The sequence below is a fragment of the Devosia sp. 2618 genome, from assembly GCF_040546815.1.
In the GTDB taxonomy this organism is placed as follows: domain Bacteria; phylum Pseudomonadota; class Alphaproteobacteria; order Rhizobiales; family Devosiaceae; genus Devosia.
In genome coordinates, this window is sequence record NZ_JBEPOO010000001.1 from 1,850,389 (window position 1) to 1,907,709 (window position 57,321).

General features: G+C 60.6%; 55 protein-coding genes and 1 riboswitch (2 of these 56 cut by a window edge). Of the genes, 19 read left to right on the forward strand and 36 right to left on the reverse strand.

Annotated features, from left to right (window positions below; genetic code table 11):
* Positions 1-1,955 carry the 5' portion of a CHASE2 domain-containing protein gene (locus ABIE28_RS09320; protein ID WP_354062227.1) on the reverse strand. Its footprint begins 145 nt before the window's first position, so only the first 1,955 of its 2,100 coding nucleotides appear in the window; it begins with the start codon at positions 1,953-1,955; its stop codon lies off the left edge, out of view.
* 638 nt (positions 1,956-2,593) lie between these two features.
* Positions 2,594-2,737, forward strand: a riboswitch (FMN riboswitch).
* Between the two features lie 104 nt (positions 2,738-2,841).
* On the opposite strand from ABIE28_RS09320, the gene ABIE28_RS09325 reads away from it, so the two are divergent.
* Positions 2,842-3,804, forward strand: coding sequence for a DMT family transporter (locus ABIE28_RS09325; RefSeq protein ID WP_354062229.1), 963 nt, complete (start codon positions 2,842-2,844; stop codon positions 3,802-3,804).
* Between the two features lie 48 nt (positions 3,805-3,852).
* Here the strand turns inward: ABIE28_RS09325 and ABIE28_RS09330 are convergent, their stop codons facing one another.
* Positions 3,853-4,968 (reverse strand): Gfo/Idh/MocA family protein, encoded by a 1,116-nt coding sequence (locus ABIE28_RS09330; RefSeq protein ID WP_354062231.1) that lies wholly within the window; start codon positions 4,966-4,968, stop codon positions 3,853-3,855.
* A gap of 122 nt (positions 4,969-5,090) precedes the next feature.
* Here ABIE28_RS09330 and ABIE28_RS09335 point away from each other — a divergent pair, with 122 nt between their 5' ends.
* The 6 genes from ABIE28_RS09335 (at position 5,091) to iolB (ending at position 12,077) form a co-directional block, all read left to right on the forward strand.
* A complete protein-coding gene (locus tag ABIE28_RS09335; RefSeq protein WP_354062233.1) occupies positions 5,091-5,933 on the forward strand; it encodes a MurR/RpiR family transcriptional regulator in 843 nt (280 codons plus the stop codon).
* A 111-nt stretch (positions 5,934-6,044) separates the two neighbouring features.
* Positions 6,045-7,964: a bifunctional 5-dehydro-2-deoxygluconokinase/5-dehydro-2-deoxyphosphogluconate aldolase gene (locus ABIE28_RS09340; RefSeq protein ID WP_354062235.1), complete on the forward strand. Its 1,920-nt coding sequence runs from the start codon at positions 6,045-6,047 to the stop codon at positions 7,962-7,964.
* Positions 7,965-8,103: 139 nt separating this feature from the next.
* Positions 8,104-9,951, forward strand: coding sequence for a 3D-(3,5/4)-trihydroxycyclohexane-1,2-dione acylhydrolase (decyclizing) (gene iolD, locus ABIE28_RS09345; protein WP_354062237.1), 1,848 nt, complete (start codon positions 8,104-8,106; stop codon positions 9,949-9,951).
* 150 nt (positions 9,952-10,101) lie between these two features.
* A complete protein-coding gene (iolE, locus tag ABIE28_RS09350) occupies positions 10,102-11,019 on the forward strand; it encodes a myo-inosose-2 dehydratase (protein ID WP_354062239.1) in 918 nt (305 codons plus the stop codon).
* Between the two features lie 61 nt (positions 11,020-11,080).
* Complete coding sequence (locus ABIE28_RS09355; RefSeq protein ID WP_354062241.1) at positions 11,081-11,332, forward strand: hypothetical protein; 252 nt, start codon at positions 11,081-11,083, stop codon at positions 11,330-11,332.
* Positions 11,277-12,077 carry a 5-deoxy-glucuronate isomerase gene (gene iolB, locus ABIE28_RS09360; RefSeq protein ID WP_354062243.1) on the forward strand — a complete coding sequence of 267 codons (801 nt, stop codon included), beginning with the start codon at positions 11,277-11,279 and terminating at the stop codon, positions 12,075-12,077. Before ABIE28_RS09355 ends, iolB begins: the two co-directional genes overlap by 56 nt.
* Before the next feature lie 36 nt (positions 12,078-12,113).
* Here the strand turns inward: iolB and iolG are convergent, their stop codons facing one another.
* From iolG to ABIE28_RS09410, 10 genes are all read right to left on the reverse strand, one after another.
* Positions 12,114-13,151: an inositol 2-dehydrogenase gene (iolG, locus tag ABIE28_RS09365; RefSeq protein ID WP_354062245.1), complete on the reverse strand. Its 1,038-nt coding sequence runs from the start codon at positions 13,149-13,151 to the stop codon at positions 12,114-12,116.
* Positions 13,152-13,188: 37 nt separating this feature from the next.
* A complete protein-coding gene (locus ABIE28_RS09370; protein ID WP_354062247.1) occupies positions 13,189-13,968 on the reverse strand; it encodes an ATP-binding cassette domain-containing protein in 780 nt (259 codons plus the stop codon).
* 1 nt (position 13,969) lies between these two features.
* Positions 13,970-15,085: an ABC transporter permease gene (locus ABIE28_RS09375; RefSeq protein WP_354062249.1), complete on the reverse strand. Its 1,116-nt coding sequence runs from the start codon at positions 15,083-15,085 to the stop codon at positions 13,970-13,972.
* Positions 15,086-15,154: 69 nt separating this feature from the next.
* Entirely contained in the window at positions 15,155-16,105 is a 951-nt protein-coding gene (locus ABIE28_RS09380; protein WP_354062251.1) for a sugar ABC transporter substrate-binding protein, read from the reverse strand.
* Between the two features lie 187 nt (positions 16,106-16,292).
* A complete protein-coding gene (locus ABIE28_RS09385) occupies positions 16,293-16,748 on the reverse strand; it encodes a MerR family transcriptional regulator (protein WP_354062253.1) in 456 nt (151 codons plus the stop codon).
* A gap of 25 nt (positions 16,749-16,773) precedes the next feature.
* Positions 16,774-17,085 carry an integration host factor subunit alpha gene (locus tag ABIE28_RS09390; protein WP_354062255.1) on the reverse strand — a complete coding sequence of 104 codons (312 nt, stop codon included), beginning with the start codon at positions 17,083-17,085 and terminating at the stop codon, positions 16,774-16,776.
* Positions 17,086-17,320: 235 nt separating this feature from the next.
* Complete coding sequence (locus ABIE28_RS09395; protein WP_354062257.1) at positions 17,321-18,298, reverse strand: beta-ketoacyl-ACP synthase III; 978 nt, start codon at positions 18,296-18,298, stop codon at positions 17,321-17,323.
* Positions 18,295-19,365, reverse strand: a complete 1,071-nt coding sequence (plsX, locus tag ABIE28_RS09400; protein ID WP_354062259.1) for a phosphate acyltransferase PlsX — start codon at positions 19,363-19,365, stop codon at positions 18,295-18,297. Before plsX ends, ABIE28_RS09395 begins: the two co-directional genes overlap by 4 nt.
* 82 nt (positions 19,366-19,447) lie before the next feature.
* Positions 19,448-19,984, reverse strand: a complete 537-nt coding sequence (locus ABIE28_RS09405; RefSeq protein WP_354062261.1) for a YceD family protein — start codon at positions 19,982-19,984, stop codon at positions 19,448-19,450.
* On the reverse strand, positions 19,981-20,619 hold the full coding sequence (locus tag ABIE28_RS09410; protein WP_354062263.1) for a ubiquinol-cytochrome C chaperone family protein: 639 nt from the start codon (positions 20,617-20,619) through the stop codon (positions 19,981-19,983). The genes ABIE28_RS09405 and ABIE28_RS09410 overlap by 4 nt, the downstream gene beginning before the upstream one ends.
* A gap of 56 nt (positions 20,620-20,675) precedes the next feature.
* Between ABIE28_RS09410 and ABIE28_RS09415 the strand changes: the two genes are divergently transcribed.
* Together ABIE28_RS09415 and ABIE28_RS09420 are read left to right on the forward strand one after the other, a co-directional pair.
* Positions 20,676-21,125, forward strand: coding sequence for an outer membrane protein assembly factor BamE (locus tag ABIE28_RS09415; RefSeq protein ID WP_354062265.1), 450 nt, complete (start codon positions 20,676-20,678; stop codon positions 21,123-21,125).
* Positions 21,126-21,188: 63 nt separating this feature from the next.
* Positions 21,189-21,575: a putative immunity protein gene (locus ABIE28_RS09420; RefSeq protein WP_354062267.1), complete on the forward strand. Its 387-nt coding sequence runs from the start codon at positions 21,189-21,191 to the stop codon at positions 21,573-21,575.
* A gap of 12 nt (positions 21,576-21,587) precedes the next feature.
* Here the strand turns inward: ABIE28_RS09420 and nusB are convergent, their stop codons facing one another.
* From nusB to glyA, 4 genes are all read right to left on the reverse strand, one after another.
* A complete protein-coding gene (nusB, locus tag ABIE28_RS09425) occupies positions 21,588-22,082 on the reverse strand; it encodes a transcription antitermination factor NusB (RefSeq protein WP_354062269.1) in 495 nt (164 codons plus the stop codon).
* Between the two features lie 101 nt (positions 22,083-22,183).
* On the reverse strand, positions 22,184-23,269 hold the full coding sequence (ribD, locus tag ABIE28_RS09430; protein WP_354062271.1) for a bifunctional diaminohydroxyphosphoribosylaminopyrimidine deaminase/5-amino-6-(5-phosphoribosylamino)uracil reductase RibD: 1,086 nt from the start codon (positions 23,267-23,269) through the stop codon (positions 22,184-22,186).
* The gene (nrdR, locus tag ABIE28_RS09435; protein ID WP_354062273.1) at positions 23,266-23,745 is read right to left on the reverse strand and encodes a transcriptional regulator NrdR; all 480 of its coding nucleotides are present in this window, start codon (positions 23,743-23,745) and stop codon (positions 23,266-23,268) included. Before nrdR ends, ribD begins: the two co-directional genes overlap by 4 nt.
* A 9-nt stretch (positions 23,746-23,754) precedes the next feature.
* Entirely contained in the window at positions 23,755-25,056 is a 1,302-nt protein-coding gene (gene glyA, locus ABIE28_RS09440; RefSeq protein WP_354062275.1) for a serine hydroxymethyltransferase, read from the reverse strand.
* A 190-nt stretch (positions 25,057-25,246) separates the two neighbouring features.
* On the opposite strand from glyA, the gene ABIE28_RS09445 reads away from it, so the two are divergent.
* Positions 25,247-25,711 carry a BA14K family protein gene (locus ABIE28_RS09445; protein WP_354062276.1) on the forward strand — a complete coding sequence of 155 codons (465 nt, stop codon included), beginning with the start codon at positions 25,247-25,249 and terminating at the stop codon, positions 25,709-25,711.
* Here ABIE28_RS09445 and ABIE28_RS09450 read toward each other — a convergent pair whose 3' ends face one another.
* The 4 genes from ABIE28_RS09450 to ABIE28_RS09465 form a co-directional block, all read right to left on the reverse strand.
* Positions 25,712-25,915, reverse strand: coding sequence for a DUF6898 family protein (locus ABIE28_RS09450; protein WP_354062278.1), 204 nt, complete (start codon positions 25,913-25,915; stop codon positions 25,712-25,714).
* A 100-nt stretch (positions 25,916-26,015) separates the two neighbouring features.
* A complete protein-coding gene (locus tag ABIE28_RS09455; protein ID WP_354062280.1) occupies positions 26,016-27,170 on the reverse strand; it encodes a L,D-transpeptidase family protein in 1,155 nt (384 codons plus the stop codon).
* 361 nt (positions 27,171-27,531) lie between these two features.
* On the reverse strand, positions 27,532-28,041 hold the full coding sequence (ldtR, locus tag ABIE28_RS09460) for a transcriptional regulator LdtR (protein WP_354062282.1): 510 nt from the start codon (positions 28,039-28,041) through the stop codon (positions 27,532-27,534).
* A gap of 194 nt (positions 28,042-28,235) precedes the next feature.
* The gene (locus ABIE28_RS09465; protein WP_354062284.1) at positions 28,236-28,625 is read right to left on the reverse strand and encodes a DUF6163 family protein; all 390 of its coding nucleotides are present in this window, start codon (positions 28,623-28,625) and stop codon (positions 28,236-28,238) included.
* Positions 28,626-28,722: 97 nt separating this feature from the next.
* Between ABIE28_RS09465 and hemB the strand changes: the two genes are divergently transcribed.
* From hemB to ABIE28_RS09485, 4 genes are all read left to right on the forward strand, one after another.
* Positions 28,723-29,736, forward strand: coding sequence for a porphobilinogen synthase (hemB, locus tag ABIE28_RS09470; protein WP_354062285.1), 1,014 nt, complete (start codon positions 28,723-28,725; stop codon positions 29,734-29,736).
* 61 nt (positions 29,737-29,797) lie between these two features.
* Positions 29,798-30,307, forward strand: a complete 510-nt coding sequence (locus ABIE28_RS09475) for an RDD family protein (RefSeq protein ID WP_354062287.1) — start codon at positions 29,798-29,800, stop codon at positions 30,305-30,307.
* 60 nt (positions 30,308-30,367) lie between these two features.
* The gene (locus ABIE28_RS09480; protein ID WP_354062289.1) at positions 30,368-31,096 is read left to right on the forward strand and encodes an arginyltransferase; all 729 of its coding nucleotides are present in this window, start codon (positions 30,368-30,370) and stop codon (positions 31,094-31,096) included.
* 95 nt (positions 31,097-31,191) lie between these two features.
* Complete coding sequence (locus ABIE28_RS09485) at positions 31,192-32,181, forward strand: endonuclease/exonuclease/phosphatase family protein (protein WP_354062291.1); 990 nt, start codon at positions 31,192-31,194, stop codon at positions 32,179-32,181.
* Between the two features lie 148 nt (positions 32,182-32,329).
* Here the strand turns inward: ABIE28_RS09485 and ABIE28_RS09490 are convergent, their stop codons facing one another.
* The 9 genes from ABIE28_RS09490 to rpoZ form a co-directional block, all read right to left on the reverse strand.
* A complete protein-coding gene (locus ABIE28_RS09490) occupies positions 32,330-32,644 on the reverse strand; it encodes a Dabb family protein (protein ID WP_354062293.1) in 315 nt (104 codons plus the stop codon).
* Between the two features lie 145 nt (positions 32,645-32,789).
* Complete coding sequence (gene parC / locus ABIE28_RS09495; RefSeq protein ID WP_354062295.1) at positions 32,790-35,060, reverse strand: DNA topoisomerase IV subunit A; 2,271 nt, start codon at positions 35,058-35,060, stop codon at positions 32,790-32,792.
* Between the two features lie 529 nt (positions 35,061-35,589).
* Positions 35,590-36,297, reverse strand: coding sequence for a DNA repair protein RecO (recO, locus tag ABIE28_RS09500; protein WP_354062297.1), 708 nt, complete (start codon positions 36,295-36,297; stop codon positions 35,590-35,592).
* 149 nt (positions 36,298-36,446) lie between these two features.
* A complete protein-coding gene (gene era / locus ABIE28_RS09505) occupies positions 36,447-37,370 on the reverse strand; it encodes a GTPase Era (RefSeq protein WP_354062299.1) in 924 nt (307 codons plus the stop codon).
* A complete protein-coding gene (gene rnc, locus ABIE28_RS09510; protein ID WP_354062301.1) occupies positions 37,367-38,086 on the reverse strand; it encodes a ribonuclease III in 720 nt (239 codons plus the stop codon). Before rnc ends, era begins: the two co-directional genes overlap by 4 nt.
* Positions 38,083-38,904 carry a signal peptidase I gene (lepB, locus tag ABIE28_RS09515; RefSeq protein ID WP_354062303.1) on the reverse strand — a complete coding sequence of 274 codons (822 nt, stop codon included), beginning with the start codon at positions 38,902-38,904 and terminating at the stop codon, positions 38,083-38,085. The genes rnc and lepB overlap by 4 nt, the downstream gene beginning before the upstream one ends.
* Before the next feature lie 30 nt (positions 38,905-38,934).
* Entirely contained in the window at positions 38,935-39,366 is a 432-nt protein-coding gene (acpS, locus tag ABIE28_RS09520) for a holo-ACP synthase (protein WP_354062305.1), read from the reverse strand.
* Between the two features lie 99 nt (positions 39,367-39,465).
* Positions 39,466-41,751, reverse strand: coding sequence for a RelA/SpoT family protein (locus tag ABIE28_RS09525; RefSeq protein ID WP_354062307.1), 2,286 nt, complete (start codon positions 41,749-41,751; stop codon positions 39,466-39,468).
* Positions 41,752-42,171: 420 nt separating this feature from the next.
* Complete coding sequence (gene rpoZ, locus ABIE28_RS09530) at positions 42,172-42,540, reverse strand: DNA-directed RNA polymerase subunit omega (RefSeq protein WP_354062309.1); 369 nt, start codon at positions 42,538-42,540, stop codon at positions 42,172-42,174.
* A 240-nt stretch (positions 42,541-42,780) separates the two neighbouring features.
* Here rpoZ and ABIE28_RS09535 point away from each other — a divergent pair, with 240 nt between their 5' ends.
* Positions 42,781-43,353, forward strand: a complete 573-nt coding sequence (locus tag ABIE28_RS09535) for a LabA-like NYN domain-containing protein (protein ID WP_354062311.1) — start codon at positions 42,781-42,783, stop codon at positions 43,351-43,353.
* A 305-nt stretch (positions 43,354-43,658) separates the two neighbouring features.
* On the opposite strand, the gene smpB is transcribed toward ABIE28_RS09535, so the two are convergent.
* Positions 43,659-44,156: an SsrA-binding protein SmpB gene (gene smpB / locus ABIE28_RS09540; protein ID WP_354062313.1), complete on the reverse strand. Its 498-nt coding sequence runs from the start codon at positions 44,154-44,156 to the stop codon at positions 43,659-43,661.
* Between the two features lie 5 nt (positions 44,157-44,161).
* Complete coding sequence (dapA, locus tag ABIE28_RS09545) at positions 44,162-45,037, reverse strand: 4-hydroxy-tetrahydrodipicolinate synthase (protein ID WP_354062315.1); 876 nt, start codon at positions 45,035-45,037, stop codon at positions 44,162-44,164.
* A 254-nt stretch (positions 45,038-45,291) separates the two neighbouring features.
* Between dapA and ABIE28_RS09550 the strand changes: the two genes are divergently transcribed.
* Complete coding sequence (locus tag ABIE28_RS09550) at positions 45,292-47,310, forward strand: lytic transglycosylase domain-containing protein (RefSeq protein ID WP_354062317.1); 2,019 nt, start codon at positions 45,292-45,294, stop codon at positions 47,308-47,310.
* 67 nt (positions 47,311-47,377) lie between these two features.
* A complete protein-coding gene (locus tag ABIE28_RS09555) occupies positions 47,378-48,316 on the forward strand; it encodes an alpha/beta fold hydrolase (RefSeq protein WP_354062319.1) in 939 nt (312 codons plus the stop codon).
* 3 nt (positions 48,317-48,319) lie between these two features.
* Here ABIE28_RS09555 and ABIE28_RS09560 read toward each other — a convergent pair whose 3' ends face one another.
* The 3 genes from ABIE28_RS09560 to ABIE28_RS09570 form a co-directional block, all read right to left on the reverse strand.
* Positions 48,320-48,886, reverse strand: a complete 567-nt coding sequence (locus ABIE28_RS09560; RefSeq protein ID WP_354062321.1) for a helix-hairpin-helix domain-containing protein — start codon at positions 48,884-48,886, stop codon at positions 48,320-48,322.
* A 137-nt stretch (positions 48,887-49,023) separates the two neighbouring features.
* Positions 49,024-51,621 (reverse strand): OmpA family protein, encoded by a 2,598-nt coding sequence (locus ABIE28_RS09565; RefSeq protein ID WP_354062323.1) that lies wholly within the window; start codon positions 51,619-51,621, stop codon positions 49,024-49,026.
* 249 nt (positions 51,622-51,870) lie between these two features.
* Positions 51,871-53,325 carry a hypothetical protein gene (locus ABIE28_RS09570; protein ID WP_354062325.1) on the reverse strand — a complete coding sequence of 485 codons (1,455 nt, stop codon included), beginning with the start codon at positions 53,323-53,325 and terminating at the stop codon, positions 51,871-51,873.
* Between the two features lie 455 nt (positions 53,326-53,780).
* On the opposite strand from ABIE28_RS09570, the gene ABIE28_RS09575 reads away from it, so the two are divergent.
* Positions 53,781-54,518 (forward strand): SDR family oxidoreductase, encoded by a 738-nt coding sequence (locus tag ABIE28_RS09575; RefSeq protein WP_354062327.1) that lies wholly within the window; start codon positions 53,781-53,783, stop codon positions 54,516-54,518.
* Here ABIE28_RS09575 and nagA read toward each other — a convergent pair.
* The gene (gene nagA, locus ABIE28_RS09580) at positions 54,515-55,675 is read right to left on the reverse strand and encodes an N-acetylglucosamine-6-phosphate deacetylase (protein ID WP_354062329.1); all 1,161 of its coding nucleotides are present in this window, start codon (positions 55,673-55,675) and stop codon (positions 54,515-54,517) included. The genes ABIE28_RS09575 and nagA overlap by 4 nt on opposite strands.
* Entirely contained in the window at positions 55,672-56,457 is a 786-nt protein-coding gene (locus ABIE28_RS09585) for a GntR family transcriptional regulator (protein ID WP_354062331.1), read from the reverse strand. Before ABIE28_RS09585 ends, nagA begins: the two co-directional genes overlap by 4 nt.
* Positions 56,458-56,855: 398 nt before the next feature.
* Between ABIE28_RS09585 and ABIE28_RS09590 the strand changes: the two genes are divergently transcribed.
* On the forward strand, positions 56,856-57,321 hold the 5' portion of the coding sequence (locus ABIE28_RS09590; protein WP_354062333.1) for an SRPBCC family protein. It continues 17 nt past the right edge of the window; 466 of the gene's 483 nt are visible here — the first part of the coding sequence; it begins with the start codon at positions 56,856-56,858; the stop codon falls past the right edge of the window.

The following is a 57,321-nucleotide window of genomic DNA, read 5'->3' on the forward strand; positions in this document are numbered from 1 at the left end:
CACGCCGCCAGCAGCGCCGCGTGTTCCGATTGCAGCGCCTTGAACGCCGCCGACGCGGCCAACTCTGCCGAACCCACCAACAGATGAACCGCCTCCGGCTGGCTGACGCCCTTGAGGGCGATGGCGCCTGCATCAAGATATGCGAGGTCAGGCGCGGCGGCGCGGGTGTCGGCCGTCACCAGAATGTCGTAGCCGACGATCCGGCAAGCGCCCTCTAATCGACTTGCCACGTTCACAGTGTCGCCGATGCAGGAATAGTTGAAGCGTTCTTCAAAGCCCATATTCCCGACCAGCGCCTGCCCGGTCGCAAGGCCAATGCCGATGGCGATGGGTTCGATGCCGACCTGCGTGGCGTTCAGCCTCCGCAGCGCCGCGCGCATATCGAGTGCTGCCTCGCAGGCGTGGCGGGCGTGTTGAGGCACCGCTACTGGGGCATTCCAGAACGCCATCACCGCGTCGCCCATGAACTTGTCGATGGTGCCCTTGTGCCCGATGATCGCGGCGCCCAAAGCCGCAAACAGTCGGTTGAGGATGGCGACCAGTTCTGCCGGCGCGGTGCGTTCGCTGAGCGCTGTGAAATTGCGCACGTCGGAGAACATCACCGTCATGTCGCGCAGATCGCCACCCAGCTTGAGCAGATCGTCATTGGCGTCGATCTGGGTCAGTAGCGATGGCTCGACATAATGCGCAAAGGCCCGGCGAATGCGGCGCTTGTCATTGTCGGTTATGGCGAACTGGAAGAAGGCCATGGCGGCATAAGTCACAAGCGTCGCAAACAATGCAAAGCTCGGATCGAGCAGCACGCCGTATTGCGCAAAGGCGAGCCATGCGACAGCGGCAATGGCGATGGCGATGGCACCTGTCGCGACAAGCCCGACCAACGGCCCGCTCAACAGCAGCAGGATCACCACCGCCACGCAACACAGGGCGATCAGCAGCAGTTCCAGCCCGCCAACCCAATCCGCCCGCTGCAGAAAAGTGCCGCTCAGCATCTGCTCGAGCGCCTGCAGGTGTATCGACACCCCCGGCACTGCCTCACCGAGTGGACTGGCACGGATATCCAGCAGCCCAGCCGCCGAGGTCCCCACAAGCACGACGTGACCGGCCAACATTGGCGCGAGGCTCGCGTAACTATCGGCGAGCAATTGGCGCGCTGACACATAGGTTTCAGGCCCGAGCGGCCGGTAGTAGAGCCACATGTCGCCGGTCGGTCCCGTGGGAATATCGAATGCTCCGACCCGCAGCCCGCTGACACTGCCACCGGCCTCACCCAGTACCACAATGGTCGTCTCACCCTGCGCCACTCGCAGCGCTTCGACCGACAGCGTTGGCACCGGCGCCACGCCGTTCGACCACAGCAATGGTAACCGACGCGCTACCCCTGCCCCGGTCCTTTCGAGGCTGGCCACGCCCAGGCCTGATGCCGCCTCAAGCAGGATCGGCAGTGGCGCGGCAACACCGTCGAGTTGCGGCAGCGCGGCCAAAGTGTCCGCCCCGGTCATGGCATAGCCCGCCTTGGGCGCAGGCGCCGTCTCGCCGCGCCCCGACCGGCTCATCACCAGGATAGATGGGCTATCGGCAAGTGCCGCCGCGAATAGCGCATCGTAATTATCGCCGCTGCCCAGAATGCTGGAAGGCGACAGGCGATCGGGCTCGGGAAACAGCACGTCAAACGCGACGGTGGCTGCGCCCAGTTCGGTCAGCCGCTTGGTGATGGTCGCAATGACTTCACGCGACCACGGCCATTGCCCGATTTCGGCGAGAGAGTCCTCGTCGATATCGATAATGAGCACCGGCAAATCCTGCGGTGCGGCGCGTGGCTTGATCTGCTGGAAAACATCGAATGTCGTTTCGCGGGCCACTTGCACCGCGTAGGGATCAGCCGCCCGCAAAGCCACCAGCGCAGCAACGACCACCGCTCCAAATACCAGTGCGCCAACCCGCCGCCGCCACATCGGTCAGGTCAACGATCCAAAAAAGCGCAACGTCGCTGCAACATCTCGGCATTGCCACGCGCCACCGCTCGCTTTGTCGCCGTAAGGTTCCACCAACGCTTTCGCCCCCGCATGCGGGCCTCACCCGCCAAGCCAGCTTAGGAACGCCCATCCCCAAGCGCAAACGAAAAGGCTCGCCTCATCAATCCAGCTTATCCCCGCGCCCAAAACCTCCGGTATCTTTTGTGCATCTCCCGCCAGAGCGCGATCATGACGAGTGATGAGCGGAGAGACAGCCGGGGGGCCTGGGTCGCCACGCTCCCGCACGGATGTTGACGACCGGCCTGCACGGAATGAAGCGACAGGGGCGAACGATCATGCCTCATCGCCGAAGCCGCGCATAAAATCCCGAGAGGGTGGTAGGGGGATGCATGTGTGACAAATCCCGGCATGGTGGCGAGGCGTCTGTCTCTTTCCTTCCTACTCCCTACGAGGCAGATGTCTCGCCATCATCGCTTGCTTGATCACCGCGCCGGCGGGCGCGTTGGCACGCATAATTATTCCCCACTGTTCGCGGACGACGCACAGTTACACCCTTGTGTCCACTTGCAGGGGCCCACCGCCTCCCCTATGTTCATCGTCGCGGGACGATAGTTCCGCATAGTTCTCAGGGCGGGGTGCAATTCCCCACCGGCGGTAAGGGCAGCGATGCCTAAGCCCGCGAGCGCTCGGCGAAAGCTGGGGTCAGCAGATCCGGTTCAATTCCGGAGCCGACGGTATAGTCCGGATGAAAGAGAACGGGACCAACGCTGGCTTTGCCTGCGTCCGCACCCATGTCTATGGGCGGGCAAGGCGCCTGCGAGACTTCCCGTAACCCTGAGGAAACTGGTTACGGAAAGGACTACACATGAACCAGGTTTCCTCTGCTCCCCAAAACGGCGCCACCACGGGCGCAATCCTGATGGTCGTCGCGGCCTTCGCCTTTGCCGGGTCGAACGTGCTTCAGTCCGTGCTGCCCTGGCAGTATGGCATCAGCTCCACCGGCATGGCGTTTTGGCAATATGTCATCGCCTCGGTACTGGCTTTGCCGCTGATCCTGCGCATTGGCGTGCGCAATCTGCGCACCACCCAGCCGCTGGCTCATGAAATCCGCGCCTTCGCTTCAGCGCTGGGCGTCCACGTCTTCGTCTATGGCTTCGCCTCGGGCGTGCCGATCTGGCAGATGGTGACGCTGCTGTCGACCGGCCCACTATTCATCATTCTCGGTTCGACCCTGTTCCTGGGCGAGCGTGCCACCACGGCTCGTCTTGCCGCGGCGCTGGCCGGCTTTATCGGCGCCATCATCATTTCGGGCGTTGGTGCCGAAGGCCTGACCTGGGCCACGCTGGTGCCAATCGCAGCCGCTGCGCTTTGGGCCGCAACCGACGTGCTGACCAAATATCTCGCCCGCACCGAAAAGCCGGAAACGCTGACAATTTCCCTGCTGGTGCTGATGACGCCGAACCACCTGCTGATCCTGCTGGCCGTTAATGCGGTCGGCTGGTTGGCCCCTACCCTGTTGCCAGCTGGCGTAACCACCGGGTTCCCGTTCGCGCTTCCAGCCGGCAACGGATTGTGGCTGTTGCTGCTGCTCGGTGCGCTCACCGCCGCCGCGCAATACCTGCTGAGCGTGGCCTACAAAATGGCAGACGCCACCTATCTGCAGCCCTTCGGCGATCTCAAGGTTGCCCTGGGCGGCCTGATGGGCTGGATCTTCCTCGGCCAGCTGCCAGGCGTCTTGTTCTGGCCGGGGACGCTGCTGATCATCGGCGCATCGGTCTTCCTGTTCTGGGTCGAAGCCGACAAGCGTCAGAAACTCAGCCTCGCCTAAAGACTTCCGGTCATCCCCGCCTCAAGCGGGGGTGACCGTATTCAACAGCTACACGGTCACCCAGCGCTGCTCCTGATGGCTCTGCGCCATGGCATGCACCGCCCGCTCGATTTTGAGCCCCGTATCAAAGTCGATCACCCGCGCCGGCTCCCCGCCAATGGCGCGCAGCAATTCGTGACACTCAATGATTTTGAGATCATTGAAGCCCAGCCCGTGCCCGGCGGTCGGGATGAACCGATCATAAGGCCCATGCTGCGGAGCCGTCAGAATGGTTCGGAAGCCCTGTTCGGTGGGCTTGTCTGACGTCACATAGAGCTGCAGTTCGTTCATCCGCTCCTGATCGTAGGTGATCGTGCCTTTGCTGCCGAAAATCTGCACGGCAATGCGCCCCTTGCGCCCCCAGGCCGAGCGATTTAGCGCCATGACGCCGCTTATCCCCTTGCCCAGTTCAAACAGTACACTGGCAATGTCGAAGGTTTCGACCGTCCGGCGCACACCCTCCTTTGTCGGGCGATCCGCAAAAGGCTTGGAGAGATGCGTCATCACTTTCGTCACCGGACAAAACAGCACCTGCAACAGGCTCAACGGATGCACGCCGAAATCGTCGAGCGCGCCATAGCCGGAGCTGGCTTCACTCTTCCAGTAAAACAACGCCTCGGGATCGGCCATGAAGTCTTCGTCCATTTCGAGTCGGACATGGTTCACCGTGCCGATCGTGCCGTCGGCGAGGATAGCGCCGATCTGGCGGATAAGCGGGTTCTGAATGTAATTGTAGCCCAAGACGGCCACTTTACCGGAGGTCTTGGCCGCTGCCGCCATGCGCTCCGCATCGGCAAACGCCACCGCCATCGGCTTTTCGCACCAGACATGTTTGCCCGCTTCCAACGCGGCAATCGCCATTTCGGCGTGGAAGGCATTGGGCGTCGTCACCGACACCACATCGACCTCGGGGTCCACGATCAGTTCGCGCCAGTCGCCGGTGGCCTTGTCAAAGCCAAATTCTTCGGCCTTTTTGGCGGCGATCTCAGCATTTACTTCTGCAAGGTGGACGAGCCGGGGTTTTGGGCCATCTCCGAACACCGCTTTGACGCCGTTCCACGCCAGTGCATGGCATTTTCCCATATAGCCGGTGCCGATAAGTCCCACGCCAATCGAAGATTTCATTCCGCCCTCCAGTAATTTTGAAATGAATAGTCCATTTCAACCACTTTCGGAATAGACTTTCTAACAAGACTTGATTGGTGAGCAGGATTGAGGATTATGGTGCCAAACCGTGAGTAGAAGACATGCCCGACCCGAATGCAAAAGTTCAGCCGCCACAAGATTTTGACACGCTGCGCGCCGCCATTCTGGAGCGTCGGGCCGAGCTGCCCAAGCGCCTGACCCAAGTAGCAGCCTATGCGCTCGACAACCCTGACGAGATCGCTTTCGGCACCGCCGCGAGCATCGCCATTTCAGCCGATGTGCAGCCTTCGACGCTGGTACGGTTCGCCCAGCATTTTGGGTTTGATGGCTTTTCAGGCCTACAACTGCTGTTCCGCGCGCGGTTACGTGAACGTACGTCGTCCTATGAGGAACGACTGCGCTCGCTCGAGAACGGTGGCGAAGCGCTGGCCGAGAGCACCAATATATTCAACGGCTTCGTCTCGGCCGCGCATCGCTCGCTCGATGCTCTGTCCGCCGCAGTCGATCCCGAGGCGTTTGACCGCGCGGTCAATCTTCTCGCCAAGGCCGACACCATCTATCTCGTCGCCAAGCGCCGCTCGTATCCCATCAGCAGCTACATGGCCTATGCCTTTGGCAAATTGCGAGTGAAGTGCCAACTGGTCGGCACCGCCGCCGGTATCGACGATGACCTTCTGGCCATGGCAACGCCGAAAGACGCGGTGTTCGCCGTCAGCTTCTCCCCCTATGCGTCGGAAAGCGCCACCCAGGCACGCACCCTCTCCGCACGCGGCATTCCCGTCGTGTCGCTGACCGATTCGTCGTTCTCGCCGCTGGCCGAGTGTTCGCGCGTCTGGTTCGAGGTGGTTGAAGCCGACCACGCCGGTTTCCGCTCACTTTCCGCCAGCATGGCGTTTGCCATGGCACTAACCGTCAGCATCGCAGAGGCCCGTCGGCGCGGTTAACACAGGTCACTCAAGCAGAATTCCAGAGATAGAATATACATTCTAGATTGACGACGCGGCGGAACCCATGTTTCATATTGTTCTGTAGCCGAAGCCAACTAGGAGACTGGCGTGACCAATGCGCATCCGCAGGAAGAGACGTTGCCGCTTGACGTCATCACGATCGGACGCGCGTCCGTTGACCTCTATGGTCAGCAGATCGGCACCCGCCTCGAAGACGTTGGCAGTTTTGCAAAATCCGTCGGCGGCTGCCCAACCAATATCGCCGTCGGCACCGCCAGGCTTGGCCTCAAGTCGGCGCTGATTACTCGTGTCGGCAATGAACAAATGGGGCGCTTCATCCGCGAACAGTTGGTTCGCGAAGGTGTTGAGACGCGCGGCATCGTAATCGATCCGGACCGCCTTACCTCGCTGGTCCTCCTCTCGGTCGAAAACGAACATTCGTTCCCGCTGATCTTTTACCGCGACAATTGCGCCGACAGCGCGCTGAACGAAGGCGATATCGACGAGGACTTCGTGCGCTCTTCCCGTTCGGTGCTGGTGACCGGCACCCACTTCGCCAAGCCGCACACCGACGCCGCCCAACGCAGGGCCATCCGAATCGCCAAGGCCAATGGCGCCAAGGTCATCCTCGATATCGACTATCGGCCTAATCTGTGGGGCCTCGCCGGTCACGATGCTGGCGACAGCCGCTACATCGCCTCGGACAAAGTGTCGTCCCATATGCAGACCGTATTGCCCGATTGCGACCTCATTGTCGGTACTGAAGAAGAGGTTCTCATCGCCTCCGGCGCGTCCGACCTCCTCACCGCGCTCAGGGCGATCCGCTCCCTGTCCTCCGGCACTATTGTCCTGAAGCGCGGCCCCATGGGATGCATCGTCTATGACGGCGCCATTCCCGACGATCTGGAACAAGGCATTGTCGGCGAGGGATTCCCTATCGAGGTCTACAATGTGCTCGGCGCCGGCGACGCTTTTATGAGTGGTTTCCTGCGCGGCTGGCTGCGCGGCGAACCCCATTCCACCAGCGCGACCTGGGCCAATGCCTGCGGCGCCTTCGCAGTCAGCCGACTGCTGTGCGCGCCGGAAATACCGACCTGGCAGGAACTGAGCTACTTCCTCGACCACGGCAGCCCCGAACGGGCACTGCGCAAAGACGCAGCGATCAATCACATTCACTGGGCGACCACCCGCCGCCGCCCGATCCCAAGCCTGCGGGCGTTAGCCATCGACCATCGCAGCCAGCTCGAAGACCTCTGCAAGGACGATCCGAGCCTGCTACAGCGCCTGCCGGCCTTCAAGGTGCTTGCCGTGCAGGCGGCGACCCGAGTGGCCAACGGCCGTCCAGGCTTTGGCATGTTGCTCGACGACAAATATGGCCGCGATGCACTTTATGCCGCCAGCGCCTACAAGGATTTCTGGATCGGCAAGCCGATCGAACTCCCCGGCTCCCGGCCGTTGCAGTTTGAGTTCAGTCAGGACCTTGGTTCGCGACTGATCGACTGGCCGGTCGACCACTGCATCAAGGTGCTGTGCTTCTACCACCCCGAAGACGCGCCCGAACTCAAGCAAACCCAGATCGAGAAGCTCCGCACCGCCTTCGAAGCAGCGCGCAAGGTGGGCCGCGAATTGCTGATCGAGATCATCGCCAGCAAGCATGGCGCTATGGCCGATGACACGATCAGCCGCGCCATGACCGAGATCTATGATCTCGGTATCAAGCCCGATTGGTGGAAATTAGAACCGCAAGCCAATACAGCCGCCTGGGCCGCAATAGACGCTGTCATCGAAGCCCGCGATCCACTCTGCCGTGGCGTGGTCCTGCTGGGACTGGAAGCACCGCAGGATATACTGGAAGCCGGCTTTGCCGCCGCGCGAACCTCACAACGGGTAAAAGGCTTCGCCGTCGGTCGCACGATTTTCGGGGAGTCAGCAAAAAACTGGCTGGCCAGTACTATCAGCGACGAGCAGGCGGTGGCGGAAATGGCGACCAAGTTCGGCGCGCTGGTCGATATCTGGGACGGGCTATAGGAAGCCCGGACAACCAACCTCATGGTAAGCCCATGAGGTTGATCTGGCACAATGTTGCCGAGGGCCATCCCCGATACGCTAGGGATGCGGTCTACTGATATAATGGCGCCCGGCGCCGCTAGTATTGAGGGATGAGAGCATGAGCCAGGACACTATTCGACTGACCATGGCGCAGGCCGTGGCGCGGTTTCTGACCATGCAGAAGACCGTCATCGACGGCGAGGTCGTGCCAATCTTTGGCGGCGTGTTCGCCATTTTCGGCCATGGCAATGTGGCCGGCATCGGCGAGGCGCTCTACGGCATCAAGGACACGCTGCCGACTTATCGCGCCCAGAACGAGCAGGGCATGGCTCACGCTGCTATCGCCTTCGCTAAAGCCAGTTTCCGCCGCCGCTTCATGGCCTGCACCACGTCCATTGGTCCCGGCGCGCTCAACATGGTCACGGCCGCCGCCCTCGCCCATGTGAACCGCCTACCGGTGCTATTCCTGCCCGGCGACGTCTTTGCCAACCGACTGCCTGACCCGGTCCTGCAGCAGATCGAAGACTTCGGCGACGGCACGGTTTCGGCCAATGACTGTTTCCGACCGGTCAGCCGCTACTACGACCGCATTACCCGGCCCGAACAGATCATCCCTGCCCTGCGCCGTGCCATGGCCGTGCTGACCGATCCGGCTGAATGTGGCCCGGTGACGCTGTCGCTGTGCCAGGATGTGCAGGCAGAGGCCTATGACTATCCGGTGAGTTTCTTTGCCGAAACCATTTGGGGCGCTCGCCGCATCATGCCCGATGCCGACGAGTTCACCACGGCCGCCGCCGCTCTGCTGCATGCCGACAAACCAGTGATCATCGCCGGCGGCGGCGTGCTCTATTCGGAAGCCAGCAAGGCGCTCCGCACCTTTGCCGAACGCTATGGCGTTCCGGTGCTGGAAACGCAGGCCGGAAAATCCAGCCTGCCGCACGATCATCCGCTCAATATGGGTTCGGTTGGCGTTACGGGTACCTCCGCATCCAACACGCTGGCCGAAGAGGCCGATGTGGTCCTCGCCATCGGCACGCGGCTGCAGGATTTCACTACCGGCTCCTGGGCGCTGTTCAAGAACGACAACCTCAAGATCATTGGGCTCAATGTTCAGGTCTTCGACGCACACAAGCACCGGGCGCTGCCGCTGGTTGCCGACGCACGGGCTGGCCTTGAAGCGCTTAATGCTGCGCTGGCGGGTTGGCAGGCTGACCCGGATTGGACCAACCGCGCCAAGGCAGGCAAGGACGACTGGCTGGTCGCGGCCGATCAGGCAACCGCCGCCACCAATGTCGAACTACCCTCAGACGCCCAGGTGATCGGCGCCGTGCAGCGCGCTCGAGAAAACTCGATCGTCGTCTGCGCGGCTGGCGGCCTGCCGGGCGAATTGCACAAGCTTTGGAAGGCCGCGCGTCCCGGCAGCTATCATATGGAATATGGCTTCTCGACCATGGGCTACGAGATCGCCGGCGGCCTCGGCGTCAAGCTTGCGCGGCCGGATGACGACGTCGTCGTGATGGTCGGCGACGGCAGCTATCTGATGCTCAATTCCGAGATCGTCAGCTCGATCATGCTCGGCGCCAAGTTGACCATCGTGCTGCTCGACAATGCGGGCTACGGCTGCATCAACCGGCTGCAGATGGCCACCGGCGGCGCCAACTTCAACAATCTGTTGAAGGATACCCAGCATGTCACGCTGCCAAGAATCGATTTTGCCGCCCACGCCGCCTCAATGGGCGCCCTGACCCGCAAAGTCGGCTCGATTGCCGAACTGGAAACCGCGCTGCAGGAAACCGAGAGCGCCGATCGTACGACGGTGATCGTCATCGATACCGATCCGCTGATCACCACCGACGAAGGCGGACACTGGTGGGATGTCGCCGTGCCCGAGGTGAGTGATCGTCCACAGGTCAACGCGGCGCGCGAAGCCTATGTGGCGGCGCTCAGGGGCCAGCGGGCGGGATAACTGGGACACGCCCTCGTGGTTCGAGGCTCGCGAAGTGCTCGCACCTCACCTTGAGGGCTACTCACGAACTTGCGCCCAACAGCCCTCATGGTGAGGCGGGAGCGCAGCGACCCTCGAACCACGAGGGCGTGGAAGTGGATGGAGAATGAATTGAAAGCCAAACTCGGCATGTCGCCCATCGCGTGGTGGAACGATGATCTGGTGGAATTCAGCGACGATGTTTCGCTGGAGGAATGTCTGCGCCAGTCGCGGTCGGCCGGTTTCACAGGCATGGAAAAAGGCCGCCGCTTCCCCGACGATCCAGCGGTCATGCTGCCCATCCTGCGTGCTGCCGACGTTACGCTCTGCGGCGGCTGGTTCTCGGGCACACTGGTCGACGAAGACCTCTCGGCCAACAAGGACCACATTGCGCCAATGATCGAGCTGTTCAAGGCCGTCGACGCACCATGCATCGTCTATGGCGAAGTCGGCCGCTCGATCCAGGGCCGTCGCGAAATCCCGCTGGCGCAAAAGCCAAAGCTCTCCGATGACGAGATGAAGGCCTATGCCCGCAAGCTCACCACGTTTGGCGAATGGTGCGCCGAACAGGGCATGCCTCTTTCCTATCACCACCATATGGCCGCCGTGGTCGAGACCGAGGCCGAGCTCGACGCCTTCATGGCGCATTCGGGCGAAGGCATTCCACTGCTGCTCGATGCTGGGCATCTGGCGTTTGCCGGCGGCGACGTTCTACGCGCCATCGACAACCACCATGCCCGCATCAACCACGTGCATGTGAAAGACATTCGCCGCGCGGTGATCGATGGTCTTGATCGCAGCAAGCAGAGCTTTCTCGATGCGGTAGCGCTGGGCGCGTTCACCGTGCCCGGCGACGGATCGCTCGATTTCGCGGCCATCGTGCAAAGATTTGCCGACTATGGCTATGAGGGCTGGTTTGTCGTTGAGGCTGAGCAGGATCCGAAGGCCAATCCGCCGCTTCGCATGGCGCAGGTCGGACATGCCGAACTTTTGCGCGTGATGACTGCAGCCGGATACACTGTACAGACGCAGGGGTTTCCGCAGGGGTGAGTTTTCTCACCGTCTTATGCTAGACCATGCGCCAGGCGATTTAACTTACGAAAGCGGGCGCATGGCTCTAAAAGAAAACGACGTCAAATGGTTTCGTCCCCTGTGGATCCGGATCTGCCTCGCGGTGTTTCTGACCGCTTGGCTGGCCTGGGAGCTGTTCTTTACCAAGGACCAGTTCTGGGCGCTGCTCGTAGGCGCTGCCCTGGCCTATTCGCTCTACAATTTCTTCTACGCTTTCCCCAAGGAAGATCCCGCCGATGAGCAAATCTCACCTCCGCGTCCGCCCGAAGGGAACGACGGGTCTGGTTCATGACGTCACGCCGGCTTCAGCTGGTTGGACTTATGTGGGCTTTGCGCTTCACAAGCTCTCCGAAGGCAAGGTAACCGCCGGCGAGACCGGGGCGCAGGAGCTCTGTCTGGTGCTGGTCAGCGGCAAGGCACGCATTTCGGTTGATGGCGAGGATTTCGGCGTCATCGGCGATCGTATGTCGCCGTTCGATGGCGCGCCATGGGCGGTCTATGTGCCCATGGGCAGCGATTGGGCGGCCGATGCTGTAACCGATGTCGAACTGGCGGTTTGCGCAGCGCCGGGCGGCGGCAACTATCCCGCAAAGATTATCGCCCCCGGTACCCATCCGCGCATCAGCCGCGGCAAGGGCGCCAATGTGCGCCACGTCTACAATATCATGCCCGAGGACGACCTTTCGGCCCATTCCCTGCTCGTCGTGGAAGTGATCACGCCGCAGGGCAACACCTCGTCCTACCCGCCGCACAAGCACGATCAGGACAATCTGCCCCACGAAAGCCTCTTGGAAGAGACCTATTTCCACCGGCTCAATCCGTCGCAGGGCTTTGCCATGCAGCGCGTCTATACCGACGACCGCAGTCTCGATGAGGCCGTGGTGATCGAGGATGGCGACGTGACGCTGGTGCCCAAGGGTTATCACCCGGTGGCGACGACGGCGGGCTATGACCTCTATTATCTCAACGTGATGGCAGGGCCGAAGCGGGTGTGGAAATTCCACAATGCCGCTGAACATGAGTGGCTGTTGAAGTAGTGGCACGCCCTCGTGGTTCGAGGGCGTGGCGGGCCGCTACCGCCCCTGGAAAATCGACGTATCCGCCAGCACACCCAAAATCTCGCTGACCTTGACCGCCCTGCCCTCCTGCACCGATTTCAACGCGGCCTCGGCCAGTGCCAGAGCTATCAGGCCATCAAGCCCGCTTGGTGTTGCCGGAGATTTTGATTCAACCGAGTCGATGAAGGCACTGATTTCGCGAGCATATGCCTCGATGTAGCGCGTCATGAAGAAGTCGTGCAGCGGCGGCCGCGTGTACCCCGTGGCGTTCGCAACCTCGATCGACACAGGACGCTGGTTCTCGGCCGACACCGAACCCTTGGACCCATGCACCTCGATGCGCTGATCGTAGCCATAGGTGGCGCGGCGCGAGTTCGAGATGGTGGCATGCTTGCCCGAGGCCGTTGACAGCATAACCGACGCGCTGTCGAAATCGCCAGCCTCACCGATGGCCGGATCGACCAGCACGGAGGCCTGGGCCGAGACCGTGTCGATTTCCTCGCCGAGCAGATACCGCGCCATGTCGAAATCATGGATGGTCATGTCGCGGAAAATGCCGCCGGAGCGCTTGATGTAGTCGACAGGCGGTGCGCCGGGATCACGCGAGACAATGGTGACCATTTCCACCGCCCCGATCTCGCCCTTGGCGATCACATCATGCACGGCCTGAAAATGCGGGTCAAAACGACGGTTGAAGCCAACCATCAGCGTGCCGGCTTCCGCATCAACCACCTTGAGGCAGGCCTTTACGCGCTCGATGTTGAGGTCGATCGGCTTCTCGCAAAAGATCGCCTTGCCGGCCCGGGTGAACTGCTCGATCAGGTCGGCATGGGTATCGGTTGGGGTGCAGATGACGACCGCATCGATGTCGCTTGCAGCCACGATTTGCTCGATTGTGCGAACCTCACAGCCATACTGGCTGGCAATGTCCCTGGCCGCCTGATCGACGGCATCAGCCACGGCAACCAGCTGCGCCTGAGGATTGGACGACACGGCCTTGGCGTGCACTTTACCAATGCGACCAGCACCAAGCAGGCCGAAGCGAACGGTCATTTGTAGTCTCCGATTATCGAAAATACGCGACGGTGGACTATACGGTACCACCAAGCGATGCGCTGAGCTCTGCCATTTCAGCGCCGCCAGCCATCATGTCCTGCAACTGTTCCGCAGAGATCTCCCCACGATTGGCCGTGCCCAGCGTCTTGCCGCGATTGAGCACCGTGAAGCGGTCCCCTACAGCCAAAGCATGGCGCACATTATGGGTGATGAAGACGATACCAATGCCGGTCTTGCGCACCCGATCAATGGTGGCCAAGACGTTCGCCGTCTGGCGCACGCCAAGCGCCGACGTTGGTTCATCGAGGATCAGAACCTTGGCACCAAAATAGACGGCGCGAGCAATAGCGACGGTCTGGCGCTCACCGCCGGATAGCGTCCCCACGGCCTGATCGGGTTCGCGCAGGCTGATGCCCATGCGACGCATTTCTTCCATGGTCACCCGTGACGCCGTTTCCGCGTCAAAGAACTGGAACGGTCCCCAGCCCTTGCGCGGTTCGCGGCCCATCCAGAAGTTGCGGGTCACAGACATCAGCGGGATCATCGCCAGGTCCTGATAGACGGTGGCGATTCCGGCCGTCATGGCGTCACGCGGATTGCTGAAAGCGACGTCCTGTCCGTTGACCCGAATTTGGCCGGAGGACGGTTTGTGAACGCCGGCCATGGTCTTGATGAAGGTCGACTTGCCGGCGCCATTGTCGCCGAGAAGGCAGTGGCATTCGCCGGGTAGCACAGACACCGAAACGCCATTGAGCGCGATAACCGGGCCGAAGCTCTTGGTGATGTTGACCAGTTCGATCAGTGGTTCGGTCATCTTAGCGCTCCCCGGTAATCAGGCGGCGGATATAGGTATTGAGCACCACGGCGAGCAGCAGGATGACGCCGAGGAACACGCGGAATAGGGAGCTTTCGACCCCAGCAAAGAACAGCCCCTGCTGCACCACGCCAAAGATCAACGCACCAAGCGCCGCCCCGATCACCGAACCATACCCGCCGGTGAGCAGAGCGCCACCGATCACAACCGCGATGATCGCTTCAAATTCTTTGAGCAGACCACGGTCGGCTGCGGCCGAACCGAATTCCATGACCTGCGCGGTGGCAAAAACGGTCGCGCAGAAGGCCGAGAAAATGAACATCAGGATCTTCACGCGATTGACCGGCACGCCGACATAGCGCGCAGCCTGGGCGTCGCCGCCGGCAGCAAAGATCCAATTGCCGAAGCGCGTCTTGGTGAGCAGCACATGGGCGAAGATGATAAGCGCGAGGGCCCAGACCATCAGCATGGGAATGCCATCGACCACGGGCTGCCCAGCACGATTGCCGGCCTTGAACGTGTCGATCAGTCCCATATCTGCCAGCCAATAAAACACAAAGCCCAGCACCTTGCCGCCAAAGAGCGGCGCGAGCCAATCACCAGCGGCAGCTTCCCGGACGCCACCGATAATGGTCTGGCGGGTCGTCGTGATGGAAATGTAAATAGTCAGTCCGCGCAGGATATAGAGCGAGGCCAGCGTGACGATGAAGGATGGTAGCCCCGTCTTGATGACGAGATAACCGTTTGCGGCGCCGATCAGCATGGCCACGATGAAGGCGGCGATGATGGATGCCCACATTGGCCAGCCGAGATGGACGCTCAGCACCGCTATCACAATACCGGCAAAGCCGATCATTGACCCTACGGACAGATCGAACTCCCCGGCGATCATGAGCAGGCAAGCGCCAACAGCGATGATGGCAAACTGGGCGGAGACCACCCCCCAGTTCATAATGCCGTCCGGGGCGAACATACCTGTCGACCCAGCCACAACGGCAAAATAGATAAAGACCAGGATTGCCCCAGCCATCGCGCCCAATTCGGGGCGCATGAGCATTGTTCTGAGGCGGGATCGCTGCGCAATGCGTTCGTCGGTCGCTGCGTGCGGTTGTGTCATGGTTGATCTCGTGGGGACAGCGTGGGGACAGAATTGGGGCCCGAAACGTGTCGGGCCCCTGCAAATCGGTTAGCGGTATTCGCCGGCAAACTTCTCCACCAGATCGATGTTGTCCTTGGTGATGAAACCAGGGCCCGAGTTGATCGAGTTGCCGGGCACCACGCCATAGCGGGCCAGATTGGTCAGGATTACGACCGGCAGATAGCCCTGGAGGAAGGGCTGCTGGTCGATGGCGAAATTGATCGTACCAGCCTTTATAGCGGTCGAGATTTCGCTCGACAGATCGAAGGTCGCAAAGAAGATTGTGCCGGCTTTGCCGGTCTGGTCGAGCGCGGCGATGGTGGGGTGCGCCGAGTTTGGCCCAAGCGTTAAGATGCCATTGGTATCAGGGTTAGCCGACAGATAGGCCGAAACTTTGGACTGGACTTCGCTGGGGTCCATGCCCGAGTCGATCATCTGGCTGCCCAGTTCAATGCCAAGCGCGTCCGCAAAGCCCTGGCAGCGCTCAACCGAGGCTGGATTGGTGATGTAGTGGTTGACGCAAACAAAGCTCGTCACGCCAGCGGCCTTGGCTTTCTCCCCCGCCCCAAATCCTGCGTCATACTCAGGCTGACCGACGTGGAGAAGAGCGCCGATCTCCTTGGACTGCGCAATGGTGCCGGAATTGATGGTGATGACTGGAATGCCACGCGCGACGGCGTCGCTCAGCGGTCCTTTGAGGGCGTCGAAGTCAGCGATGGTGGAAATGATGCCGTCTGGCGACGAGGCGGCGGCCTGCTCGATGATTCGCGCCATGTCGGCGAGGTCACCGGTTGGCGGGTTGCGGTATTCAACGGTCACGCCCATCTGCTCGCCGGCGAGGTTGATGGCGTTCTTGATGGTGTTCCACCAGCTATCGGAGTCCGGCGCGTGCGAAACCAGCACAAAGCGTTCGCCTTCGGCCAGCGCCGGCGCAGTGGCGGCAGCGGCGAGACCCAAGGTCAGGGCGACAGCAGAAAGCCCCTTGATAAAAGTGTTCATTGCATTCCTCCCATTTGCCGCAGGACATAACGGAACAAAACATTCACTTCTCATACCCTGCGAAACAAACATTCCATTTTTGAAAGCAGTCGTCAAGCGGAGGCTGGGGGTTCTGGTGTGAAAGCGGGCGCAAAACAAAGGGCGACCGCATGGCGGCCGCCCTGAAACGATTGCAGGTCAGATGAGGTCAGTTTTCGCGGGCACGTTCCAGAATGCGTTTGCATTCCAGCAGCTCGCGCATCACGTCGGACAGCTTGTTGCGGTCGTCTTTATCGAGGCCAGGGCTGGCCAGCATCACTGCTTCTTCGATCTCGGCCTCGTCGCTCGCGGCTTCGGCTTCCTCGATCATCGGCAGAATATCTTCGAGCGGCTTGCCCTCGCCCACGGCGATCACATAGCGACCGCCCTGATCCTTGAGAATCCGCTGCACGCCTTTGATGGTAAAACCCTGATCATAGAGCAGGTGGCGGATGCCGCGCAGCAGCATCACGTCTTCGGGCCGGTAATAGCGTCGGCCGCCGCCGCGCTTGAGCGGCTTGATCGTGTTGAATCGGGTCTCCCAGAAGCGCAGGACGTGCTGTGGCAGGTCCAGTTCATCGGCAGCTTCGGATATCGTCCGGAAGGCGTCTGGCGACTTATCCACGGAGGCTTAGACTCGCTTGGATTGCTTATTTCCCAGCTGGAACCATAGATTTGTTAATCTTGGACTTCAACACGTTGGAAGGTTTGAACACAAGAACCTGTCGCGGCAGGATCGGAACCTCTTCGCCGGTCTTGGGATTTCGGCCAATTCGCTCGTTCTTCGAGCGGACCTGAAACGAGCCGAAGGAGGACAGCTTGACGTTCGCGCCGGTGATCAGGGCGTCACCGATCAGCTCGAGCACCCGCTCAACCAGTTCGGCCGACTCGGTTCGAGACAGGCCGACGGTGCCATAGACCGCTTCAGCCAGATCGGCCCGCGTAATCGTCTTCTGCGTCATTCGTACCCCCGTGTTGCCGAAAGGTCCAAACCCCCACGTGGGACAAAAGTTGCCCCCGATAAGATTGCTGCAGGCACGACCCCGATTGGGTCGAGCCATGACGCGGGAATTCCTCAAATTTCCTGGCGCCGCCAACCGTCACGATCGCTCGTGCGGCCGAGTTAGGCACCAAGTCCTCAACCGGCAAGAACACTAACGCCTTGAAACGGTTAAGGTCAATCTGATGACGCGGCGTCTACCAGCGAATAAGTGAGGCGCCCCAAGTGAAGCCCCCGCCCATGGCCTCTAGCATCACCAGATCGCCCTCTTTGATGCGACCATCGGCCACCGCTGCGCTCAGCGCCAGTGGCACCGAGGCGGCGGAGGTGTTGGCGTGCAGATCGACCGTCATGACAACTTTTTCGGGCGGAATGCCAAGCTTGGCCCCTGCCCCTTCGATAATGCGCTTGTTGGCCTGGTGCGGCACGAACCAGTCGAGGTCGTCGACGGTGTAGCCAGCCTTGTCGAGCGCCGCATAGACCACGTCGGTGATCTTGCCAACGGCGTGGCGGAACACTTCGGGGCCCTGCATGTGAACATGGCCGGTCGTGCCGGTAGTGGACGGGCCGCCATCGACATAGAGCTTCTGCCAATGATGGCCGTCCGAGCGCAGCGCCGACGACAGCACGCCGCGTTCGGGCGCATCGTCTTCGAGTTCGATCTTTTCGACCACGACAGCGCCTGCGCCGTCGCCGAACAGCACACAAGTGGTCCGGTCGGTCCAATCGAGCAGGCGCGAGAATGTCTCGGCGCCGATGACCAGTGCCCGCGTGCCAAGGCCGTTCTTGATGTAGCTGTCAGCTGTTGCGATGGCGTAGACAAAGCCGGAGCAGACAGCCTGAATGTCGAAGGCCATGCCATGATGCATGCCGAGCTTCATCTGGACCAGGGTAGCAGCCGCCGGGAATGTGTAATCGGGCGTGGTGGTTGCGACGATGATCAGATCGATATCGTCAGGCGTCACGCCAGCAGCAGCCATGGCTTTCTTGGCAGCTTCAACGGCCAGATCAGAGGTGAACTGACCTTCTGCCGCGATGTGCCGTTCCTTGATGCCGACGCGCTGCTGGATCCACTCATCCGACGTATCGACCATGGTGGCCAATTCGGCGTTGGTCAGGACCCGTTCGGGAAGATAACCGCCGACACCGCGGATAATGGTACGCGTTTTGGTCACGCCGGTTTCGCCTCAGGTTCTGCTTCCGGCGCCACGGGGGCAGCCTTGATCGGAAAGCGCTTCATGGTATCGCCGATCTTGTCGATCAGGCGGCTGCGGGCCATTTCGTAGGACAGGCCCAGAGCACTCTTGTAGCCAATTTCGTCGGTGCCGCCATGGGATTTGATGACGATGCCATTGAGCCCCATGAAGACGCCGCCATTGACGGTGCGTGGGTCCATCTTGCGGCGCAAAGCGTTGATGGCCGACGAGGCAAACAGCGCCCCGATGCGGCTCATCAGGTTGGAATTGAAGGCGCTACGGAGATAGGCGGCAACCTGCCGGGCGGTGCCTTCGGCGGTCTTGAGGGCGATATTGCCGACAAAGCCTTCGGTGACGACAACGTCCACAGTGCCCTTCCCGATATCGTCGCCTTCGACGAACCCATGATAGGTAAAGCCGGCGCCGCTGGCCTCGCTGAGGATGCGGCCGGCCTCCTTGATGGATTCGAGACCCTTTACTTCCTCGGTACCCACATTGAGCAGGCCAACGGTGGGTGAATCGTCATCGAACAGGCAGCGCGCGAGCGCTGAGCCGAGAATGGCGTAGTCGACGAGCTGACGTGCATCGGCGCCAATCGTTGCGCCCATATCGAGCACCACGATGTCGCTGCGCATGGTCGGCCAGATCGCAGCGATGCCGGGGCGGGAAATGCCCTCCATCGGCCGCAGGCAGAAGGTTGCCATTGCCATCAGCGCGCCAGTATTGCCGCCAGAAACGGCAACGTCGGCTTCGCCGTCCTTGACCGCCTGAATGGCCATCCACATCGAAGACGTGCCCTTGCCCTTGCGCAGGGCCTGGCTCGGCTTTTCATCCATGGCGATGACGATCTCGCTATGGCGGACCGTGGACACAGGTTTGAGATCCGGAAACTCTTCGAGCAGCGGAGCAATCAGCTCCTGGCGGCCATGGAAGATGAAACGGGTATTCTTGCGCTCGCGCAGGGCAAGCCACGCGCCGTGGATCACCGCGCGGGGTGCGTTGTCGCCGCCCATCGCATCCACTGATATTGTTATAGTATCGGTCATTTCAGCCCGTTCTGCACCTCAACGAGGAGGCAACCAAACATATCCCATCATGGGGTCGGTGCAACCCCGCCATAGGGCCCTATCAGTCGTTATCGGTAGACTTCTTCAGCTTTCCGAGGGCCGAAAATGGTCCAGTGTCCGAGTTGCCCAAGTCCACTCCCAGGGATTCGAGGCTTTCGCCTTCCCTTCTGGGATATGGATCAATGGCGAGCGCCAAAGTCTCAATGAGCAAAGTGCTCAAATCCACTTCGGGACCGTCGATGTGATCTGGAAAATCATCGTCCTCAAGATCAACAAACACCTCAGCACCGGGTGCAGACTTATTGGCCTGAGATTCAGGCAAAAATACGCGATCTACCGCTTCATCGATATGCTGACCGACAGGTTCGAACGAAACCACAGATGGCTGCACGATATGGGACTTGAGCCGCCCAAGCGCACGGATGCCGCCGCGGAACGGCGCAACAGTCAGATTGGCCTCAAACGAATCGATAGCGATGAGCTTGAGTGATTCTGCCAATGCAGCGCGCGTCGGCTCATCGAGTGAGACCTTCAGATCGCGGCCGGTGGTGGGTAGACGGTCGATACGGACAATGGCGTCAAAGATCGGTTCGCTCACGCTACGGCCTCGAAGGTGATGTCGCCGGCGGTGATCGCGCCGGCAGACTGGGCCTCAAGAGCACGGCTTTGGGCAAAGAGATACTGGACGAGCTGTTCGATATGGGGCCCACTTTCGTCCTCGAACAGATTGCGCGCGATCACTGCCTGCGCTGCAGCAGAATCATTGCGGTCCATGGCTTCGTTGAGCGCAGCGAGCAGACCAAAGAAGATGTTGCCCATCTTCTGAATCTTCTTAGGTACACCGAGGTCGCCCACCCCCATCTCGCGCAGGGAGCGGTCCATGTCCTTGAAAAACAGGTCAAATACGGCCTGGCTAAAGTCTTTCTGGGTGCCGGATTCAGCGCGTAGGCGGCGGAACAGCAGCGCCAGGTGCAGGCAGATCATATCGAAACGCCCTGTCACCGTGTCTGGCACTTGCCATTGCGCGTAGAAGTGCGGCTGCCGGGATTGCGCCACAATGGAATTATAAACGGCATACACCGGTTCAGTGGCTGTGTTCTTGCGAAACAGGGACAGGATCATGGGTTCATGCTCAGTATCTTGATCGGTCAAACCGGGGGCAAACACGCCCGCCGCACCAATGTCAGCTTGCCAGATAGACCGGTTGGCAGCTACACATTCCGGCAACTGCAAGGGTTGCCGCCTTGTTGCCGTGCCTATAGTCGAGAGCCATCGGGAAAGTCAAATTCATGCCTCTGCGTACCGCTACCGGTTCCATCGCGCCGCTCGCAACTGCCGCCCTGCTTGCGATCACCCTGGCAGCCTGCACCAGCGCTACCTCGCTCGTGACCAAGCGTACTCAGGGTTATGAAATCTCCGAAAGCGCCATGGCTCAGATCCGGCCCGGTCAGAGCCAGGAACTGGTGACGATCGTTCTCGGGTCGCCACAGTCGACCAACACGTTCGGTGACCAATCAGCATTTTATTATGTCGAGACCAAGGTTCGGCAGACCTCGTTCGGCGTGACGTTGACTGACTCGCGCACCGTTCTCGTCATCTATTTTGACAAGAACAAGAAGGTGGTCGACAAGGCCGTCTATGGTCTTAAGGATGGCAAGACGATAGCAATCGAGAGCCGCCGTACGTCGTCGTTCGGCGAAGACCGCTCGTTCATCGACCAGATCCTGAACAGCTTCTAAGCTGCCCATTCTATTGCTCAAAGCCCCGGGAGACCGGGGCTTTTTTGTTTGAAAGTAATGACAATGCACCACAACAGCGACGATCACCGCGCCTTGGCTCTATGGGCGGCGACCTGCGCCGAACGCGTCTTGCCGTTGTTTGAGAGCGACGTTCCGGGCGATCAGCGTCCACGCCAAGCGATCGGCGCGGTGCGCCGTTGGGCAAAGGGGAACCTGTCGGTGGCCCATGCGCGCCAGTACGCACTGGATGCCCACGCTGCAGCCCGCGAGGCGCCCAATGGGGCAGCGCGTGAAGCTGCCAGAGCGGCAGGCCACGCCGCTGCGACCGCGCATGTTCCAAGCCATGCGCCACACGCAGCGAACTATGCGCTTAAGGCTGTTGAAGCGGCCGGCGGCAATGTGGATGCGGAAGAAGCTTGGCAGGACGACAACCTGCCCAAGCTCGGCTAGGCGCCCACTGCCCTATTTGGTCTCGGTCAGGTCCGAGCCAGCTTCGCGTGCAATCGAATCGAGCGTTGCGTTGACGAGGCCGCTGGCGTCGTCCTCGTAGAACGCCTTGGCGATATCGACATATTCGGTGATGACGACGCGCGGCGGAATGTCCTTGCGGCGCAGCAATTCGAACGCTGCAGCACGCAGGATGGCGCGCAGCGTTGCATCGACGCGCTCGACTGGCCAGCCTTCGGCCAGCGCGCGATCAACTGCAGGGTCAATGGCCAGCTGGTGCTTGGCGACGCCCGACACGATCTGGCGAAAGAAATCCGCGTCGGCTGGCAGATACTGCTCGCCTTCAATCTCGCGACCGAGGTGGAAGGTGCCGAACTGCGCCAGCGTATCCTCGAGTGTCGCCCGACCGACATCCATCTGGTAGAGCGCCTGCACAGCGGCAAGGCGTGCGGCGCCGCGCTGGTTGGCTGGGCGGTCTGCTTGCGGGTCGCGTTTGGGGGCGTCGGCCATGGCTGCTTTCAAACTTCAAAGTGGTGGCCGCAGGGCCGCGCTGACGTTGGGCTGGTAAACCCCATAGTCGTCCGCGCGCCGAACTTCAACAAGCGTTGCGGCTAATCTGATTGTAGGGGGCGTTCGTAGATGACCAGTGTGTCTTTGCCAAGCGCCTGTGTTTCGATCTCGCGCAAACCTGCGGTGGAAATCGCGCCCATCAACAGCTGTTGCGTGGCGCTGGCGTGGTCTGCCGCTTCGGCATGGTGCGAGACGTCGACAAGGACGAGCCGGTCGACCAGCTTTGCCTTGAGCAAGGCATCGACCAGCGTCTGACCGGCTTCAACAAGCAGGTTTTGCACGCCCTTATCGGACAACGCGCGCAACGCTTTGGCGAGGTCAGGACTGCCATCCGTTCCGGCAACACGAATGACGTCGATGGATACCGGAGCGTCGATAGAAACGCTGGTTTCGGCAATGATTGCAGTGCGATAGCCGGAGAACCCGCCAATCAGATTCACTTTGCGATCAAGACCTTTTGTATCGGCAACAACGACGCGCAGTGGAGTGCGGTCGGCCAGGCCGGGCAGTTGAATGGTCAGTTTCGGATCGCTGTCACGCGCAGTCTGTGCATCGACGAGAATGGCGTCAGAGCGGCTGCGTTCAACGTCGCGCCAACCTGTGGTTTTGGGGTCGAGCGCAGCGGCAGCGCCCTGCCCGGAGGCGGTCGGGAGCACCACTGTGACATAGGGCCTATGCGCTGTGTGGCGCATGAAGTGACCGGCATGCAGCGCTTCTGAACCCTCATGGTGGGCGAGGACGGCCTCGACGCCGGCTGACTCAAGCTGGCTGACGCCAACGCCGACCGAACGGGCATGGGGATCTGCCGCGCCGATCACGACGCGCATCACGCCGGCGCGGATGATCGCGTCAATGCAAGGCGGTGTGCGTCCCCAATGGTGGCAAGGTTCGAGCGTTACGTAGAGCGTGCTGCCGGCGGCATCGAAACCGGCCAGTTCGACGGCCTGAGCGGCGGCGTGGGGACGACCGCCCTTCCCCGTCACCGCGCGCGAAACCAGCGTCTGGTTGAACGGGTTGACGACCAGAGCGGCCACAGTCGGATTCTCTGCCGTTGTACCGCGATAGGGTTCAGCAAAGCGAACGGCAGCGTCGAGCCAGCGCCGATCTTCCGACGACAGATCGCTCACTCGTCGTCGTCTCGAACAGAGCCCTGCCCGGTGGCGAGTTCAGCGAGGAAATCGCGGAAGTCATCGGCGGCGGAAAAGTTCTTGTACACCGAGGCAAAGCGTACGAAGGCAACGTCATCAAGGCCCTTGAGGCCGTCCATGACATATTCGCCGATCTGGTCCGACGTCACTTCGACATCGCCCAGACTTTCGAGCTGGCGGACGATGCCGGAGATCATGCGCTCGATACGGTCGGTTTCGACCGAGCGCTTGCGCAGGGCCGTATAGACTGATCGAGCTAGCTTTTCGCGGTCGAATGGGACCTTACGGCCGCTCTTTTTGACCACGGTCAGTTCGCGCAGCTGCACACGTTCGAAGGTGGTGAAGCGGCCACCGCATCCGTTACAGACGCGGCGGCGGCGGATGGCGCCAGAGTCTTCGGTCGGGCGGCTGTCCTTGACCTGCGTGTCGTCATTTCCGCAATAGGGACAGCGCATAGTGAGCCCTTACTGACCGTAGATCGGGAAGCGATCGGTGAGCGTCTTCACCTTCTCGCGAACCTGCGCTTCGACAGCACCGTTATTGTCATCGCCATTGGTCGCAAGACCATCGAGCACTTCGATGATCAGCTCGCCGATAAGCTGGAACTCGGCCTCGCCGAAACCGCGCGAGGTACCAGCTGGCGTACCCAGACGAATACCCGAGGTGATCGCCGGCTTTTCAGGATCGAATGGCACGGCGTTTTTGTTGCAGGTGATGTGAGCGCGCTCAAGAGCCGCTTCCGTCGCCTTGCCGGTCAGGCCCTTGGGGCGAAGATCGACCAGCATCAGGTGGTTGTCAGTGCCCTTGCTGACGATGTCGACACCGCCACGCACCAGCGTTTCGGCCAGCACCTTGGCATTGGCAACGACCTGCTTGGCATATTCCTTGAACTCAGGCTGCAGCGCTTCCTTGAAGGCCACGGCCTTTGCCGCGATCACATGCATCAGTGGACCGCCCTGGATGCCAGGGAAGATCGCCGAGTTGATCTTCTTGGCGATGGCCTCGTCATTGGTGAGGATCAGACCGCCACGTGGACCGCGCAGTGTCTTGTGGGTCGTGGTGGTCGCGACATGGGCATGCGGGAATGGGCTTGGGTACTGGCCGCCAGCAACGAGACCTGCGACGTGAGCCATATCGACGAAGAGAATTGCCCCGACTTCATCGGCGATGGCGCGGAATTCGGCCCAATCGAGAACGCGCGAATAGGCCGAGAAACCAGCCACGATCATCTTTGGCTTATGCTCCTGAGCGAGCTGACGAACCTGGTCCATATCGATCAGACCGTCCTGCTTGCGCAGGCCATACTGAATGGCGTTGAACCACTTGCCAGACTGGTTTGGCTTGGCGCCGTGTGTCAGGTGACCACCGGCATCGAGCGACATGCCCAGAATGGTATCGCCGGGCTGGATCAGTGCCTGATAGACGCCCTGGTTGGCCTGCGAGCCCGAATTTGGCTGCACATTGGCATATTCTACGCCGAACAGTGCCTTTGCGCGGTCGATTGCCAGCGTTTCAGCAATGTCGACATACTGGCAGCCGCCATAGTAGCGGCGGCCCGGATAGCCTTCGGCATACTTGTTGGTGAGGACAGAACCCTGCGCTTCAAGCACCGCCTGGGAAACAATGTTTTCCGATGCGATCAGCTCGATTTCGCCCTGCTGCCGACCCAGCTCACTGGTAATGGCGGCGGCCAGCTCCGGATCGGTATCAGCGACCGAGTTGGAGAAGAAATGGGGAAACAGCGGAAGAGAGGATGCTGCGCTCATTGGCGTACTCCGGGCAGTCCCAACATCTGGTGTCGGAAGGGTGGTATGAACGCAGCCTCTAGCACAATCCGCGCCGGCGATCCAAGCTTGGACGCAGGTAAAATCGTCACAATGGCGCAACCCATTGCCTCATCAGGCATTGCTCAATCAGATGCGCGCTGTGAGCACGCAGAAAAATTGGAGGAATCCGATGAAAACCGCACTCTCCGGCATTACCGCAGCCGTTCTGACAGGCCTGTTGTCGCTGACCAGCGTCATGCCGGCCCAGGCGCAAAACCGCGTTCCCACTTATAGCGACCGTGATCGCGTGGTGCAGAACTACTGCGGCCAGTATTCCAACGACCGTGATTGTCAGGGCTACTACCGCGGTGGCTGGGGCGATAATGATTATAATCGCTTCTACCACAACCGCCGTTCTGGTCTCGATTCGATTGCCTCGGGCATTTTCGGCTTCACGTTCGGCGCGATTCTCGGCAGCGCACTGGCCAATAGTTCGGGCGACCGCGTCGTCGGACGAGCCGGTGATCGTGTGATCGGTCGTGCAAATAACTACAGCGGCCACGTTGCAGCCTGCTACGCGCGCTTCCGCTCTTACGACGAGCGCACTGATACGTACCTCGGCTACGACGGCCGCCGTCATTACTGCAATCTGTAATTAGAACAGTCGGCGCGGTGCCTGTTTTGGTTCCGCGCCCAGCTTTTTGCGCAATTTCGCCAGCCCCATTTGCTGCATTTGCGCTTTGGTGGCGGAGACTGGCGCTATGACGATGACCTCGGTGCCTGTGTGGGCATCAATGGCAGCCACCCGCATTTGCTGACCGACCTGCACAAACTCAAAATAGACTTCGCCGTCGGCCATGTTCGGAACCCTCCGCGCAAAGCTAGCAAGATTCGGCGACAGCCCAAACGAAAACGCCCTCCGGTGTGGAGGGCGTCGGATTATCGGATCGGCGTTTTGACTAGCTGAACGACACTTTGCCCTGCGCGTCAAAGTCATAGACGTCGTCGCGGAAGCTCACGGTGCCCTGACGGTTTGCCCAGGCGGTGATGTAGGTGGTGTGGATCGGCACGCGGGCCTTGCACTCAACGTCGAGACGCTGGAGCGAATCGAAGGTCGAGTTGACCTTGCCCTGATCCCAATCGCCATTGTCGCGCAGCAGCCAGTTGACCAATTCAGCGACGCCTTCGACGCGGACACAGCCCGACGAGTGGAAACGGGCGTTTTCGCCGAACAGCGCCTTGGACGGCGTATCGTGCAGATAGCAATCGTAGGGATTGTAGAAGTTGATCTTGCAGTGGCCCATCGAGTTGGCCGCACCTGGCTCCTGGCGATACATGTAGTTGATCGCGTTGCCCAGATTGTCCCAATTGATGGTCGAGGGCGAGATTTCCTGGCCCTTGCCGTCATAAATGTGGATGTTCTGCTCGGCCAGGTAGTTTGGATTTTCCTTCATATACTTGGTCAGATCGCGTTCAACCAAGGACTTTGGCACGTGCCAATAGGGGTTGAAGTTGATCTGGCTGACCTTGCTGGCCATGATCGGGGTGGCACGATCAACGCGACCGACAACCGCCGTGTGGCGCTGCTCAACCATGCCGTCATTGACCGCCTCGATGGTGGCGGCCGGAATGTTGACCACGACGTAGCGTGGATTGAGGTTCGCGGCCATGTTCTGAACGCGGGTAAAGTTCAGGTACAGCTGCTGCAAACGCTGCTGCGCCGGGACGTTCATTGCGTACCAGGTTGGCTCGTCGACCTTGCCGTTCAGCACCAGACCGTGGCGGGCTTGGAAATTGCGGACGCCAGCATCGGTCGCGGCATCGAAGACGTCATTGACGTTTTCCACCAATGGCATGTCGCCAGAGGAAATCAGGCGGCGCTTGAGTTGGATGGCTGCTTTGTGGCTCTTGCCTAGGCTAAGGCCATAAGCCTCCTGCGGGATTTCTTCCCAGCCCCCTGCCGCAACGAATGGCTCGTACTGCGAAATGGCAAGCTGGAGATTGTAGACCGTGTCAAACGACAGGATCGGCTCATTGGTGGCGATGAGCGCCTGTGCGGCCGACGTGTTGCCGCCCTGATCGGCTTCACGGAGCACGCGATTGTTGGAAAACATGTCCCAGACGGACCCGCCTTCCTGAGCACGCAGAGCACCCGGAAGGGCGACACTGGCCCCGGCGATTGCAGAATAACGAAGCAGAGAACGTCTATTCAGCCGCATTGAAAGTCACCCGAAAATTCTGGCCGGAAAACCAAGGGCCATTTTTACCATTGCATCCCACGGCTCACAACGCGGTCAAACGCATGTGAACCTCGCTCAAATTCAAACTTCATGAACCATGAATACGCGGGAAATGGTTTCAAACCACGTAACGACGCAGTCTAGTGGATTTGCGGCACAAATGTGAACGCCGGCCCTTGCGGACCGGCGTTTGCATTCAGCTGTGGCACAGTGGCAACAGAAATATATCGGCTGACTAGAGCTTGTAGAGGATCTGATCGACCCAGAAGCGCTCGAGGCGGGCCAGGGCCTTGTTGAGGCCGTCGAATTCGTCGTCGCCCAGGCCGCCGACCTTATCGATGGACTTGAGGTGACGATCATAGAGTTCGTCGATCACTTCAGCGACTTCCTCGCCCTTCGGGGTCAGCTTGATGCGAACCGAGCGGCGGTCGGAACGCGAACGCTCCTGGAAGATGTAGCCGGTTTCGACCAGCTTCTTGAGATTGTAGGAGACGTTGCTGCCGAGATAGTAGCCACGCGAGCGGAGCTCACCGGCGGTCAGCTCGGCATCGCCAATGTTGAACATCAGCAGAGCCTGCACTGGGTTGATGTCATCCCAGCCCATGCGGTCAAACTCGTCCTTGATCAGGTCGAGCAAGCGCCGGTGCAGGCGCTCAACGCGGGAAACAGCTTCGAGATAAAGCGGCTTCAGGCTCTGGGGACGTTCCGGGGACATAACCTCGGCTGCGTTAGATTTGATTGCCATTTGTGCCTCACTGTTTTGCAGTCTGTGCGATTTTTCGCATCTCATGAGGCTAAACTACGGCGACCGGACTAAGATCAGCCTAAGCCACACGCTTAAAACTATCTTACTGGAATGCAATGAGAATTTGGCTTTACGCTTCGTTACACCGGTGCATAAATTTGTAACCTTACGAGGGTGTAAAGGCCGCAAACCTGCTAGTCGGCGGCGCGGGCGCGGCTGCTGCGGATCGACAGCACGAAGATTATCAGGATGGACGCGAGCAGCACGAGACGCACGGCAAAGCCCAGTGCGGACATGCGGACATCGGTGTTGCCAAGCAGGTAAAGCACCAGCTCGATGCTGGTCGAGCCGACCAGCAGAACAGCGCCCCAGCTGGCCTTGATCCACAGACCGACCGCTGCGAACAGACGGGTCAGCGAGAAGATGGCCAGATAGACAAAGCCCGTCATGCCCATGGACGCAATGGGACTGACAGAGCCAAGGTTGACGCCCAGCAGCCGCGCCGCATCGTTTAAACCGAGCAGCAGGCTGATGATGGCGACGATGCGGATGTAGATGCCGATTGGCTGGGCGTTGAAATCCATGGGCGTTTTCTAACCCTCCAAAACTGATGCGACAAGCCGGAGCTTGGATGACGCACAGGCCACTGATAAATGAAGCGCCAAGACAAGGAGCATTTCGATGACCGACGCGTGGCAAAAGCACGATATGGATTTTCTGGGCGGCCGCAGGCTGCGCCGGACGCGCCGCACGGCGTGGAGCCGGGCCATGGTGCGCGAGAGCGTGCTGACGCCGGCCGATCTGATCTGGCCGCTGTTTGTCATCGAAGGCCACAACGAACGGACCCAGATTCGCACCATGCCGGGCGTTGAACGGTTGACGATCGATCTGTGCGTTGAAGCCGCCAAGGCGGCGCGCGATGCCGGCATCCCTGCCCTGGCCATCTTTCCCAATACGCCAGACCATCTGCGCAGTGAGAACGGCGCAGAGGCCTATAACCCGGACAATCTGATGTGCCGGGCGCTGTCGGCCATCAAGAGTGCCGTGCCCGAGATCGGGCTGATCGCCGACGTGGCGCTGGACGAGTATTCCAGCGACGGCCAGGACGGACTGGTGCGCGACGGCGAAATTCTCAACGACGAGACCATTTCGGTGATGATCCGTTCGGCACTGGTGCAGACCAAGGCCGGAGCAGACATTATTGCACCATCGGACATGATGGATGGTCGAGTGGCCGCGATCCGCGAAGCGCTCGACTCCGAAGGCCATGACGACACGCAGATCATGGCCTATGCGGCCAAGTATGCGTCGTTCTATTATGGACCGTTCCGCGAGGCGGTAGGTACCGGGAGCCGTTTGCGCGGCGACAAGCGGACCTATCAGATGGACTATGCCAATTCGGACGAAGCGCTGCGTGAGATCGCGCAGGACATCGACGAGGGTGCCGATAGCGTGATGGTCAAGCCTGGCCTGCCGTATCTGGACATCGTTCGGCGCGCCAAGGACAACTTCAACATCCCGATCTACGCCTATCAGGTGAGCGGCGAGTACGCGATGATCGAGATGGCGGCAGCGGCCGGCGCCATCGACCGCAAGGGAGCGATCCTTGAAAGCCTCTATGCGTTCAAGCGAGCGGGCGCCAATGGCGTGCTGACCTATTTTGCGCTCGAAGTCGCCCGGGACCTCGGACGCTAGTCGTTCGAGTTTTTTGGGCTGACCTCTTGCGTGGGGCGGCATGTGTGACAATCTAGATTGCATGAACCAGAGCCGCCCTACTCTTCCCGATCCCAATACCGCCCCCGAGCTGTTCGAGGGCGTGCTGACGCGTCGCGTGATGGCCTTCCTGATCGACCTCGTGGCGATGGGTGTGCTGATCGTGGCATTTTCGATCATTGGGCTGATCGCCGGTTTCCTGACCTTTGGCTTGGCGTGGCTGGCGCTGTTTGTCGTCGTGCCGGCGACCATCGTGCTCTATTACGGTGCGACACTTGGCTCTCACAAACGCGCGACCATCGGCATGCAGCTGATGGATATCGTGCTGACGCCAACGCGCGGCCAGCCGCTTGATGGCTGGATGGCAGTGGTCCATGCCGGTGTATTTTGGCTGACAGCCTGGATTTCCCTGCCAGTTTCGCTGCTTTTCACGCTGTTTACGCCGCGTCGTCAGATGCTGCACGATCTGGTGGTGGGTACCTTGATGGTGCGCCGCTCGCCGATGGTTCGACATTGGCGCGCTCAGACGGCGCGGACGAGCCAAGCCTACTGAGCCGTTGCCGGGGGCCGCAGGGAGGAGTACATTCCTCCAGATTGCACCTAAGGGTCTTTGATGACCGACCATACGCCAGAGACGACCCAGCTTTTTTTGACCGCGGCCATGCCGTGCCCGTACCTGCCGGGCAAGCAGGAGCGAAAGCTGTTTACCCATCTCACGGGCAAGCGCGCGGCAAGCCTGCATCATCTGTTGAGCGAGAACGGCTTTCGTCGCAGCCAGAATCTGATCTATCGACCGGCCTGCGAGGGCTGCAACGCCTGCCAGTCGGTGCGGATCGTCGCCAATGACTTCGAGGCCTCGGGCCGCTTCCGCCGGGTGCTGCGCCACAATGACGACCTGTCGGTTGAAGTGCGCCCGACGACGGCGACAAGCGAGCAATACGACCTGTTCAAACGCTATCTGGAATCGCGCCATGCCGGTGGCGGCATGAACCAGATGAGCTTCGTCGACTACGAATATATGGTCGAAGACACGCCAGTGCAGTCCGTGCTGGTCGAATATCGCCTGCGTGACCATCCCGACAATACACTGGTCGCCGTGGCGCTGACCGACGTGATGCCCGATGGGCTGTCGATGGTTTATTCGTTTTACGACCCCGATCTCGCCCCGCGAAGCCTGGGCACTTACCTCATCCTCGACCATATCGATCAGGTACGCTCCGCTGGGCTGAACTATGTCTATCTGGGCTATTGGGTGAAAGACTCCCCTAAAATGGCCTACAAGGCGCTTTATCGCCCGCTGGAAGTGCAAAAGGGTCCGCTCGGCTGGTGCCCGCTCGACTGATTGCTTCCGAGCGGTTGTATTTTCATTTTGGTAGCCTTGGTTGCGCCATAAGTGTCGGCGACATCGCCTGACCTACCCTTCTGGCCGGACTATCAATGCCTGTTGTCTTCAATTCTATCCGGCTCTGCCTTGTGCTCGGCGCGCTTGGCGTTGCAACACTGGCAATATTGGCCCTGTTTGGCTTTGCCGTTCCAGCCTTTGACCTGCTCAATCATGCGCAACTGTTCCTGTTTGCGGGCACGATCTTTGGCGTCCTGATCGTCGCGTTGCTGATGCGGCGTCCGTTGCGCGACTATGCACTGATCTACGCGCTGGTCGGGTTTGTGGCATCGGCCAATATCATGGTGCCGGAAATTGTCGGGGCGTTGCAGCAGCGGCCGCCTGCCCCGGCCAGTGGCAGTATCAAGATGATGACGCATAACCTGTTCGGCATGAACTATGACCTTGAGATGGTGACTGATGCGATCCTGTCCGAGGACCCCGACATCGTCGTGTTTCAGGAGTATTTCGGCGAGCAGGCGACGGACCTCCATCCCATCATGCTCGCCCATTTCCCGTTCTTCGTGCATTGCCGCGGCGGCAAGCGCGCCAATCTGGGACTTTACTCTCGCATTCCCTTTGACCGGCAGGACGATGGTGCCTGCCCCAGTGACGCCTATGGCACCGACCGAACGGGACATATCCTGGCGCGGTTCAAGACGGCGGACGGCAAGTCCTTTTCGGTGATGACGACCCATATGGACTGGCCCCTGCCCGTATCGCGGCAACAGGCACAGCTTAACGCGCTATCGGGCGTGGTGGATAACATTGACGGGCCGCTGATCCTGGCGGGGGATTTCAACTCGACGCCCTGGTCGTATTCGCTGCGGGACTTTGTGGCGCGGAATGGGTTCGTACGGGAGACGATGAACCTGCTGACCTTCCCGATGAAGTGGCACTATTTCGGCGCGTGGCGGCGGGCGATTCCGTTCCTGCCGCTGGATCAGGTGATGACCCGGGGCGGAATCGTGATGCACGAGATTCATACCGGGAAACCCACGGCGAGTGATCATCTGCCCGTGTTTTTTACGTTTTCGGTGGAGTGAGGGGGCGGCACGTTTGTGCCACGCCCTCGTGGTTCGAGGCTCGTAAGAACTCGCACCTCACCATGAGGGCTACTGGAAACTTGATATTTCAACAGCACTCATGGTGAGGTGGGAGCGTAGCGACCCTCGAACCACGAGGGCGTGGCAGCTAGTCTGCAGCTTTGAGATCAAACACCATCAACCCGTCGCGACCGCCTTCGAGCGCAGCCACCAGTTTGGCGCCGGCGGCCTTGTGGGCAGGGTCGATCAGGTAGCGGTCGCGGGCGGCTTCGTCGGCGAGGTCCATGATGAAGCCGTCGTTGAAGCCTTTGTTCTGGCCTTCGGGGGAAATGTTGGGGCCGAAATCGGCGGAGAGCAGGCCGTCAATCTGGCCGACCAAGGCATTGAGCCCGGCATAGATTTCGGTGCGTTGGTCAGCGGTGACGTCCGTGCGGAATTTTACGAAGACGCAGTGGCGGATCATTGGTCTCACTTTCTTCCCTTCTCCCCTTGAGGGAGAAGGTGCCCGAAGGGCGGATGAGGGGGCTATTGCCCCTGAAACAGACCAGGCCCCTCACCCGGCGCATGCGCGCCGACCTCTCCCCCAGAGGGAGAGCTGAAGAAAGAGCCTACCCCACAAACTTGTTGTTGCGCGGGAAGCCGTTGGGTGGTTGGCGGCCGGCGGTGGCGCGGTCGCCGATCCAGTCGGTTAGCTCTTCCATTGGCTTGGTGTAGGTGCGGCCGGAACTGTCGGTCCAGGTCAGGCCATCGGCGGCGTAGAAGGTCTTGAGGTCCGAGATGCCGCCATCCTTGTAGCGCTGCAGGCGAACGCCCTTGCCGCGGCCCATTTCAGCCAGCTGTGCCAGCGGGAAGACCAGCAGCTTGCGGTTTTGGCCGATGACGGCGACGCGGTCGCCAGCAACGGGGACCAGCAGGTTGGCTTCGTCCGGCGCGCCGACATTGAGGATCTGCTTGCCCTTGCGGGTATTGGCGACCATGTCGTCTTCGGAGACGATGAAACCGTAACCGGACGACGACGCGACGATGCGCTTTTGGCCGGGCTTATACACAAAGATATCGACGATATCCTGGCCCTCTTCGATATCGACAATGATGCGGACCGGTTCGCCCTGCCCGCGCCCGCCAGGCAGCTTGTCTCCGGACAAAGTATACACCTTGCCGCCGGTGGTGAGCATAAGCAGCTTGTCGGTCGTCTCGCACTTGATCGAAAGCTTGAGGCGATCGCCGGCCTTGAAGCCCTTTTCATCATTGACCTCGACCGCATGGCCGCGCGGCGCGCGAATCCAGCCTTTTTCGGACAGGATGACGGTGATCGGCTCGCGCTCGATGAAGGCCTCGGTGACTTCGGCCAGATCGGCATTAGGCGCGGCACCGAGGATGGTGCGGCGGGCGCCGAGGAAATGCGGCGTGCCATCGGGATTGGTCAGCGGGTACGCCTTTTTCAGGGCTTCGATTTCCTTGCTGATCGCGCCCCACTGGCGCTTGTCGGAGGCGAGCAGCGTTTCAAGGCGGCCCTTCTCGTCGGTCAGGTCGGAGTGTTCCTTGCGGAGTTCGATTTCCTCGAGCTTGCGCAAAGACCGCAGACGCATGTTGAGGATGGCCTCGGCCTGCACATCGGACAGTTCGAAAGTCGCCATCAACGATGCCTTGGCGTCATCTTCCTCGCGGATGATGCGGATCACCTCATCGAGATTGAGGTAGGCGATGATATAACCGGCCAGCACTTCGAGGCGGTGCGCGATCTGTTCGAGGCGGTGCTGAGAACGGCGAACCAGCACTTCCTTGCGATGATCCAGCCACGCCTTGAGGGCCTGTGGCAGGCTCATGACCTTGGGCGCGGTGCCGCGATCGAGCACGTTGAGGTTCAGAGGGAAGCGCGTTTCAAGATCGGTAGTCTTGAACAGCTGTTCCATCAGGATGACGGCATCGACGGTGCGGGCGCGTGGCTCGAGGACGAGACGAATGTCGTCCGAGCTTTCGTCGCGCACGTCCTTGAGAAGCGGCAGCTTTTTGGCGAGCAACAGCTCGGCGATCTTTTCGACCAGCCGCGACTTCTGGATGCCGTAGGGAATTTCGGTGACGACGATGAGGTAGACGCCGCGGGCGCTTTCCTCGATTTCCCACTTGGCGCGCAGGCGGAACGAGCCGCGACCGGTGGAATAGGAATGGGCAATCGAGGAGGCGGATTCGACCAGTAAGCCGCCCGTCGGGAAGTCCGGGCCTTTGACAAATTGAGTCAGGTCCTGGGCGGAAGCCTCTGGATTGACATTGATAAGATGGAGCGCGGCCTCGCACAGCTCATAGACATTGTGCGGTGGAACCGAGGTGGCCATGCCCACGGCAATGCCGGTGGAACCGTTGGCCAGAAGGTTCGGAAAATTCGATGGCAGGACGATGGGCTCTTCGTCTTCGCCGTCATAGGTGTCCTTGAAGTCGATGGCACTTTCAGTGATGCCTTCGAGCAGCCGCGTCGCCACATCGGTCATGCGGCTTTCGGTGTATCGCATGGCCGCGGCGCCATCGCCGTCGATATTGCCAAAGTTGCCCTGCCCGTCGACGAGCGGATAGCGCAGCGCAAAATCCTGCGCCATGCGCACCAGCGCGTCATAGATCGACTGGTCGCCGTGAGGATGGAACTTACCGATCACGTCGCCGACGATACGGGCCGACTTCTTGTAACCCTGACCTGGATCGAGCTTGAGCAAGCGCATGGCATGGATGATGCGGCGGTGCACAGGCTTGAGGCCATCGCGCGCATCGGGGAGCGCACGCTGGGTGATGGTGGACAGGGCGTAGCTGAGGTACCGCTCTTCAAGCGCCTGCTTGAGATCGACAACGCGCTGGTCGTCAGCAGGCGGGAGGGTATCGCTATCGGACATCGGCAGGCTTTCCGGCAGGAACGAATCAGGAAAGCACTATAACCGACGGGCGAAAAATCCGCAGGAAATGGGCGCGAGAGCTCAGGTTTTACACGGGTTATGGCGTGTCAAAGCCCCGCCTGACGTGCGGTTTTCGGTAAGCGTCGATGGCAAGGCACCGGCCTCGTTTGGAGATTTGGATAGTGAGACAGATGCCTCGCCATCGGCCGGGATTTTTCACCGGGGCGTTGTCCGACCGCCCTTTCGGGTTGGATGATACAGACCGGCAATGCAGCAGAACGCATCTTGCTCCCATTGCCCTGCCTGCCACCCGGCTGGTACGCGGCCCGCTGGCGTGAGCCTGGCGACCCATGCTCCCCGGCATTCCCCACGCTCATCACTCGTCATGATCGCGCTCTCGCGTGGGCGATGGGGAGAGAATAACGCGGGATTTTGGGGTGGGGATAAGGGGGATGACTGAGGGATCGGAGTACCCCCACCTCGCCTCCCCCTGATAGGGGGAGGAATTCGGGCAGTGCGGTGGCCAACGCTAGGTTTCTTCGGAGAGGATTTTGGTCAGCAGGTCGCGGGTTGGTGAGGGGGCGATTTCGCGGGGACCCCAGATGTGGGTCTGGAGGAAATAGGCGGTGAGGCGCAGGGCGTCGGCGATGTCGTGGGGGCTGGCGTTGCCGCGGGCGGTGAGGAAGCTGGGAAGCGGCAGCAGGCGGTCGACATAGGGAGCGGCTGCGGTGCGGCAGACGGCGCGGCCCGATTTTGGGGAGACGTGAGTCAGGTCTTCCGTCGTGCCGGTGACGGCGCAGGTGGTGAGGTCAAGGCCAAAGCCGAGATCGTCGAGCACGGCGAGTTCAAAGCGGGCCAGAGCGACGCCGTCGGGCGGGCCGTCGATGAGGCGGAGGCCCATGCCGAGCAGGCGGTCGTGTGGATCGCGTTCAGGCAGCAGGCGCAGGTGTTCGCAGACGAGCTGGCTGAGATAGAGGCGGGTGCGGTCTTCGATCAGCTCGGCCGCGCGGGCCTGCAGTAGCTCGACGGTAAACATGCCAAGCTGGTCTTCGAGACGGGCACGCCAGGTGAGCTGGATGGTGTTGCCGGGCTGCAGAATGGGCGACAGACGGCGCGAACGGCCGCCGCGGACGAGGCCAAGATGGCGACCACGGCCGGCCACCATGACCTCGGCGATGACACTGCTCTCGCCGTGCCGCCGCGCTCCGATCAACAGGCCTTCACCGGTCCATTCCATGGGTCAAACCCTTGCCACGCCCTCGTGGTTCGAGGCTCGTGAAGAACTCGCACCTCACCATGAGGGCTACTGGAAAACCGCACCAAAAGTAGCCCTCATGGTGAGGTGGGAGCGCAGCGACCCTCGAACCACGCGGGCGTGACTGGACGTCAGCTCTTACCCTGTGGGTATTCGAGGCCCATTTCGCGGTAGCGTTCTGGGTCGTCGCCCCACTTTTCGCGGACTTTGACGAACAGGAAGAGGTGGATTGGCACCTCGTACATGGCCATCAGTTCCTTGCGGGATTCTGCGCCAATGGCCTTGATGGTCTGGCCGCCAGCACCCAGGACGATCTTCTTGTGGCTCTCACGCGAGAGGTAGATCACCTGGTCGATCTTGTAGGAGCCATCCTTCTGGATCTTGAACGACTCGGTTTCGACCGTGGAATTGTACGGAATCTCGTCGTGGACGCGCAGAAACAGCTTTTCGCGCGTGATCTCGGCGGCGGTGATGGCCATCGTCAGATCGGTGAGGTGATCCTCGGGGAAGTGCCAAGGACCGGGCGGGATGTGCTTGACGCACCAATCCATGAAGTCCTGCACACCATAGCCCTTGAGGGCCGAAATCATGAAGGTGGCTTCAAAACGCAGCTTGGCGTTGATGTCTTCGGAGAGCTTGAGCAGCGCCTCGTTTTTGACCGTGTCGATCTTGTTGAGGATCAGGATGCGCGGGTGATTGACGTTTTCGAGGCCCTCGATAAGCTTTTCGAGCTCGGGCGTCAGGCCGCGGTCGACATCAACGATGAGGGCAACGATATCGGCGTCCCCTGCTCCGCCCCAGGCGCTATCGACCATGGCGCGGTCGAGACGGCGCTTGGGCGCGAAAATGCCGGGCGTATCGATGAAGACCAGTTGGGCCTTGTCGAGCGTGACGACGCCGCGCACCTGGCTGCGGGTGGTCTGCGCCTTGTGTGTGACGATGGACACCTTGGTGCCGACGAGGGAATTGAGCAGCGTCGATTTACCGGCATTGGGCGCGCCAACCAGGGCGATGAAGCCGCAGGACGTATCTGCCAGTTCGATGGGTGTGTTCATGAGGGTAGCCTATCAGATTTCTGCCAGACATTCTGCGCGATCAGGAAAAGCTCGGCGGCCTTGTGTTCGGCGATCTTCTTGGAAGGCCCGGTGGCGCTCAGCGGTTCGAAATCGCCCAATGAGACGGCGATGGTGAATTCAGGGGCGTGGTCGGGGCCGCGCCGTTCGGTTTGGGTATAGGTGGGCGGTTCAAGGCCACGGGCCTGGGCCCATTCCTGGAGGGTGGTCTTGGCGTCGGCCTTGTTGGCTGAACCGTCGGCAAGGAATTCCTCGAACATGCGCTCGACAAACTCATAGGCTTTGCCGGGGCCGCCATCGCAATAAATGGCGCCGATGACCGCTTCGGTCACGTCGCCCAGAATGGCTTCCTTTTCGGCACCACCAGTGCGGGCTTCGCTGTCGCCGAGGATCATTTCCGAACCCAGATCGAGCGTGCGGGCGATGACGGCGCAGGTTTCCTTGCGGACCAGCGTGTTGAGCGTGCGGCTCAGTTCGCCCTCGTTGGCCTTGGGATAGCGGCGATAGAGCATGTCCGCCACGACAAGGCCGAGCACGCGGTCGCCCAAAAACTCGAGGCGCTGATAAGAGCGTTCGATGCGCTTGGCCGGAGAGACGGCGCTCGAATGGGTCAGCGCGCGGACGAGCAGATCCGGATCGGCAAATTTGTATCCAAGCCGGAACTGCAGTTTTTCATGATTGCGGACGGCACGGCTCACGGTGCGGGCGTCGTGTCATAGGGCACGTTGGAATCGACGCCCTGGAACATGCGATCCCACCGGACATTGGCCGGCCACTGCCACAGCTGCCACGGTGGCAGATTGTCCTTGATCGAGAAGAAGCGCGCTTCAGCCTTGGCGATGAGGTTCACCGCCGGCACATAGCCCACCTGGCTCAGCACACGGCTGTCGGCGGAACGGTCGCGGTTGTCGCCCATCATGAAATAGTGACCGGCTGGGACCACATATTCAGAGGTGTTGTCGAGGCCAGCGTTATCGGAGATTTCCTGAATTATATGGCTGGTGCCTTCGGGGAAAGTCTCGCGATAGACGGTGACTTCGCGGGTCTGGCCTTCGCTATCGGTATCCTGCGCCTTGCCCAGCTCTTCGCGCGGCACGATGGTGCCGTTGATGTAGAGGCGGCCTTCGGTGACCTGAATGGTGTCGCCCGGCAGGCCGACGATGCGCTTGATGTATTCAACGTCCTGCGGAACGGGACGGAACACGGCGATGTCGCCACGGTTTGGATCGCGGCCCATGATGCGGTTGGAGATTGGCAGCTCAAAGTCGAGCGCGGTGAAATTGCCGTAGCGACCGAGCGAGAACGAGTGCTTGCCGTAGCCCCAGACGAACTTGTTGGCGACGAAATAGTCGCCGATCATCAGCGTCTGCTGCATCGAAGCTGTCGGGATCGAGAACGGCTGATAGAGGAACGAGCGCAGCACGATGGCGATCAGCAGCGCCTCGACGACCACTACAATGGTTTCAACCCATTCGCTGGTCGCAGACTTTTTGACAGACTTGGCGGGCTGGCTCATGAAATTCCCCGGAAATGCGGTGGCGAAGCGTTAATCCGTTGCACCGGCCGGGTCAACGGCATTGGGCGACGGCAAGGCTTCGATGATGACGAAGGCCTGGGCCAGCCCGGCATCATCGGTGATGGTGAGGTGAATGTGGGGCACATGGCCAGGAGGCACAAGACGCGCGAGTGCTTTGGCCGCACCATTGGTCAAATGCATCGTAGGTTTGCCCGATGGCAGGTTCACCACGCCCATGTCGCGCCAATACACGCCCCAGCTGATACCCGTGCCCAATGCCTTAGAACAGGCTTCCTTGGCGGCAAAGCGCTTGGCGTAGGAAGCGGCGCGCTGGGCGCGACGGTCCGACTTGCGGCGCTCGATTTCGGTGAAGCAGCGATTGGTGAAGCGATCACCGTATTTGGCCAGTGTCTGTTCGACGCGGCCGATCTGGCAGAGGTCGCTTCCGAGTCCGACGATCATTTTACATCCTGAATGCAGCCACGAGCGGGCTTTGACGCAGCAATGGAGGCCAATTCGGGCGGGAGTTGGTCAGACGACACAGCAAAGATGGCGGGCCAATTAGCGGTCGTCATCGACGAACCTCTTGTCGATCTTGCCGTCCCATTCGAGCGTCGAGATCATGCCCGCTTCGCGGATGCCGGCACGCTGCACAGCCGACAGACCCGGGCTGCGCTTGAGCGTGGCCAGAACATCGGTCAGTTGGGCCAGGTCGCGGACTTCGATTTCAAAGATCATCTGGTGGAAATCGGGCGAGATCATCCGCATCACCAGATTGTTGATGTTGGCCTCGCAGGCGGCGATGGCCGTCGAAATCTGCGCCAGCGAACCGGGCTTGTTGACCGATTCCATCGTGATGACGGTTGGGTAGAGGCGATCTTCGGCGCGGTTCTGGTTCCAGCGCACGTCGACCCAGGCGACATCGCTGTCGTGCTTGTCGATCAGGGCGTCCGAATGGATCGGATAGACCAGCATGGGCGTGTCGGGCTGCAGGATGCCCACGAGCCGGTCGCCGGGCACGACGCCCTCCCACGAGACCGTCACCGGCATGTGGAAATCAAGCTGGGCGAGAGCGGCCTTGGCATTTGGGCCGGAGCGCTGGCCGCCGGGCACGCGGAAGCGGAACAGGTCGGTGGCGCGCAGGGCGAACCAGCCGTCGGCCGTGTCGGCGACGGGCAGATCGAGCTTGCGACGGCGCTTGCGCAGGCCCTTGAGCTTGGCGAGTTCGGCAGCCAGCGGCTCGGAGCCGATCTTGCCCTCCCCCACGGCAATCAGCAGCTCGCGACGGCTCGTGGAACCGAGCGCTTCGGCGAGCGCCTTGGCTTCGGTGTCGTCGAGCATAACGCCCTCGCGCTCGAGCAGCATGCTGAGCACGTGCTCACCCAAGCCGAGGGCGCGACTGGTGGCGGCCTGACGGACCGAACGGCGAATGGCGGCGCGGGCCTTGCCGGTGGCGGCAATGCCCAGCCAATTCATTGGCGGCAAGTGGTTCTGGTCGCGGATGATTTCGACTTCATCGCCGCTGCGCAGCTGGGTGACCAGCGGCAGGATGGAGCCGTTGATCTTGGCGCCGACCGTGGTGTCACCAATGTCGGTGTGCAGCGCATAGGCGAAATCGATGGGCGTCGCGCCGCGCGGCAAAGCGATCAGGCGACCGCGCGGGGTGAAGCAGAACACCTGATCCTGGAACAGCTCCAGCTTGGTGTATTCGAGGAAATCCTCGGTGGAATTGCCGGCCGTCAGGTGCGCGATGGTGGAGCGCAGCGAGCCATAGGCCTGGGATTCGTTTTCGATGCGGCTCAGATCGGCCGACGCGCCATCCTTGTAAAGAGCATGCGCGGCAATGCCGAATTCGGCGACGCGATCCATTTCCTCGGTGCGAATCTGCAGCTCGGCGCGCTGACGGCCCGGACCCACAATGGTGGTGTGGATGGACTGGTAGTCGTTGTGCTTGGGGACCGAGATATAGTCCTTGAAGCGGCCGGGCACGACCTTCCACTTGGTGTGGACGACCCCGACGGTGCGATAGCACTCCTCGATCGAGCCGACGATGACGCGGAAGCCGATCATGTCCGACAGCTGTTCCAGCGCAATCGACTTGCGTTCGATCTTGGCAAAAATCGAATAGGGCGACTTTACGCGCGCCTTGACGCGAGCGGTGATGCCCTCGGCGCCGAGGCGTTCGCTCAGTTCGGTCGAAATGGTCGAGATCGTCTCGGCATATTCGTTCTGCAGCTCATCGAGACGCGCCATGATGGCGGCGTAGTGATCGGGCTGCAGGATCTTGAAGGAGATATCTTCAAGCTCGTTGCGCATGTCCTGCATACCCATGCGGCCCGCCAGCGGGGCATAGATATCCATGGTTTCCTGCGCGATACGCGTCCGCTTTTCGGGCGGCATATATTGCAGGGTGCGCATGTTGTGGAGGCGATCGGCGAGCTTGACCAGCAGCACGCGTACGTCCTGGCTGATCGCCAGCAGCAGCTTGCGCAGGTTTTCGGCCTGGGCCTCCTCGCGGGAGACCAGGTTCAGGCGCTCGATCTTGGTCAGGCCATCGACGATGGCGCCGATTTCGGCGCCGAACAGCTGATCGATCTCGGCGCGGGTGGCGTCGGTATCCTCGATGGTGTCGTGCAGCAGGCCGACAGCGATGGACGCATCGTCGAGCTTAAGCTCGGTCAGGATCGCCGCGACTTCAAGGGGATGGTTGAAATAGGGGTCGCCGGAGGCACGCTTCTGCGATCCATGCTTTTGCATGGCGTACACATAGGCCTTGTTCAACAACTGCTCGTCTACGTTCGGGTTATATGCCTGAACGCGTTCGACAAGCTCATACTGACGCATCATGGGGTTAGTCGCCGCTCGCTTGAGAAATAAGCTTAGCGCTTTGAATTGAAATGGGAAGAGTACGGTTGCGAGTATCTGAGTTGCGGGCAGATGGGAAGATGGTCAGAGATCGCAGCACTCCCACCTCGCCTCCTGCTGATTGGGAGAGGAATCTGTGTAGAGGTAGCGGGAGGGGTCCAGAGGCCGATCAGGGCAAAGTGGTTGCTGGGACGCTGAACCCCTCACCCTACCCTCTCCCCTCAGAGGAGAGGGGACGCAGACTGGGAGCATTGCGAGCAAACAAAAACACCCCCGGCTTGCGCCGAGGGTGAGGAATAGATTGTGCTTGCGGAGGGCGCGGGCCATTCGAGCGTAGCTCTCATGGCCTTCTCGCCTCAAATCGCTCCACCGGAGCGATTTGCCCTGCGGGACAGCTCGAAGCTAGTCGTCGCGACGCTCTGGGGGAGCGAGGCTTTCGATGCCGCGGAGAAGCTCTTCTTCGCTGATGGTGTCGAAATTCATCGAATCATCATCGCCCGAGCTTTCGATCAGCGGAGCAGCGTGGCTCTCTGGCTCATCGACCTCGACATACTTCTGCAGCGAGTGGATCAGGTCCTCGCGCAGGTCTTCCGGCGAGATCGCGCCGTCGCCGATTTCACGAAGCGCCACAACGGGATTCTTGTCGTTGTCGCGAGAGACAGTGATCTGCGCACCGGACGAAATCATGCGCGCGCGATGGGCGGCCATGAGAACGAGATCGAACCGGTTTTCGATCTTTTCGATGCAGTCTTCAACGGTGACGCGTGCCACAGACGTCTCCAAAATTTATGGAATGAACGCTTCCCATACACCAGTGCCCCGGCAGGCACAAGGTTAGGGGCCGCGATAAGCCGCATTAGCCATGCACAGTCACGCGACCCGAGATTTCTTGCTGGCAACCAGAAAACATGCGAGTACCGAACTTATTGCCCAATTGGCACCTGCATTATTTTAGGCTGCATACGCAGCACCAAGAATTTGGCGGCATTGCCGTTGTCTCGGAGTAGTTAAATGCCTATCGATGCTCGCGAAAAGATCGTTCTGTTTATCGATGGCGCAAATCTTTACGCCACATCGAAGGCCATCGGTGTCGATATCGACTATCGCCGACTGCTCGCCGAGTTCAGCGCCAAGGCGTATCTGTTGCGGGCAAATTACTACACGGCGCTGATTGAGGATCAGGAATATTCGTCGATCCGTCCTCTGATAGACTGGCTGGACTACAACGGCTTTACCGTAGTGACCAAGCCAGCCAAAGAATTCACCGATGCCACCGGCCGCCGCAAGGTGAAGGGCAATATGGATATCGAGCTGTGCGTGGATGCAATCGAGCTCGCACCCTACTACGATCACATGGTGTTATTTTCCGGCGACGGTGATTTCACGGCGCTGGTGGCTTCGCTGCAGCGCAAGGGCAAGCGCGTGACGGTGGTTTCGACGCTGACCAGCGCGACGCCAATGATCTCCGATGACCTGCGGCGGCAGGCGGACTTTTTCATCGATATTGCTGATTTGGCGAAGACTGTGGGTCGGCCGCCGAGCACGCGGCCTGTGGTCACGTCGACGAGTGGTGGGGAAGAGTAGGTTCGGGGCATGCGCTTGAGCATGCAATTGTCCACCTACCCCCATCGTCACCACCCGGCGTGTCCGGATGGGCCACCTTTCCACTTGCGCTAAGGCATGGATTGCCCGGACGAGCCGGGCAATGACGGGGTGGAGAGATTGTGCCACGCCCTCGTGGTTCGAGGCTCGTGAAAAACTCGCACCTCACCATGAGGGCTACTTGGGGACTTGGGCGTAGCTGGGGCCTACCAGCTCGGTGCTCGCTGAAGGGCCCCTCACCCGGCGCGTTGCGCCGGCCTCTCCCCCAGAGGGAGAGGTGAAGAAAACTAACCCCGACCGCCTTCTTTCATGATGCGGGACTTGTCGCGATTCCAGTCGCGATTGCGTTCGGTTTCGCGCTTGTCGTAGTTCTTCTTGCCCTTCCCGATGCCAATCAAAACCTTGGCGCGCCCCTGGTCGTTGAAGAACAGTTTGAGCGGCACGATGGTGTTGCCGGCGCGGGAGACTTCCTGGTCGAGATGGGCCAGCTGTTTGCGCGAGACGAGGAGTTTGCGTGGGCGCTTTTCTTCGTGATTGAAGCGGTTGGCCTGCAGATATTCCGGGATGTGGGCGTTGATCAGCCACAGCTCGCCTTTTTCGGGCGAGGCATAGGATTCGGTGATCTGCGCCTTGCCCAGACGCAGTGATTTGACCTCGGTGCCGGTCAGCACAAGGCCGGCTTCCATGGTTTCACCAATTTCATAGTCGTAACGCGAACGGCGGTTTTCAGCCACGAGACCGTGGCTGATCACACCGTTTTTCGATTTGTCGTTCTTAGGGGCCATTCAGGTTAGATAAGACCTGCATGGCGCATTGCAAAGTCCATGGCGTCTTCCGTCGACTTGGTGACCGGCACGAGCGGCAGGCGCATTTCGTTGGCGCAGAGTTTGAGCCGGTTCGCAACATACTTTGCCGGCGATGGATTTGGCTCCATGAACAGGTCGCGGTGCAGGTAAACCAGCTTGTCATTGACCTCCAGAGCGCCCTTGAAATCACCCGCGAGCGAGAGCTCCTGCATCTGCGAGCAGAGGCGTGGCGCAACGTTTGCCGTGACCGAAATACAACCATGGCCGCCATGGGCATTGAAGGCCAGCGCGGTGCTATCATCGCCCGACAGCAGGATAAAATCGCTGCCCAGCTTGGCGCGCTCGATGCTGGCGCGCTCAAGGTTACCCGTCGCATCCTTGACGCCGATGATGTTTGAATGGGCATCGCGCAGGCGCGCAATGGTATCGACGCTCAGATCAACAATGGTGCGGCCGGGCACGCTATAAAGGATGATCGGAATGCCGACAGCCTTGGCCACAGCCGAGAAGTGCTGGAACAGCCCTTCCTGGTTTGGCTTGTTGTAATAGGGCACGACCGACAGGACGGCATCGGCACCGGTATCTTCGGCGAACTTTGCCAGCGAAACAGCTTCGGCAGTCGAGTTCGAGCCGGCACCGGCAACGACCGGCACGCGATTGTTGGCAACTTCGACGCAGATTTCGACGACGCGGCGGTGCTCTTCGTGGCTGACCGTGGGGCTTTCGCCGGTGGTGCCAACAGGCACCAGACCGTGGCTGCCCTCGGCAATCTGCCACTCGACGAAGCTGGCGAAGGCTTTCTCATCGACAACCCCATTGGCCATGGGAGTGATGAGCGCCGTAATCGATCCTCGCAGCATTTGTCGAGATGTCCTTGGTTTGTGCCACAGTTCAGCCGTGGCGAAATGGCATGACCGTTCTGAGGCGGCCGGTTTTGAGGTGCGCACCATACTTTCACTTGCCGGTCACGACAACGCCTTCGATGCGTTTTGACGTTGATAGGCAAGCTTGGTGGCACGGCAACCTCACGTTTACCCAAAGAGGGTAACTTTGGATTAACCGCAAGGAGGGGGCACCTTGCTGGAACTTGAGACACGAACGTTCAGGACAGCAGATGCACCGTCGCCTCGCGGCAGGCCTCATCGCAGCAGTTTTGGGACTGGCCAATGCAGCCCCCTATACGCTCGCCAATGAGACGATAGACCCGACGACCACCAGCGCCCTGCCCCCAGCGGCGGCCGTGATCGATGATTTTGAACGTGGCTCGCCCCAGTTTCGTGCTGCGCTGATCGAGTTGCGCCAGGGTGATCCGGCAGTGGCTTTTGCCATGGCGGGGAAACTGACCAGCGATGTGGAGCGGCGCACCATTCAATGGGCCGCGATCAATTTCAACGCCGGCAAAGTGGGCTATTGGGCCATCGAAGCGTTTGCTGTCGATGCGCCCGACTTTGCGGCCGCGAGCCTTTATCGCACCCGCGTCGAGCAATCGCTGACGGCGAACGATGCTCCACAGTCCGATGTTATGGCAGCGCTTGGCGCGCGCGCCCCCAGCACGGTCGATGGGCAGATCAGTCTCGCGGCGGCCTATCTTGCCAAGGGCGACAAGGACAAGGCGACGACGCTGGCGCGAAGCCTTTGGGTCGACAATTTCCTCACCGAAGAGCAGGAAACGCGGGTTCTGGCGCAGCTCGGATCGTTGCTGGATCGGCCGACGCATTGGGCGCGAGCGGTGTATCTGATGATGCATGACCGGGCCCGCGCCAGCGAGCGTCTGACTGCATTCTTGAGCCCGGCGCAGCAGTCGCTGGTGACCGCGCGGGCTGCGGTGTCGCGCAACGACAGTGACGCCAAGGCGCTGCTCGACAAGGTCGACCCGTCGATGCGCGCCAACCCGGTCTACATTTTTTCGCGGGCGCAGCGGGCGCGGCAGTTCGAGCTGTGGCAGAGCGCGGCGGACTGGCTGGCCAAGGCGCCTGCGGATCTGCCGGATTCGGCCGAGTGGTGGTATGAGCGACGGGCGCTGATGCGCAAGCTGCTGGACCTTGGGCAGCCCAAACTGGCCTATGAAGTGGCAGCCGGTTACCAGAATGGCCCGGAAGGCCGGATGGTGGACGCCCAGTTTCACGCGGGCTGGATCGCGATTTCGTTCCTGCATGATCCAGCGTCGGCCAAAAAGCATTTCACCGAAATGGCCGTGCATTCGACGCTGCCCGATACCGTGTCGCAATCCAATTATTGGCTGGCGCGAGCCAATGCGCAGCTGGGTGACACTGAGGGCGCGGAGGCGGCTTTGAGAATCGCAGCGCGCTATCGCACCGTCTATTACGGCCAGTTGGCGCGGACTGAACTGGGTGAGACCGGCATTGGTATCCGGCCTCTGCCCGATGTTGCGCCCAACGCCATTCGCTTCAACAGCAACCAGGTGGTGCGCGCCATTCGCCTGCTGGCGGCGAATGGGCAATCGGCGTTGGCCGTGCCGTTGCTGCGCAATTTTGGCACCGGGCTCACCAGCGACACCGATCTGGCACTGGCGGCAAAGCTGGCGCAGGAAATCGGCGCCTATCATCTGGCCATTGCCATTGCGACGACCGCCGATCAGCGCGGCACGCCGCTCGATATCCTCAACTTTCCGCAGGCGGATTTGCCGCCTGACCTGACGCTGCCAGTCGAGCGAGCGGCGGTCTATGCGATCACGCGGCAGGAATCGATGTTTCAGCTCGATGCAGTCTCGCCAGCGGGGGCGCGCGGATTGATGCAGCTCATGCCAGGCACGGCGCAGGACGTGGCGCGCAAGGTGGGCGTTGAATACTCGCCGAACAAGCTGGTGACCGACGCGAGCTACAATGCCTTGCTTGGGTCGACATATCTCGGCGCGCAGTTAGACCGCTACAATGGCTCGCTGGTGCTGGCCGCCGCCGCATACAATGCCGGGCCGGGCAATGCCGACAAATGGATCCGCGCCTATGGCGATCCGCGCGAGGACAATGTGGACCCCGTCATCTGGGTGGAGCTGATTCCGTTCCAGGAAACGCGCACCTATGTGAAGCGCGTACTGGGCAATTATCTGGTCTATCGCGAGCGGCTGGGCGACAGTCCCCTGCCCTTGCAACAGGCCCTGCGCACGATACGATAGGCAAAAGCCTGAATGGACTTGAGGCGCAGTTCGCCCTGTCTCTAGATAGGGCGAACCAGAGTTAGTGATGCCCAAGCCTCGATTCGTCCCCGCCGACCACCCCGCTTTCGCCGATCTGCCTGTGCGTTATGTGACGCTATCGGCAGGGGTGCGGGCGGCAGTGCATGTGGCTGGGCAGTTATCGAGCGGACGCGTGCCGGTAATCTGCCTGCCGGGCTATCAGCGCAACATGGCCGACTTCACCGAATTCGTGACCTATTTCCGCCGGGTGAATGGCGGCGGCTGGCCGGTGGTGTTGATCGACCTGCCAGGACGCGGTCGCGCCGACAATCGCCTGCGGGTCAGCGACTACGGCTCGCTGGCCGATGCGCGCGATGTGATGTCGGTGATCACCGCGCTTGGTATTGGACGGGCCATCGTGGTCGGGCAAGGGCATGGCGGGCAGGTCGCCATGGCGCTGGCCGCTGCACATCCGCTGATTGTTGCCGGGACCGTACTGATCGATGCCGGGCCGGTGACGGATTCACGCGGCATTGTGCGGTTGCGCAATAATCTGGCGCATGTGGAGGCTTTGCGCGGACGAAAGGCAGTCTTTTCAGGGTTCCGCCGCGTGTTGCACGGCGATTATCCGGGACTGTCGGAAACGGCGCTCGACAACCTGATCCTGCGCAGCCATTTCGTCGACCGGCGCGGCCGCGCCCGACCGCTCTATGATCAGCGGCTAATCGAGGGGCTGGCGAGCATCAATTTTGACGATGTGTTGGCGGCGCAATGGCCGCTTTTCAACGCGCTGAACTGCGCGCCACTGATGCTGTTGCGCACGCAGCTGACCGATCAGTTGCGACGGGAAACCTATGACGAAATGGTCCGCCGTCGCCCGGACGCAGCCGCGCTGACCATTGCCGGGCAAGGCTCGCCCGCTTTGTTCGATCAGCGCGAGGAAGTCGACGCGATTGCCGATTTCGTGGTGCGGACGAGCGGCAAGGCCCTAGGCAAAGTGGCGTAATCGCTAGGCGGCTTTTGACGATTTCTTGAGCTCGACCGCTTGCTCGACCCATTTTTCGCGGCGGATGCGGCCCTTGAAGGCCAGTTGCGCGTCGACCCAATCGATATTGGCCTTGGACCAGGTGGCGATCTGGTCGAAGTGGAAAACGCCCATGGTGTTCAGCGACGCCTCAATCTTGGGGCCGATGCCTTTGATCAGCTTGAGGTTATCGGCGCCAACAGCGCGCGGCGCTTTGAGACTTGTGGGTTTGGGATCAGCTGCTTTGGGCTTCGTACGCGGCTTCTTGGCAGCGGGTTTGGGTGGAGTGATTATTTTGCCGGCAGGAGCCGGCGCAACGGCCACAACCGTCGGAAGCGGCTTTGGAACCTCGGTTTCGTCGGCAGAAGCGGCCAGTCGCGCGGCTGGCCGGACCGGGATTGGCACTGTCTGCACGACGACGGCCGGCACGCGCTTTGGCTGGCTTGCGATGGCATAGCTTAAACGGCGCAGCGCATAGCCGATCACGCAGCCAAGGAGGTAGGCCGCCAGCATCAGCAGCGCCGTTTCGACGATGTTGCCGAGATTGGTCACCTGCGCCTCAAGCTTTAGGCGGCGTAAAACTGCGCCAGCCGACGACCAGACCGATCACGCCAACGGCTGCGAGATAGGGCCAGTACATGCCGAGCAGGTAGTGCAGCGAGTTCCAACTCATCACGAGATCGCTCCGCCTAGTAGTGTTCGGGCTGGACCGTGACCACAATCCGGCGATTGAGCTGCTTGCCTTGCGCCGTGCCGTTATCGGCAATCGGCGTGCTTTCGCCATAACCGACGGCATAAAGGCGCGCTGGCGTCACGCCACGTTCCACCAAGGCGTCGACCACAGCCTCGGCGCGCGCCACCGACAGCGCCAGGTTCAGCGTCTCGTCACCATCGGAATCGGTATGCCCCTCGATATGGACCACGGCGTCGGGACAGGCCGACAGGTCCGTCGCCAACTCGTCGAGCGCTGCCTGCGACCCGGCCGCGATGATCGCTGCACCGGACTGGAACAGGATGGCGTTGCGCGCCGAGAACTCAGCCAACGGCTCGGAACAGGCAGCGATATCAACCGGGCTCGCCAGGGAGGTTTCCGCAGTGGGCGGCGCAACGGCAGCCAGTGTCGCGACAGGAAGTGAAATATCGGTCGACCATTTGACCGCACCGGCATTGGCTTCAAGAGCCACGGTGATCTCTGTTTTGGTCGCCTCGTTTGGCGTTGTCCCGCTGAGAGACCAGTTGCCCTGGCTGAAGTTAAGCTGGCCTGTTTCCAGCTTGAGCAAGGCACGGAGGCCGGTTTCTGCGCTGGACACGAAGCTATCTGGCGCGCCCTCGGCGATGCTGACAGCGGCTGTGTCGCCATTGCCGATCGCACCAAGCGTGCTGAGCGCCGCATCGGACGGCACTTGACCACTCATGATGGTAGAACCGTCAACACTGCGGCTGGCGGAAAAGGCGTAGTCCGGGTCGATTACAACGGGCTGAATGGTGGGAGGTTCGGTCGAAGGCGCCACAGGCGCCTCGGCCACTTCAGGCACCGGCGCCGCAGCCTCCGGCTCGATTACGGGCGTCGCGGGAACTTCAGGTCCTGGCGTCGCCGCGACAACGGCAGTAGCCATTGGCTGAGCAACGGCCATCGACCAACCAGCGGCGGCGAGATGGCGCGTGGCGAAGTCGGCTTCGAGGGCAGCTTTATCGATCGCGGAATTTGGCGTTCCGGTGATCGTCCAACCAGAACTATCAAAGACCACGCGGCCATCGTGCAGCCGTTGCAGCAGGTCCAGCCCAAGCGCGGCCGATGCGACGAAATTATTCGGCGCACCTGAAGCGAAGACGAGATTTTTCGTTGCAGACGCACCGGCGGCCGCCAAAAGCGTAGCTTCTGATGCGGCGTCAGGCACAAAACCTGCCAGAGCAATCGCCCCAGTGGCCGCCTTGGACGCAGACCATTGATAGCTTTCGACGCGCGGTCCGGCGATCTCCGATGGCGCAAGCGTCACACCTTGAGGCGCTTCAGCGGCGACAATCTTGAGCAAGGCATCGTAGTCGGCGCCAGTGCGCGCCGTACCGGCAATCGTCAAAATGTTGCCATGCAGCGAAATTCTGCCCTCTCCCATCAAGGCGAGAGCTGCCAGACCAAAGTCGACGCCGGAGCGATAGCGCTCGGGCGCGCCGCGGCCAAGCTGCAGGTAGCTCGTATCGGCACCGGCAATGTTGGAAAAAGCATCCTTCGTGGCTGCGTCGGGCGCATACCCGTCGAAAACGATCGCTCCGCTCGGCTGGCGGCTGGCGCTCATCCAGTAGTCGGCAATACGCGGCGGCTCAAGCACGACAATGCTGCCGGACGGCTGCAGGTTATTGACAACCGCTTGCGCGATTTCGACCGTCGCAGGTGCACCGGTCAGGGTACTTTGTCCATCAGTGATGGTCGCCTCGCCATATTCCAGGCGCGATAACTGCTGCAGCAAACGCTCGGAAAGTGCTGAAAAGCCTTGCGGTTCTCCGGAGCCGAGGGCGAGGCCTGTTGCGACGGGAATACCGGACAGATCGGCGGTGCGGTAGCGCTCAGCCAGTTCGGCATTGGGTACGAAACCCGACACGTCCATGACCTTTCCATCGAAATGGGCAGTCCACTGATATGGCGACACCACGGCAGGGGTAATGCTGACATTGCCCAGAGTGAGACCTGATGGTGCCCCTGCTCGCAGCACGATCATCAGATCGCGGTAATCGCGCTCAGATTTCGCACGGCCAGACACACTGACAGAAAGGTCGGAAACCGTCGCCCGACCTTGATCCAGATATTTCAACTGGTCGATGGCAAACTCGGCGCCCGCAACCCAGGTGCGCCGATCTGGCATTCCGGAACGAAGCTGAAGATTTGAATTCTCGATATTTGCCTGGGACATGAAGCGTTGACGGGTCGTTTCGTCTGGAACACCGCCACTCAGGTCAATCGCGGAACCATCAATGCTGGCCTGCAGAACATAGGGCGTCGCAAGTGGAGCCAGTGTGATGTCCGACGATACTGCACGAATGCCGTCAAGGCTCGCGAGTTTGGCGACGGCCGCGTCGCGTATGCCTTGATCGGTAGTGGTGCCAGAGACCCGCAAATCGCGACCGTCAAAAGACAATTCTACCCAGTCATAACCGCTGGAGGCGATGGCTGCGGCCGTTTTGGTCGATAAATCCGAAGCAATCTCGGTCGATGTCATCGCAAGGCACAGGGTCGTCCCGCCCAAGACTGTGGCCAGTCCCGGCGCAACCCACTTGATAAGGTCCCTGATCATTCCCGTTCCAGTGAGTATCCGCAATTGATGCAACGCTAGTGCATTTCGCCTCAGCATGAAACGAAAATGGCGGCGGTAACTTACTGTTTAAGCTGCGTTATTTCGCTGCGCTCCGGAGATGCATCCTGCCCGATCCGTTCAGGCGCCGAATCATCAAAACCAAGACGCCCAAGCACTCTTGAACGGGCACCCAAAAGCAGAAAGGCCCGGGGTGAGCCGGGCCTTTCCGTATTACAGTCGGATCGAAGATTATTCGAACGACTTGGCTGCCTTGAAGGTAACCTTGTATGCGTCAGCCGAGTTGACTTCGCCGCGGATCGAGGAGGTGAAACCACCGCCAGGAGCCCAAGCGAGTTCTGCAGCACCGTAGTACACTGCGTCGTCTGGCTGGATTGCGCCGTTCTTGATGCCATCGCCGAAGAAGCCGCCGATTTCGCCGGTGACCTTGAGGGTTTCGGTGACAGCAGCAACCAGCTGAACAGCAACCTGGGTCGTGCCCAGATCAAGAAGTGCGTCCTGGAAGTAACGAGCACCGAGATTGATCTCGATACCATCAGTTACCTTCGCGCCGATCGAGCCGCCGAAACCATAGTCGGTCCAGTTGGCAGCAACAGCATCGACATTCGCGAACTCACCAGACAGAGCCAGCTTGAACAGGTCAAACGTGCCTTCAACCGACAGCAAACCGTTGGTGATGTTGGCAGCGCCCTGACCACGAACGTCCGTACCGAACTTGAAGTTGTCATAGTAAGCAACAGCAGCGCGCACCTTGAAGGCGTCGAACGTGCCGGTTGCACCAGCGTGGATCGCCCACGACTCGACGTCGCCGTCGAGAATGCCGAAAGCCAGACCGGTCAGGTGAGCGGTGATGCCTTCGCCAGCATAACCGATAACACCAACGAGAGTGCCTTGCTCGTTTGCGGGAACACCCTTGTACGTGCCATTGGCGTTCACGCCGAAAGCACCATTCAGGTTTTCAAGACCAAGACCAACGTTCACGCCATTGCCGAGATCGGAAACGACCTGGATCACAGCGCCGCCGAGATAATCGGTGTCAGCATCGATACCAACGCCCTTGCCGTCGATGGCATCGGAGTTGAACAGGCCGAGGAAGTTGAATGGAGCGTCGTCGCCGAGATTGGCAATCGAGCCCTTCTTACCAGCCATGATAACGGTCGAGTCGCCAACCGAAACGTAAGCTTCGTCGATCACGAAACCCTGGGTAGTATCGCCGTGAACGAAGGTGACTGGAGGAACTGCAACAGCAGCACCATTACGGGTGGTCTGACCTTCGTTCCAGGTCTGGAGACGCTCAACGCTCTTCAACTTGACAACAGCCTTAGCCGAACCGAAATCGCTCGACGCGGTGCCGACGAACTTCAGCCACGCTTCAACCTTGGACTCCCAGTCCTTGTTGAATTCATCGCCAGCGGCGTTTGTGTAGGTGTTGCCAACAGCGATATTGCGGTTGCCGTCGAACGTACGAGCAACGCCGGACTCGACGTTCCAGTCACCCCAATGGAATTCATAGGAAACGCCGCCCGAGATCTGCAGGCAGTTGGTGTCGGACGAAATGGTCAGGCCCGACAGGCCGAGCTCGTCGCAAACGTCGAGCGAAGTCAGAACGCCGAGATCGGCAGCGAAGCCAGCGGTCGAGAGACCGGCTGCAGCGATAGAACCGAGGATAAGGCTCTTGAGTTTCATTAATTGACCTCCAAAGTCAGTCATTCTTTGTGCCGGTTGCCCAGCGGTTTGTCGTAACGCGACCACACTATTCGTGGTGCAGTGTGTTGCCGTCGCGCTGCGACCGACAAACGATCCCATGCATGGATTCGCAAGACCCACTCTACGCATGCCGAACGGGGACGCAATCTCGCAAAAGCCGTTTTGGGGGCTGACTGCCATGGTTGCGATGCGGTTGTTGCAGATTCAGCACACAGAATGAAACCACCTGTTAATCGGCGTAAACAAAGGGTTAAAAAGTGATTGTTTGCAGCCACTTACTACACGCAAACGAGCGGGAATACTGCAAGATTAACCCTCATGTCGGCAGTGACCGCCTGTCATAGACGCAGCGGGGATGTGGCGCGATTGTGCCGGAAAAGCGGGGGCGAGCAGGGAATTGATTCCCAATCGCCGCAATTGGAGGAAGTACGGATATGGACAAGAAGGTGGCCGTGGTTACGGGCGGAAGCTCGGGGATTGGGAAGGCAGCGGCCATTGGACTGGCCCAGGCTGGGTATGATGTGGCCATCTGCGGACGGCGTGCTGACGCTCTAAAAGCGGTCGCTGATGAGACCGGCGGTTTTTGGGCGGAGTGCAATGTGACCGACCCAACTGCCGTCGCCAGCTTTTTTGATGGGGTGCGCGCGCGATATGGGCGCGTCGACGTTGTGTTCAACAATGCGGGGCGGTTTGCGCCGGCGACGTCGTTCGGCGACCTTGATGTCGAAACCTGGAAAGAGATGGTCGATACCAATCTCAATGGCGCCTTCTATGTGGCGCGCGAGGCGTTCCGTGCGATGCGGGATCAGACGCCGCAAGGTGGGCGGATCATCAACAATGGCTCGATCTCGGCCTATGCGCCCCGCCCCGGCGCCGCATCCTACACAGCGACCAAGCATGCGATCACCGGGCTGACCAAGGCGATCTCGCTGGACGGGCGGGCGTTTGGTATTGCGTGCGGGCAGATCGACATCGGCAATACGGCGACCGATATGACCAGTCAGATGAGCAGCGGGTCACTGCAGGCGAACGGCTCGATGATGCCCGAGCCGACCTTTGATGTGCGGCACGTGGTGGACGCGATACTTTATATGGCGGGGCTACCGCTATCGGCCAATGTGCAATTCATGACGGTGATGGCGACCAACATGCCCTATATCGGGCGCGGCTAGGCGCGGAACACCTCAGCGCCGTCGATCCAGGTGGCGCTGACTTTTCGCTGATCCGATAGATGCACGAAGCTGGCAATGGCACCCGGTTCGAGGTGGCCATACTCGTCTTCTATATGCATGGCCTCAGCCGGATAGAGCGACGCCATGCGAAGGGCTTCCTCGAACGGCAGACCAATGGTGGTGTGCATGAACTCGACGGCGTCGATCATGTCGAGGTCGGCACCGGCCAGGGTGCCATCTGCCAGACGCAAGGCACCGTCGGCGCGGGTGATGGTGCGGCCATTGAGCGTCAGGGTTTTGAGATCGGTGCCGGTTTGCGACATAGCGTCGGTGACGAGGAAGACATGACTTCCCTGGGATTTAGCCCGCAGCGCTATGGCGATGGCCGCCGGGTGCACGTGGATGCCGTCGGCGATGAGGCCGGCATGGACATTGTCATTGGAGAGCGTGGCACCGACGACGCCGGGTTCGCGATTGCCCAACTGGCTCATGGCATTGAACAGGTGCGTCGCCATGCTGGCGCCGGCGTTAAATGCGGCTGACGTTGTGGCCGCGTCAGCATCAGAGTGACCGACGCTGACGATAATATCGACGTCCGCCATGGCGCGGATCTGGGTTGGGGTGACCGTTTCCGCGGCGACGGTGACCAGAAGGTTTGGCAGGTCCTTGCGAGCAGCGATCAGACGCGCGAGATCGCTATCATCCATGGGGCGGATCAGGGCAGGATCGTGCGTGCCCTTACGGGCAAGCGAGAGATGCGGACCTTCGAGATGGAGTCCGATGAAGCCGGCAACGCGTTGTTCTGTGGCAGCTTTTCCCGCTGCGATGGCGGCGACATTGACCTCTACCGTATCGGTGATCAGCGTCGGCAGCAGCGCTGTGGTGCCGAACTGGGCGTGCGCGGTGCAGATCGTGCGGAGGGAAGCGACGGTCGGCGCGTTGTTAAAGAGCACGCCGCCGCCGCCATTGACCTGCAGGTCGACAAAGCCTGGAACGATGGAGCCGCCATCAAGCTGGACGCGTTTGGCATTGGCGGGAATGTCGTCAGCGCCAACGATGCCCGAGACGTGGCCGAACTCTATCAGCAGCGCGGCGTCGTCATGCCAGCGGTGACCGTCGAAAATGCGTGGGCCGGAAATGGCGAGAAGGTCGCTCATGGCTTGCCTCCGGTGTTTGGAGAGTCGCCGATGCGCAGTTCGGCGACGAAGTCATAGGTATCGCCGCGATAAATCGAGCGGGTGAATTCGATGACACGACCGGAGGCCAGATAGGAGGTGCGCTCGATATTGAGACCGGCGGAACCGACGGGCACCTGCAGCAGATTGGCATCTTCGGCGCCCAGATTGGCGGCGCGAATGCGCTGGATGGCGCGGCTGGGGCGATTGCCGGCTTTGTCGAGCTCGCGATAGAGCGAGTCACCAATACTGGCGGGATTGGCCAGAACGCGTGCAGAAAGGCTGGCGCGTTCGATGGCGAGCGGCGTGTCGCCAGTGAGACGCAGGCGGGCGATGCGGGCGACCTGTTCGTTGGAGGAGAGGCCCAGAATGATGGTCTCTTCAGGCGATGGCGCATAGAGCCCGCGATCGAGCCATTGCGCGCGAACGGCCATGCCGCGGCGCGCCATGTCTTCGGTGAAGGACGTGAGCTGGGACAGCGACTGCTCGACGCGTTGCGTCTGCTGCGCCACGAAGGTACCGGAGCCATGGCGCTGCACCAGAACGCCATCGTTGACCAGTTGCAGCACTGCCTTGCGGACGGTGACGCGGGACACATCGACCCTTGTGGCCAGATCGCGCTCGGATGGCAGGGCGTCACCGGGATTTATGGCGCCGCTATGGATGGCTTCTTCGATCCATCGCTTGAGCTGAAGGTAAAGCGGTCCGCCGCTGGGCAGCACTATGGGACCATCAACAAAGAAACCGTTCGACGCTTCGGCCACTATTTCCCCCTGTTGCGACCAGACTTTGGCCCGCATGCCTGCGACTCATGGAGCACGGCTGTAGCCCGCAGCGATCGCTGTCTGGCACGCCGCCTCGCGCGAAACCAGAATACCAATAAAATACCATTCACCAAGTGCCAAATCGCATTTGTGCACGTCAGCCGCAGGTCACTGCCAAAATTGGGCTTTTAGTCTCAGCACCCGGCGCGTTTGGGCATGATGAACTCTCGCGGGCTCAGCAAGTGGTATGATTTTGGCATTACGCAGAAAATCGGCGAATTGAGCGGACGCGATTGGCCACGTGCTGCAACAACCAAGAAAAGATTCAAGGCGTGTCGAAATCGGTTGGCGGCGTTCGTCGCTTGGGTGAGACTATCAGTAAACCCAAGGAAGACGACATGACCAACGCCCTGCCCACTCAGGATACCGACCGCGACCTCGTGCTGACCCGCGTGCTCAATGCGCCGCGCGACAAGGTCTATCAGTGCTGGACCAAGCCGGAGCTGATTACGCAGTGGTTTGCGCCAAAGCCGTGGAGCACGCCAAAGGCCGTGATCGATCTGCGCGTGGGCGGCGGGAACGTCATCACCATGGCGGACGAAAACGGCACGGAATATCCCAATGCCGGGCAGTATCTGGAGATTATCCCGAACGAAAAACTGGTGTTTACCGATGCTTTTATCGGCGACTGGGCGCCGTCGGCCAAGCCGTTCTTTGCCGCCGTGCTGCTGTTTGAAGACGCGGGCGACGGCAAGACAAAGTACACCGCCATCGCGCGGCATTGGACGGCGGAAGATGCCGCTAATCACAAGAAGATGGGCTTTCACGAAGGCTGGGGAATATGCGCCGATCAACTCGAAGTGT

Bases quoted from the DNA above. Each gene is read 5' to 3' on its own strand.
- ABIE28_RS09325 (WP_354062229.1), top strand. From the start codon at position 2,842: ATGAACCAGGTTTCCTCTGCTCCCCAAAACGGCGCCACCACGGGCGCA.
- ABIE28_RS09330 (WP_354062231.1), bottom strand. From the start codon at position 4,968: ATGAAATCTTCGATTGGCGTGGGACTTATCGGCACCGGCTATATGGGA.
- ABIE28_RS09335 (WP_354062233.1), top strand. From the start codon at position 5,091: ATGCCCGACCCGAATGCAAAAGTTCAGCCGCCACAAGATTTTGACACG.
- iolD (WP_354062237.1), top strand. From the start codon at position 8,104: ATGAGCCAGGACACTATTCGACTGACCATGGCGCAGGCCGTGGCGCGG.
- ABIE28_RS09355 (WP_354062241.1), top strand. From the start codon at position 11,081: ATGGCTCTAAAAGAAAACGACGTCAAATGGTTTCGTCCCCTGTGGATC.
- iolB (WP_354062243.1), top strand. From the start codon at position 11,277: ATGAGCAAATCTCACCTCCGCGTCCGCCCGAAGGGAACGACGGGTCTG.
- iolG (WP_354062245.1), bottom strand. From the start codon at position 13,151: ATGACCGTTCGCTTCGGCCTGCTTGGTGCTGGTCGCATTGGTAAAGTG.
- ABIE28_RS09370 (WP_354062247.1), bottom strand. From the start codon at position 13,968: ATGACCGAACCACTGATCGAACTGGTCAACATCACCAAGAGCTTCGGC.
- ABIE28_RS09375 (WP_354062249.1), bottom strand. From the start codon at position 15,085: ATGACACAACCGCACGCAGCGACCGACGAACGCATTGCGCAGCGATCC.
- ABIE28_RS09380 (WP_354062251.1), bottom strand. From the start codon at position 16,105: ATGAACACTTTTATCAAGGGGCTTTCTGCTGTCGCCCTGACCTTGGGT.
- ABIE28_RS09390 (WP_354062255.1), bottom strand. From the start codon at position 17,085: ATGACGCAGAAGACGATTACGCGGGCCGATCTGGCTGAAGCGGTCTAT.
- plsX (WP_354062259.1), bottom strand. From the start codon at position 19,365: ATGACCGATACTATAACAATATCAGTGGATGCGATGGGCGGCGACAAC.
- ABIE28_RS09415 (WP_354062265.1), top strand. From the start codon at position 20,676: ATGCCTCTGCGTACCGCTACCGGTTCCATCGCGCCGCTCGCAACTGCC.
- ABIE28_RS09420 (WP_354062267.1), top strand. From the start codon at position 21,189: ATGCACCACAACAGCGACGATCACCGCGCCTTGGCTCTATGGGCGGCG.
- nusB (WP_354062269.1), bottom strand. From the start codon at position 22,082: ATGGCCGACGCCCCCAAACGCGACCCGCAAGCAGACCGCCCAGCCAAC.
- nrdR (WP_354062273.1), bottom strand. From the start codon at position 23,745: ATGCGCTGTCCCTATTGCGGAAATGACGACACGCAGGTCAAGGACAGC.
- glyA (WP_354062275.1), bottom strand. From the start codon at position 25,056: ATGAGCGCAGCATCCTCTCTTCCGCTGTTTCCCCATTTCTTCTCCAAC.
- ABIE28_RS09445 (WP_354062276.1), top strand. From the start codon at position 25,247: ATGAAAACCGCACTCTCCGGCATTACCGCAGCCGTTCTGACAGGCCTG.
- ABIE28_RS09450 (WP_354062278.1), bottom strand. From the start codon at position 25,915: ATGGCCGACGGCGAAGTCTATTTTGAGTTTGTGCAGGTCGGTCAGCAA.
- ABIE28_RS09455 (WP_354062280.1), bottom strand. From the start codon at position 27,170: ATGTTTTCCAACAATCGCGTGCTCCGTGAAGCCGATCAGGGCGGCAAC.
- ldtR (WP_354062282.1), bottom strand. From the start codon at position 28,041: ATGGCAATCAAATCTAACGCAGCCGAGGTTATGTCCCCGGAACGTCCC.
- ABIE28_RS09465 (WP_354062284.1), bottom strand. From the start codon at position 28,625: ATGGATTTCAACGCCCAGCCAATCGGCATCTACATCCGCATCGTCGCC.
- hemB (WP_354062285.1), top strand. From the start codon at position 28,723: ATGACCGACGCGTGGCAAAAGCACGATATGGATTTTCTGGGCGGCCGC.
- ABIE28_RS09475 (WP_354062287.1), top strand. From the start codon at position 29,798: ATGAACCAGAGCCGCCCTACTCTTCCCGATCCCAATACCGCCCCCGAG.
- ABIE28_RS09480 (WP_354062289.1), top strand. From the start codon at position 30,368: ATGACCGACCATACGCCAGAGACGACCCAGCTTTTTTTGACCGCGGCC.
- ABIE28_RS09485 (WP_354062291.1), top strand. From the start codon at position 31,192: ATGCCTGTTGTCTTCAATTCTATCCGGCTCTGCCTTGTGCTCGGCGCG.
- ABIE28_RS09490 (WP_354062293.1), bottom strand. From the start codon at position 32,644: ATGATCCGCCACTGCGTCTTCGTAAAATTCCGCACGGACGTCACCGCT.
- parC (WP_354062295.1), bottom strand. From the start codon at position 35,060: ATGTCCGATAGCGATACCCTCCCGCCTGCTGACGACCAGCGCGTTGTC.
- recO (WP_354062297.1), bottom strand. From the start codon at position 36,297: ATGGAATGGACCGGTGAAGGCCTGTTGATCGGAGCGCGGCGGCACGGC.
- era (WP_354062299.1), bottom strand. From the start codon at position 37,370: ATGAACACACCCATCGAACTGGCAGATACGTCCTGCGGCTTCATCGCC.
- lepB (WP_354062303.1), bottom strand. From the start codon at position 38,904: ATGAGCCAGCCCGCCAAGTCTGTCAAAAAGTCTGCGACCAGCGAATGG.
- acpS (WP_354062305.1), bottom strand. From the start codon at position 39,366: ATGATCGTCGGACTCGGAAGCGACCTCTGCCAGATCGGCCGCGTCGAA.
- ABIE28_RS09525 (WP_354062307.1), bottom strand. From the start codon at position 41,751: ATGATGCGTCAGTATGAGCTTGTCGAACGCGTTCAGGCATATAACCCG.
- ABIE28_RS09535 (WP_354062311.1), top strand. From the start codon at position 42,781: ATGCCTATCGATGCTCGCGAAAAGATCGTTCTGTTTATCGATGGCGCA.
- smpB (WP_354062313.1), bottom strand. From the start codon at position 44,156: ATGGCCCCTAAGAACGACAAATCGAAAAACGGTGTGATCAGCCACGGT.
- dapA (WP_354062315.1), bottom strand. From the start codon at position 45,037: ATGCTGCGAGGATCGATTACGGCGCTCATCACTCCCATGGCCAATGGG.
- ABIE28_RS09550 (WP_354062317.1), top strand. From the start codon at position 45,292: ATGCACCGTCGCCTCGCGGCAGGCCTCATCGCAGCAGTTTTGGGACTG.
- ABIE28_RS09555 (WP_354062319.1), top strand. From the start codon at position 47,378: ATGCCCAAGCCTCGATTCGTCCCCGCCGACCACCCCGCTTTCGCCGAT.
- ABIE28_RS09565 (WP_354062323.1), bottom strand. From the start codon at position 51,621: ATGATCAGGGACCTTATCAAGTGGGTTGCGCCGGGACTGGCCACAGTC.
- ABIE28_RS09570 (WP_354062325.1), bottom strand. From the start codon at position 53,325: ATGAAACTCAAGAGCCTTATCCTCGGTTCTATCGCTGCAGCCGGTCTC.
- ABIE28_RS09575 (WP_354062327.1), top strand. From the start codon at position 53,781: ATGGACAAGAAGGTGGCCGTGGTTACGGGCGGAAGCTCGGGGATTGGG.
- nagA (WP_354062329.1), bottom strand. From the start codon at position 55,675: ATGAGCGACCTTCTCGCCATTTCCGGCCCACGCATTTTCGACGGTCAC.